Origin of the sequence: Streptomyces sp. NPDC052721, assembly GCF_040678315.1 — a bacterium.
GTDB lineage: Bacteria > Actinomycetota > Actinomycetes > Streptomycetales > Streptomycetaceae > Streptomyces.
The window spans coordinates 167,514-224,165 of sequence record NZ_JBFATL010000004.1 but is presented as its reverse complement, the minus strand read 5'-3'; the positions used below and the strand labels follow the sequence as shown (position 1 = coordinate 224,165).

Sequence of the window (56,652 nt, the reverse complement as noted above, 5' to 3'; positions counted from 1 at the left end):
GCAATCCCCCCGGGCCGCCGCCGGACCCAGGGGAATACCGGGGGAATACCGGGGCCGCGGCCGGGGCGTGTGGGGGGTGTTCTCAGGAGCGGGGGGGGGTACACCGTTCCCGCCGCTCAGGCCTTCAGCCGCGCCAGGGCAGTTCCGCGATCACCCGGGTGGGGCCGCCCGCCGGGGAGTCCACCATGAGCAGGCCGTCCACCGCGTCCAGGCGGGCGGCGAGACCGGCCAGCCCGGAGCCCCGGGAGGCGTCGGCGCCGCCCCGGCCGTCGTCGGTCACCTGGAGCATCAGCCGGTTCTCCGAGCGCCGGACGTCGACGGAGGCGGACCGGGCCCCGCTGTGCTTGCTGATGTTCTGGAGCAGTTCGGAGACGGTGAAGTAGGCGATGCCCTCGATGGCGGGCGCGGGCCGGGCCGGCAGGTCCACGGTCACCGTCACCGGCACCGTGCAGCGGGAGGCGACGGCCGACAGGGCCGCGTCCAGGCCGCGGTCGGTGAGCACGGCCGGGTGGATGCCCCGGGCCAGATCGCGCAGCTCCTGCAGGGCCAGCTTCACCTCGCCGTGCGCCTCCTCCACCATCGCCGCCGCCGCGTCGGGGTCCTCCAGCAGCTTCTCCTTGGCGAGGCCCAGTCCCATGGCCAGGTTGACCAGCCGGGCCTGGGCCCCGTCGTGCAGGTCCCGTTCGATCCGGCGCAGGTCCGCCGCCGCCGTGTCCACCACGATCCCGCGGTCGGACTCCAGCTCGGCGATCCGGCGCTCCAGCTCGTCCGACGGCGACAGCAGCCCCCGCACCATCGCCCGGTCCAGGTTCGCCATGCCCCGCGCGAGGTACGGCAGCACCGGCCACAGCACGAACAGCGAGGTCAGCACCGTGCAGAAGGTGAGGATGCCCCAGGGCAGCCGGATGGCGTCGTACAGCAGCGTCCGCCAGCCCACCGGGTCCTTCAGCGCCATCCACAGCCGCTGCACCGGGCCTCCGCTCTTGGCGAGCGGCAGCGGTGTCGGCTCCTCCACCCGTACCCCGAGCAGTTTGCGGGCCCGGGCCCGTTCCAGCTTGCCCAGCTGCCGGGCGCCCAGCAGGGACAGCGCGAGCAGCGGGAGACCGATCACGGTGAGGGTGAGGGTGCCGCCGGCCACCAGCACGGTGACCGCGTACGTGAACCCGAACAGCGCCACCGGCAGGTTCAGCAGGAGATACGCGATCTCCTTCCAGGTGTGGGCGTCATAGGCCGGCCGCGGCGGCGGCAGCCGGTGCAGGCCGTCGCGTCCGCCGTTTCCGGTGCGGCCGTCGCGTTCGTCGGTGCCGTCGGTCCGGTCGGCGGCGGGGCTGGGAGCGGTCATGCCGATCAGCCTGCCGTGCCCGGCACCGTCCACGCCATGCGGTACGCCGCCCTCCGCCGCCGGGGGAAAACCCCACCCCATCCCGGGTACCGGCTGTCTCACGGCCTGACGGGCTGCTTACCGGTTCTTTATCAGGGCCTAGACTCCCGTGCGTACAGGTCAACGAGGTCAACGAGGTCAGGGAGCGAGGGACGGACGGTGCGGGAGACGTTGGGGGACTCGTCGTACGCCGCGGTGAACGTCGTCGCGGCCGGCTACTTCCGGTCCTACTCGGTGGTCGGACTGCTCGCCCTCATCGGCGTGCTCTTCGTCGCGGTCGCCTTCGGCGCGGGCCGCCTGCTGCGCCCGGTCGTGCCGACACCTGAGAAACTCCTGACCTATGAGTGCGGCGTCGACCCCGTCGGCGAGGGCTGGGCCCACACCCAGGTCCGCTACTACGTCTACGCCTTCCTGTACGTGATCTTCGCGGTCGACTCGATCTTCCTGTTCCCCTGGGCGACGGTCTTCGCCGCCCCCGGCTACGGCGCGACGACCCTGGTGGAGATGTTCGTCTTCCTCGGCTTCCTCGCCGTCGGCCTGCTGTACGCATACAAGAAGGGCGTCCTGGCATGGACGTGAACCCCTCGACCTCCGAGTCCGTGTACCTGCCGGAGCCGAAGAGGCTGGGCGCGCTCGCCCGCCTCGCTCCCGAGCCGATGAAGGTCGTCCTGAACTGGGGCCGCCGCTACTCGCTCTGGGTGTTCAACTTCGGCCTCGCCTGCTGCGCGATCGAGTTCATCGCCGCGTCGATGGCCCGCCACGACTTCATCCGCCTCGGCGTGATCCCGTTCGCGCCGGGCCCCCGCCAGGCCGACCTGATGGTGGTGTCGGGCACGGTGACGGACAAGATGGCCCCGGCGGTCAAGCGCCTGTACGAGCAGATGCCGGAACCCAAGTACGTCATCTCCTTCGGCGCCTGCTCCAACTGCGGCGGCCCCTACTGGGACTCGTACTCGGTGACGAAGGGCGTCGACCAGATCATTCCCGTCGACGTCTACGTCCCCGGCTGCCCGCCGCGCCCCGAGGCGCTGCTCCAGGGCATCCTCAAGCTCCAGGAGAAGATCGCCCACGAGTCGCTGGGGGAGCGGTACGACAACGGGCCCGCCCGGCCGTCCGCCGCCGCCCTCCAGAGCGGCCTGGTGCCGCCCCCGGCGCCGGCCGGTGAAGGGGGCACGCGATGAGCACGGCCGCCGGCTGGCTGCCCGCCCCCGCGGAGGAACTCTTCGGTACGGAGGCCACGGCCGAGGAGTCCTACGACGTCCTGACCGTGGACGTACCGCCGTCCGCCTGGCTCACCGCCCTGGAGACGGCCCGTACGACCCTGTCCTGCACCTACTTCGACTGGCTGAGCGCGGTCGACGAGCCGGGCACCGGCTTCCGGGTCTGCGCGCACGTCGTCGCCCTGCACCCGGTCCGCCGGCTCCTCGTGCGCACGACGGTGCCGCACGACGCCCCGGCCCTGCCCTCCGCCGTCGGCGTCTACCCGGGCGCCGCCTGGCACGAGCGCGAGACCCACGAGATGTTCGGCGTCGTCTTCGAGGGCCACCCGGGGCTGGAGCACCTCCTCCTCCCCGAGACCTTCGAGGGCCACCCCCTCCGCAAGGACTTCGTCCTCGCCGCCCGCGTCGCCAAGGCCTGGCCGGGCGCGAAGGAACCCGGCGAGTCCGAACACGGCGGTCCGAAACGCCGCCAGATGCTGCCGCCCGGCGTGCCCGACCCCAACGAGTGGGGCCCCCTGAAGGGCCAGCTCCCACCCGCCCCGACCCGCCCGGCCAGAGCGGCGGCGGGCCGTGCGGCGGGAGGCGCGGCGGGGGAGCGTCCGGTACGGCGCACCCGCTCGGCCTCGGAGGGCTCGGCCGGCCAGACCGCTGCCGCAGGAGGGGCGGGGGAGGCTGGTCCTGGAGCTTCCGTTCGGCCGCGTCGGATGCGGAGCGCGGGCGAGGGCTCGGTGAGCCAGGCGGCGGCGCGGGACGAGGACGCGGCGACGCGCAAGCAGGCCGCGACCGAGGGCGACGCCACCCGGGCGGCGGCGCAAGGACCCACGGAAGGGCCGGCCGCCGAGGCCTCGGTGGCGCACGAGCCCGGTCCGGCGCCCGCACCCGCCCGGCCGCGCCGCGCCCGCAGCGCCTCGGAGGGCTCGGCCTCGCAGCGGACCCAGGCGGCGCCGGAACCGGCCTCGACGGAGCGGACGGAGCGGACGGAGCCGAAGGAACCGGCGGAGCCGGCGGAACCGACGGAACCGACGGAACCGGCGGGACCGGCCGGCGCCGCCCGCCCCGCCCGCCGGAGCACCGCCGCGCGCAGCTCGGACGCCCCGTGGCACCACGCCCGCCCGGCGTTCGCCGAGCCGGAGCCCACTGCTGAACCGGAGCCGCGGAAGGCAGCCGAGCCGGAGCGGTCCGCGGAGCCGGAACCGGAGCCGGAGCCGGATCAGTCTGCGCAGCCGCAGCCGCAGCCGCAGCCGCAGCCGCAGCCGCAGCCGCAGCCGCAGCCGCAGCCGCAGCCGGCTTCCGGCGAGGGGCAGGCAGCGGAGCCCGAGCACGGGCGCGCCCCCGAGCCCTCGCGGGCACCGGAGCCGGAGCCGGAGCAAACGCACGCCCCCGGGCCGCGCCCCGACGCCTCCGAAGACCTGACCACCACCCCCGACCCGACCACCCCCGACGACCCCGCAGGAGGCCCGCAGTGAACGGCGCGTTGGACGTCGCCCTGCGACTCCTGGTCGTCTTCGGCGTCTTCCTCACCTTCCCGCTGATCATCGGCCAGACCGAGCACAAGGTGATGGCCCACATGCAGGGCCGGCTCGGCCCGATGTACGCGGGCGGCTTCCACGGCTGGGCCCAGCTCATCGCGGACGGCGTGAAGTTCGCGCAGAAGGAGGACGTGGTCCCGGCGGGCGCGGACCGCCGCGTCTTCCAACTGGCCCCCGCCGTGGCCCTGCTGCCGTACCTCCTCGTCCTCCTCGCCATCCCCATCGGCCCGAGCGAGGGCGCCGTCGGCCAGGTCCTGGACGCCGGCGTGTTCTTCGTGCTCGCGGTGATGGGCGTCGGCGTCCTCGGCTCGCTGATGGCCGGCTGGGCCAGCGCCAACAAGTTCTCCCTGCTCGGTGGTCTGCGAACGGCCGCCCAGCTGCTCGCCTACGAACTCCCGATGCTGCTGGCGGCGGCCTCGGTCGCGATGGCGGCGGGCACGGTCTCCCTGCCCGGCATCGTGCACGCCTTCCACTGGTGGTGGCTGCCGTGGCAGATCGTCGGCGCGATCGTCTTCTTCGTCGCCGGACTCGCCGAGCTGCAACGCCCGCCGTTCGACATGCCGGTCGCCGACTCGGAGATCATCTTCGGCGCGTACACCGAGTACACCGGCCTGCGCTTCGCCCTGTTCCTGCTGGCCGAGTACGCCGGCATCGTCGTCCTGTGCGGCCTGACCACCGTCCTCTTCCTGGGTGGCTGGCACGGCCCGTGGGGCGCCGACGGCCTCGGCTGGGTCTGGACGCTGCTGAAGACCGCGATTCTCGCGTTCCTGGTCATCTGGCTCCGCGTCACCTACCCGCGGCTGCGCGAGGACCAGCTCCAGAAGCTCTCCTGGACCCTCCTCGTCCCCCTCTCCCTCGCCCAGATCGCCCTCACCGGCATCGTCAAGGTGGTGATCAGCTAACCATGGCTGTGCCGTCCCCACCCTCCCGTCCCCGGATTCCTGGCAGCGGCCTCGCCAAGGGCCTGGCCGTCACCCTCCGCACGATGACGAGGAAACACGTCACCGAGCAGTACCCGGACGCCCTGCCCGAACTCCCGCCCCGCACCCGTGGCGTGATCGGCCTGTTCGAGGAGAACTGCACGGTCTGCATGCTGTGCGCCCGTGAGTGCCCGGACTGGTGCATCTACATCGACTCCCACAAGGAGACGGTCCCGCCCGCCGCCCCCGGCGGCCGCGAGCGCAGCCGCAACGTCCTCGACCGGTTCGCGATCGACTTCTCCCTGTGCATGTACTGCGGTATCTGCATCGAGGTCTGTCCTTTCGACGCCCTGTTCTGGTCCCCGGAGTTCGAGTACGCCGAGACCGACATCCGCGACCTCACCCACGAGCGCGACAAGCTCCGCGAGTGGATGTGGACCGTGCCGGCCCCGCCCGCCCTGGACCCCGGCGCGGAGGAGCCCAAGGAGATCGTGGCCGCCCGCAAGACGGCCGAGAAGCTGGCCGCAGCCCAGGCCGAGCCGGCGGAGCAGCGGGAGGGTGAGTCGTGACCCTCGCCGCAGCAACGGCCACCGTGGCCGCCGCCGACCCGCACGGCTTCCTGTCCCCGACCGGCGTCGAGATCGCGTTCCTGCTCGTCGGCCTGGTCACCCTGGGCGCCGCGCTGGTCACCGTCACCACCCGGCAGCTGGTGCACGCCGCTCTGTGGCTGGTGGTCGCTCTCGGCGGCCTCGCCGTGGAGTACCTGCTGCTCACGGCCGAGTTCATCGCCTGGGTGCAGGTCCTGATCTACGTCGGTTCCGTCGTCGTCCTTCTCCTGTTCGGTCTGATGCTCACCAAGGCCCCCATCGGCCGCTCCCCGGACGCCGACTCCGGCAACCGCTGGGCCGCCCTCACGGTCGCGGTCGCCGCCGCCGTCGCCCTGGTGTGGGTGATCGTCGACGCCTTCCGGACCACCTGGATCGACCTGGACGGCCCGGCCGCCGGCACCACCGAGGTCACCGGCGCGAGCCTGTTCCGGCACTGGGTGCTGCCGTTCGAGGCCCTGTCCGTGCTGCTCCTCGCCGCGCTGGTCGGCGCGATCGTGCTCTCCCGTAAGGCCAGGGCGGACGCGACCGCCGCACCCGCGGTCCCCGGGAAGGAAGGGGTCCGCTGATGCACCTCGCCTACCCCGCCGTACTCTCCGCCCTCCTCTTCTGCACCGGCCTGTACGGCGTCCTCGCCCGCCGCAACGCGATCCTGGTCCTGATGTCGGTGGAGCTGATGCTCAACGCCGTCAACCTCAACCTGGTCGCCTTCGACGTCTGGCTCAGCCGCGCCGCGAGGGAGACCCTGCACTCCGGCCAGGCGCTGACGCTGTTCACCATCGCCATCGCCGCCGCCGAGATCGGCATCGGCCTGGCGATCGTGCTCGCCGTCCACCGCAACCGCGGCACCTCCGACATCGACAAGCTCCGCGACACCGCCGAGGGCCCCGAGGCCGCGGGCCCCGACACCGAGGGCCCCGGCACCTCCGCGGCCGAGAAGGCTGAGGCCAGCGCGTGACCACGACCACCCTCGCCGTCCTCGTCCCCCTCCTGCCGTTCCTGGGCGCCGCGGCCGGTCTGCTGCTCGGCCGCACCGCGCCCGCGTTCGTGCGCCCCCTCGCCGTGCTGCCGCCGCTGGCCTCCCTGGTGCTGGCCGCGCTGGTGGCCGTACGGCAGGGTGGCGGCGCGGCCGTCGACGCCCACACCGAGCTGACGCCCACCGGGTCCGTCCCGATCGAGCTGGCCCTGCACATCGACGGCTTCGCCGCGCTCGTCGCCGTCCTGGTCGCGTTCGTCGCGGCCTGCGTGCAGACCTACTCCACCGGCTACCTGCGCGACGACCCGCGCTACCCCTCGTACGCCGCTCTGGTCTCCCTGTTCACCTCCGCGATGCTCCTGGTCGTCTACTCCGGCGACCTGATCGTGCTGCTGGTCGGCTGGGAAGTCATGGGCATCTGCTCCTACTTCCTGGTCGGCCACTACTGGGAGACCCCCGAGGCCCGCGCCGCCTCCCTGAAGGCCTTCCTGGTCACCAAGCTCGGCGACGTGCCGTTCCTCATCGGCCTGTTCGCGCTGGCCGGCGACGCGGGGTCGTTCCGCGTCACGCGCGTCCTCGGCGCCGTCGCGAGCGGCGGCATCGACCACCCGACGGTGATCGCCCTGCTGCTGCTCGCGGGCGTCGCGGGCAAGTCGGCGCAGTTCCCGCTGCACACCTGGCTCCCGGACGCGATGGCGGGCCCGACGCCCGTCTCGGCGCTGATCCACGCCGCGACGATGGTCGCCGCCGGTGTCTACTTCATCGCCCGTCTCCTCCCGCTCTTCGAGGCCTCCCAGGCCGCGATGGTGGTCCTCGCCGTCATGGCCGCCGTCACGATGGCCGGCTCCGGTCTCGCCGCGCTCGCCCAGGACGACATCAAGCGCGTCCTCGCCTACTCGACGATCGGCCAGCTCGGTTACATGACGGGTGCACTAGCCGTCGGCGACCGCGGTGCCGCCGTCTTCCACCTCCTTACGCACGGCGCCTTCAAGGCGCTGCTGTTCCTCGCGGCCGGCGTGATCATCCACGCGGCCGGCACCAACTCGCTGGCCGCCATGTCCCGCATGCACGGCCTGCGCGACCGCATCCCGGACGCCTACTGGACGATGACCGTGGCGCTGCTCGCGCTCGCCGCGATCCCGCCCTTCAGCGGCTTCTTCTCCAAGGAGTCCGTCCTCGGCGCAGCCGAGCACGTGACCTCCGGCCACACCGAGCACGCCCCCGGCGCCGCCGGCTGGATCGTCCTCGTCGCCGGCCTGCTCACCGCCCTGCTCACGGCCGCGTACGCCGCCCGGCTGTGGCTGCTGGCCTTCCGCGGCCAGGGCGCCGAGGCCCCCGACCACGGCCGCCAGCCGCTGACGATGACCGTGGTGCTCTGGGTCCTGGCGATCCCCTCCCTCGCTCTGGGCGGACTCGCCTACCGCGCGCTGCCCGACTGGTTCGACGGCCGCGACCTGACCCCCACCCCGCTCACCTCGGTCCTCGGCACGGGCCTCGCCCTGGTCGGCGGGCTGCTCACCTACGGCTGCTGGCAGCGGACCACCCAGCTCGCCGCCCGCACCCCGCTGGGCGCGGTCGCCGCCCACCCGGAGGAGGACGCCGGACTGGTCGAGGCCGAGGCCATCGCCACCCACGAGCCGGCCTACGGCGACATCGCCTACGCCCCGGACCCGGCGGACCCCGCACGGCTGCTGCTCGGCCCGCTGCACCGGCCCGCCGCCGCCGGCTTCCACCTGGACGCCGTGTACCGGGCGCTGTTCGTCCGCCCGGTCCAGGCCGGGGCGAGTCTGGTCCGGTTCCTCGACCGCGAGGTCGTCGACACCTACGTACACGGCGCCGCCGCCCTGCCCCGGCTGCTCGGGGCCGCCGTACGGCGGGCGCAGACCGGCAATGTGCAGACCTATGTGAGCGCGCTGCTCGCCGGCACCGTCGTCCTGGCGGTCGCCGTCCTCCTCGTCGCCACGGGAGCGTGAGCAGGCGTGATCGATATCAACGAGTCCGTGATGCAGTTCCTTCTGGCATTCGTCGTCGTCGGCCCGCTCCTCGGCGCCGCCGCCGCTCTCCTCCCGGCCCCGCCCGGGCTGAAGGGGAAGTCGCCCGAGCAGGCCGTGCTGCGGCACGGCGTGACCGTGACCGGCGCGATCCTCATCGCCGCGATCGTCCTCGCGCTCGGCCTCGACCACGACCACCCGTCGAAGATGCAGGCCACGACCGACATCAGCTGGATCCCCGCGCTCGACGTGCGGATCCACCTCGGCATCGACGGCATCTCCCTCCCCCTTCTGGTCCTGACCGCGCTGCTGACCTTCCTCTGCGCGCTCTACTCCTACTCCAAGCCGCCGTCGGGCCCGTCCCCGAAGGCGTTCGTCGCCCTGCTGCTCCTGCTGGAGTCCGGCACCCTCGCGACCTTCGCCGTCCTCGACCTGCTGCTGTTCTTCCTCGCGTTCGAGATGGTGCTCATCCCGATGTACTTCCTCATCGCCCGCTGGGGCGGCGAGGGCCGGACCCGGGCCGCGTGGAAGTTCATCTTGTTCACGCTGCTCGGCTCCGTGGTCATGCTGCTCGGCCTGCTCCTGATCGGAATCAAGGCGGGCACGTTCGACATGGTGGCACTCGCCACTGACAACGGCCGGTCACTGACCACATCCGTGCAGGTCATCGCCGTTCTGGCGATCGGGATCGGGCTCGCGGTGAAGGCGCCGATGTGGCCGCTGCACAGCTGGCTGCCCGACGCCCACACCGCCGCGCCGACCGTCGGCTCGGTCCTGCTGGCGGGTGTCCTGCTGAAGATGGGTACGTACGGTTTCGTCCGCATCCTGCTGCCGGTGGCGCCGCAGGGCTTCCACACCTTCGCGCCGTACCTCGCCGCGTTCGCCGTCGTCGGGATCATCTACGGGTCCCTGGCCTGCCTGGCCCTGGCCAAGCGGGGCGCGAAGGGCGACCTCAAGCGCCTGATCGCGTACTCCTCCGTCGGCCACATGGGCTTCGTCCTGCTCGGCATCGCCACCATGACCCCGACCGGCGTGAACGGCGCCCTGTTCGCCAACATCGCCCACGGTCTCATCACCGGCCTGCTCTTCTTCCTGGTCGGCGCGCTCAAGGACCGCACCGGCACCACCGACCTCGACACCCTCGCGAAAGAGACGGGTGCCGCGCTGTACGGCAGGGCCCCGCGCCTCGGCGGCCTGCTCGCCTTCGGGGCCGTCGCCTCCCTCGGCCTGCCCGGACTCGCCGGGTTCTGGGGCGAGATGCTGGCCCTGTTCGGCGCCTTCCGGCCCGCCGCCGACCTCAGCCGCCCCGCCTTCCTCACCTTCATGGCCATCGGCGCGTTCGGCACCCTGCTCACCGCCGCGTACATGCTGATCGTGGTCCGCCGCGTCTGCATGGGCGGCGCCGAGCGGGAGGTGCCGAGACTCGCCGACGTCCACGGGTACGAGTTCGCGGCCTGGACCCCGCTCGTCACCCTCACCGTCCTCGCCGGACTGTGGCCGAAGGCCCTGCTCGGCCTGACCGACCCGGCCGTGCAGCAGCTCCTCGCAGGAGGCACCCGATGAGCGCCCAGCCGCTTGCCGAGTCGCTGGTCCAGTCCGTCGACTGGCTCGCGATCGCCCCGCCCACCCTCGCGGCCGTCGTGGCACTCGTCGTCCTCGTCGCCGACCTGTTCCTGCCGGAGCCCCGCAAGGCCGTGCTCGGCTGGATCTCGGTCGCGGGCCTCGCCGCGGCCACCCTGCTGCTCCTGCCCCTCCTGGACGGCGACCGCAGCACCTTCTGCCTCACCGGCCCCGCGCGCGCGTGCAGCTACACCGCCGACCACTTCACCCTCGTCATCCAGTTCCTGGTCCTCGGCGGCGCCCTGCTCGCGGCCCTGCTCTCCGTCACCCACCTGGACGACGAGCGGCGGCGCGTCCCCGCGGGCGAGTTCTGGTTCCTGCTGCTGTCCTCCGCGGCCGGCGCCGCCCTGCTGCCCGCCTCCCGGGACCTGGCCACCCTGATCGTCGCCCTGGAGGTGGCCTCCCTGCCGGCCTTCGCCCTCGTCGGCATCCGGCACGGCGACAAACGGTCCTCCGAGGCCGCCCTGAAGTTCTTCCTGTCCTCGGTGACCGCCACCGCGGTCAGCCTGATGGGCATCAGCTTCGTCTACGCCTCCACCGGAACCCTCTACCTCACCCAGGTCGCCCAGCGCCTCCCGCACGTCGACGGCCAACTGCACACCCTCGCCCAGGCCGGCGTCGTCCTCACTCTCGTCGGCTTCGCCTTCAAGACGGCCGCCGTGCCCTTCCACTTCTGGGTGCCCGACACCTACGTGGGCGCGCCCCTGCCGGTCGCCGCCTACCTGTCCGTCGTCGGCAAGGCCGTCGGCTTCTCCGGCCTCATCCTCGTCACGGTCGTCGCGTTCCCCTCGTACGCCGACGTCTGGGGGCCCGCGCTCGCCGCCCTGGCCGCCCTCACCATGACCGTCGGCAACGTCGCCGCCCTGCGCCAGCAGGCCACGCGCGCGTACAGCGCCGTACGGCTGCTCGCCTGGTCCTCCGTCGGCCAGGCCGGCTACCTGCTGGTGCCGATCGCCGCCGCCGGATACACCGAGGACGCCCAGAAGGCGATCGGTTCCACGGTGGCGTACGCCCTGATGTACGCCGCCGTGAACCTCGGCGCCTTCGCGGTGGCCGCCCTGGTGGGCCGCAGCCGCGCCCTGAACCGGATCAGCGACTACCGCGGCCTGTACGCCACCAACCCGCTCAGCGCGCTGCTGCTGGCCTTCTTCCTGCTGTGCCTGGCCGGGCTGCCGCCGGGCGTCATCGGCCTGTTCGCCAAGGTCACCGTGTTCTCGGCGGCCGTCGACGCGGGCCTCGGCTGGCTCGCCGTCGTCATGGCCGTCAACGTCGTGATCGCCCTCTTCTACTACCTCCAGTGGACGGCCCTGCTGTTCCGCGCCCCCGAGGGCGAGCCCGCCCGGCACCGCGTCCCGGCGCCCGTCACCGCCGCCCTCGCCGTCACCGGAGTCCTCGGCGTCGCCCTCTCCGGAGCACCCCAGCTGGTCCTCCGCTTCGCTGCCGGCGGACTGTTCTGAGGAGTCGCCACGCGCGCGTGGGGCACCCGTGCCGGCACGCGCGCGTGGCCGAACCCGCACGTCACCCGTACGGCCGTCGCGCACCGCCGTACGCACCGGGGAACTCGTGGCCGCCGCCTGGCGTTGTCACAGCGGGAGGGTCCACTGGATCAGAGTGTTCCCCAGATGCACGACTTGGAGGGCGCACCGTGCACCGCCGGCACAACGGGCTCAGGACCGCCGTACTCCTCGGGGGACTGTCCGCACTCATCATCGTCATCGGCAGCTTCTTCGGCCGCGCGGGACTCGTCGTCGCGGTCCTGGTCGCTCTGGGCACGAACGCGTACGCGTACTGGAACAGCGACAAGCTGGCGCTGCGCGCGATGCGGGCCCGCCCGGTCAGCGAGTTCGAGGCGCCGGCGCTGTACCGGATGGTGCGTGAACTGTCCACGCAGGCCCGCCAGCCCATGCCCCGGCTGTACATCTCGCCGACGGAGGCCCCGAACGCCTTCGCCACGGGCCGCAACCCGCGCAACGCGGCCGTGTGCTGCACCGAGGGCATCCTGCGCCTGCTGGACGAGCGGGAGCTGCGCGGCGTCATCGGCCACGAACTGAGCCATGTCTACAACCGGGACATCCTGATCTCCTCGGTCGCCGGCGCGCTCGCCTCCGTGATCATGTTCCTGGTGAACTTCGCCTGGCTGATCCCGGTCGGCCGCTCGGACGACGACGACGGCCCCGGCCTGTTCGGCATGCTGCTGATCATGATCCTCGGCCCGCTCGCCGCCAGCCTGATCCAGCTGGCCATCAGCCGCTCCCGGGAGTACGAGGCGGACGCCTCCGGCGCCCAGCTCACCGGGGACCCGCTCGCCCTGGTCGGCGCCCTGCGCAAGCTGGAGGCGGGCACCCGGCAGCTGCCGCTGCCCCCCGAGCCCCGGATCGAGACGGCGAGCCACATGATGATCGCCAACCCCTTCCGCCCGGGCCAGGGGCTGTCCAAGATGTTCTCCACCCACCCGCCTATGGCGGAGCGCATCGCCCGCCTGGAGAGGATGGCCGGTCGCCCGTGAAAACCGTCCTGAACGTCATCTGGCTCGTCCTGAGCGGCCTGTGGCTGTTCCTCGGCTATCTGCTCGCCGGCGTGCTGCTGTGCGTCACGATCATCGGCATCCCGTTCGGCATCGCCGCCTTCCGCATCGGGCTCTACGCCCTCTGGCCGTTCGGCTACACCACGGTCGAGCGGCGCGACGCGGGCGCCCCCTCGTGCGTCGGCAACGTGCTGTGGCTGATCCTGGCCGGCTGGTGGCTCGCGCTCGCCCACATCGCCACCGGCATCGCCCTGTGCGTCACGATCATCGGCATCCCGTTCGGCATCGCCAACTTCAAGCTGATCCCGGTCTCGCTGCTGCCCCTGGGCCGCGAGATCGTCCGCACCGACCAGCCGTTCGCGGCCCGCTGACCAACCGGCGTACGCCGTCCCCTCGTACGCGCCTCACGCCCCGATCCGCCCCGCACGCGCCTCACGCCCCGTGCCGCCCCGCCCACCAGCGCCGTACACCGAAGGCCGCCACGCCCACCACGAGTACGCCCGCGCCCACGGCCACCGAGGCCGCGGGCAGCGCGAACGCCAGCGTGGCGCAGCCCAGCAGGCCCACCGCGGGCACCACGCGCGAGCGCGGGGCCGCGCTCAGCGTCCAGGCCGAGGCGTTGGCGACGGCGTAGTAGGCCAGCACACCGAAGGACGAGAAGCCGATCGCACCGCGCACGTCCACCGTCGCGGCCAGCACCGCGACCACCGCGCCCACGGCCAGTTCCGCCCGGTGCGGCACCCGGAAGCGCGGGTGCACGGCCGCCAGCGCGCCCGGCAGGTGCCCGTCCCGGGCCATGGCGAGCGTCGTACGGGAGACCCCGAGGATCAGCGCGAGCAGCGAGCCCAGCGCGGCCACCGCCGCCCCCGCCCGCACCACGGGCACGAGCCCCGGCACCCCGGCCGCCCGCACCGCGTCGGCCAGCGGCGCCGCCGCGTGCCCGAGCCGGCCCGCGCCGAGGACACCGAGCACCGCGACGGCCACGCACGCGTACACCGCCAGCGCGATCCCCAGGGCCAGCGGGATCGCCCGCGGGATCGTGCGCGCCGGATCGCGCACCTCCTCCCCGAGGGTGGCGATCCGCGCGTACCCGGCGAACGCGAAGAACAGCAGCCCGGCGGCCTGGAGCACCCCGTCGGCACCCGCCGGCAGGCCGATGCCCAGCCGCCCCGCGTCGGCCCGCCCGGAGGCCAGGCACACCACGACCACGGCCGCCAGAACGGCCAGGACGACGGCCACGATCGTCCGCGTCAGCCACGCGGACTTCTGGATCCCGCCGTAGTTCACGGCGGTCAGGGCCACCACCGCCGCGACCGCCACCGCGTGCGCCTGTCCCGGCCACACGTACACGCCCACGGTGAGCGCCATGGCCGCGCAGGAGGCCGTCTTGCCGACCACGAAGGCCCAGCCGGCCAGGTATCCCCAGAAGGGGCCCAGCCGCTCCCTGCCGTACACGTACGTCCCGCCGGAGGCCGGGTAACGGGCGGCGAGCCGGGCCGAGGACATGGCGTTGCAGTACGCCACCACGGCGGCGAGGGCGAGCCCCGGCAGCAGCCCGGACCCGGCCGCCCGCGCGGCCGGCCCCAGGACCGAGAAGACGCCGGCGCCGATCATCGAACCGAGCCCGACGACCACGGCGTCCCGCACGCCCAGAGTGCGGCGCAGCCCGGCGTCGGTACGTGTCATGCGCCGCACCCTACTGACCGCGGCAACCGGCGGGTGGACCCGTGACGTCCTCTTCATCGACACGGCACGAACACGCGCGCGGCGCGCAGCGGATCCGGGAGCGAGAACGCTCAGGGAACCGACGGTGCGGACACAGCGCGGAAGGGCAGGTTCACGGCATGAGCATCATCGGTTGGATCATCCTGGGACTGCTGGCCGGAGCCATCGCCAAGGTCCTCCTGCCCGGACGCGACCCCGGCGGCTTCATCGGTACGACCCTCATCGGCATCGCGGGCGCGTTCATCGGGGGCTGGATCTCGGCCCGCTGGCTGGACCACCCGATCAGCAAGCACTTCTACGACGGCCCCACTTGGGCCGCGGCCGTCGGCGGCTCCCTGGTGCTGCTGATCGTCTACCGGATCCTGTTCGGCAACTCACGCGACTGAGCGCGCAGCGCGGCAGCAGCCGAGGCGCGGCGAACGCGAGGGTGGGCACCGCACCGCACGGTTCCGCACCGCGGGGTTCCGGCGGGGCGCGGGGTGCCCACCCTTCTTTCTCCTACCGGTAGTTCACGAACTGCAGCGCGAAGTCGAAGTCCTTGCCCTTCAGGAGGGCGATGACGGTCTGGAGGTCGTCGCGGCTCTTGGAGCTGACGCGCAGCTCGTCGCCCTGGACCTGGGCCTTCACGCCCTTGGGGCCCTCGTCGCGGATGATCTTCGCCACCTTCTTCGCGTTCTCCTGGGAGATGCCCTCCTGGATGGACGCGAAGATCTTGTACTCCTTGCCGGAAAGCTGCGGCTCGCCCGCTTCCAGCGCCTTCAGCGAGATGCCGCGCTTGATGAGCTTCGACTGGAAGACGTCGAGGACAGCCTTCACCCGGTCCTCGGAGTTCGCCTCCATGAGGATCTTGTCACCGGACCACGAGATCGAGGCCCCCACGCCCTTGAAGTCGTAGCGCTGCGAGATCTCCTTGGCGGCCTGGTTGAGGGCGTTGTCGACCTCCTGCCGCTCGACCTTCGAGACGATGTCGAAACTGGAGTCGGCCATGTCCTGTGGCTCCTTGTATCGGGGTGCGTATCGGGTGCGTGCCGGCGTGCGCGGCGGCGACCGCCGGGCCCGGTGGAGTACCGGGCCGCATCCGCACCAGCCTAGCCACCCCGCGCCCCGCCGGGTGGAGATCAATCGGGTGGCGAAGCACCCCCGGGCATCGGGTATTGTTTACGTCGTTGCCGGGGAACACCGCCGAAAGCGGGTTCGAAACGGCAGCCCTACCCGGCGGTGTGCCCGAGCGGCCAAAGGGAGCAGACTGTAAATCTGCCGGCTCAGCCTTCCCAGGTTCGAATCCTGGCGCCGCCACACGGGATCGAGGCCCCGTGATCTGCGAGAGCAGATCACGGGGCCTTTGTCGTTGTCTCCGGGGGGCGCTCCCGGGGCCCGGGTGCCGCCGTTCGCGCTTCGGCCCCGCATCTCACTAGAATCGAACGTGTGAACGAGGACCGTCCGCTGACGCGTCTCGACATGCTGCGCTTCGCCCGCCGCGTCGTCGAACACCAGGCCGCCAGGCAGCTCGCGCTGATGGACCGGTGGATCGCCGACGAGGAACGCCGGGAGGCCGAACGGCAGCGCCGCCTCGGCGCCCAGGCCGCCGCGGAGTGGGCCATCGAGCGCGGTCTCAACGGCCGGAACGCGGTGTACGTCCACGTCGGCGGCTGTACGGGCGCCGGCGGCGGGCGGGCCAAGGGCGTCGGCCGGGAGCAGGCGGTACTCGCCCTCACCGAAGGAGGAGTCCCCGCGTGCCCGCTGTGCCGGCCGGACACCGCGCTGGGGATTCTCGAATGACCGGCCCGGGTGCGGGCCCGGCCGGTCCGGATGATGCTGGAGCCATGGCCGGGAAACGTCCCATCATCGTGCACCTGCCGTCCCCGACCGGCGGTCGCCGGGTGCGGGTGGACGGCGAGATCCTCGGCCTCGCGCACAACGTGGGGGACCTGGTGGAGTTCCTGCGCCGGGCGGGGCTGGAGATCGAACCGGAGGAGGTGGCCGACTCGCCGCTGATCGACTGGCGCGGAGTGGGCCCTGACCGGTGGGAGGCGGAGACCCGGACCTGATCACGCCGCCGCCGTCGCCCGGGAGAGGTGCGTGGACCGCCCGCTCGGGCACACTGACGGCATGTCCTCCCGACGCAGAACCTGTCCCGTGTGCCACCGCGACATCGCCGTCGTCGCGGGCCGCTTCGCACGGCACGACCCGCCCGGGGCGCGGGAGAGCGGGGAACTCGTCTCCTGCGCCGGGTCTCGACGGCCGGCGCAACTCGGGGCGGTGCAGCCGTCCTTGGACGGTTACGCCGTGCCGGACTTTCCCGGGCAGCTGCCGCTGTTCTGAGCGCTGCGCTGACGGGCCGACAGCGGGCGGGCAGGACTTCCCTACGGCTCGTCAGCACTGCCGTGCCGGGAGGGTGAGCAGGGGCGAGGCGGGCTTGCCCGGTCAACGGCCGGCGGACCGGCTCAGTTCCCGGCCACCGACTTCACCGCGACCGACACCGGCGTCGAACCGCTGATCAGCTCCAGTGTGAGACCGGCCGTCGCCGGCGTGTCCACCAGCTCCGCGAGGACGGTGGCCACGTCGTCCCGGGGGATCGAGCCGCGCCCCGTGTGCGCCTCCAGCCGGACCAGGCCGGTACCCGCGTCGTCCGTCAGCGAGCCCGGGCGAAGGATCGTCCAGTCCAGCGTCTGCTGCCGGGTGACGTAGGCGTCGGCCTCACCCTTGGCACGCAGGTACACGTCGAAGACGTCGTCCCCCTGGTGCGCGGGATCCGCGCCCATCGAGGACACCACCACGAAGCGGCGTACGCGCGCGCGTACGGCCGCGTCCGCGAACAGCACCGCCGCGCCCCTGTCCACGGTGTCCTTGCGGGCCGCGCCGCTGCCCGGGCCCGCGCCGGCCGCGAACACCGCCGCGTCCGCGCCCTGCAGGTGCGCCGCGACCTCCTCCACCGAGGCGGACTCCAGGTCGAGCAGGACCGGCTCGGCACCGGCCGCGCGCAGATCGTCGCCCTGCTCGGCTGTGCGGATGATGCCCGCGACCTCGTCCCCGCGCGCGGAGAGCAGACGCTCCAGCCGCAGCGCGATCTGACCATGACCACCAGCGATGACAATGCGCATGAAACCGACCGTACGCCCGGAGAGCCGCATCCGCCGTACGAGTCGACCGCCGGGCCCGAAGCGCCCCGAAGACGCGCCGGCACCCCGGGCGCCGGTGTACGAACGGGGCCGTTCGCACGGTGGGCACCGCTCCCCGGCGCCCGCTCCGCGCGCGGGGGCGAGCCTCGCGAGAAGGGGGCGATCAGGCGCCCCGGACACCCCGTTCCACGGCCCGCACGCATCCCGCTTCGTCCCCCAAGCGCGCGCCCGCCGACACCGCCTCACAAGCGAACCACCCCGAAACACCTTGCGCCACCCGGAAGCGCCCCCGCGCCACCCAGAAGCTTTCCGGCGCCGCCCCGGCCAGGTCCCGAAGCCCCGGCCGGCTCCCGCACCGCCCTTTGCCGCCCCCGCCCGCACCGGCGGCCCCCGCTCACGACAACTCCCCCCGCCCCTGTCGCGGCAGGCCCAGTTCCGCTGTCGCCGCTGAGTTGCAGTACTCGCGGACCGCGCTCGTGCGGGCCACCACTCGGCCGCGGTGCACGACGATCCGGCTGTAGGCCAGGGACAGCGCGCCGGGGAGGTGGTCGCCGCGTACGGCCAGCAGCTCGGCCGGGAAGCCCGCTTCCACGCGGACCTCCGGCAGGCCCAGCACCGCGCGTGCCGAGGCGCACACGGCGTCGTAGGCGTCCTGGGGGCGCAGGCCGTGGGCGGAGGCGAGGAGGTAGGCGGCCTCCAGCGGGTCGCCGCGGCCGACGGGGTTGGACACGTCGCGCAGGGCGCCACTGCCGGCCGCCACCCGCACCCCGGCGGCGCGCAGCAGCCGTACCGGCGCCGTGCCCCGCCGGTCCGTGCCGCCGCAGCCGCCCTGGGGCAGGCACACGACCGTCACGCCGGCCGCCGCGAGCTGGTCGGCGACGCGGGAGGCGGCCTCGGTGGGCAGACGGGCGAGACCGGCGCACGGTCCGATCGTCACGCCGGGGCGCAGGCCCCCCGCCATGGCCGCGAGCCGGGAGAGCCGGGCCGGGTCGGCGGCGTCCGTGTGCAGGTCCACCGGGCAGCCGTGTTCGGAGGCCACCTCCAGGACCGTCTCCACGTAGCCGGTGGGATCCGGGTCCAGGTCCGGGCAGCCGCCCACCACACTGGCGCCCATCTTCACCGCGTCCCGCAGCATCGCGAGCCCGTCGGCCCCGGCCGCCCCGGTCAGCAGCCGTGGCATCGCCACCGCCGTCAGCTCCGCCAGCCCCCGCAGCGACCGCCGCGCCTGAAGGACCGCGCCCAGCGCCCCGAGCCCCTGGACGTCGCCCACGCGCACATGCGCGCGTACGGCCGTCGCCCCGTGCCCGAGCTGGAGCAGGGCCGCCTCCGTGGCCCGGCGCTGGACGTCCTCGGGGGTGTACGACGCGGGGCCGGGGCGTTCGGCGGACAGGGCGGTGTCGCCGTGGGCGTGCGGTTCGGCCGGCGCCGGCAGGAGCAGGTAGCCGCTCAGGTCCACGCGTGTGGCGCTCGTCCGCGCCGGACCCGGCGCGAGACTGCCGGTGGTGCCCACGGCCTCGATGCGCCCGCCGCCCAGCCGTACGTCCACGGTCCGGCCGTCGGTGAGCCGTGCCCCGCAGAGCAGGAGCGCGGCCTGGTCGGACGGTCCGGAGGACCCCGACGAGTTCGACGGTGGTTGCGGCTGCGGCTGGCTCTCGGGCATCGCGCTCCAGGGTGGGGGCCGGGGGGCGGGCGGGCCGGCGTGAGGGAATCGGGGCCGTCCACCGCCCCAAGATCACGCAGAGTGAGTCGAGCCTAGGGCGACGAGCCGCGCGGGACGCGCAGGAGCGCAATAGTCGTACCGGCGTGGTCCGCCGCAGGCGGTACACGCGACGGCAGACGCACAGCAGGTCCCGTGCGGCAGGCGCCCACACGCGCGCCCGCGCGCGTGCCGTCGGCGATCGCGCCGTACCTCCCGGGGTGCAAGGGGCTGCCGAGCGGGCTGTGCGGAGAGTTCCGGCGGGCGGCGGGATACGGATTTGGGTGAACGGCGGCGGACCGTGTAATGTCTTCATCGCTCGCCCCAATAGCTCAGTCGGCAGAGCGTCTCCATGGTAAGGAGAAGGTCAACGGTTCGATTCCGTTTTGGGGCTCTGATGTGAGAGGTTCCCGCCGCGAGGCGGGGGCTGATCTCATCAAAGCGGTGTAGCTCAGTCGGTAGAGCAAGCGGCTCATAATCGCTGTGTCACCGGTTCAAGTCCGGTCACCGCTACTGACAGTAGCCGATTGCGGGGTCGGTCCTTCGATCGGCTACTCTTTCGTTGAATCAGTCCACCCGTTCGTCTTAGGAGCACTCACGTGGCTGCCACCGACGTCCGCCCGAAGATCACGCTGGCCTGCGTGGAGTGCAAGGAGCGGAACTACATCACCAAGAAGAACCGGCGTAACAACCCGGACCGTCTTGAGATGAAGAAGCACTGCCCGCGTTGCAACGCGCACACCGCGCACCGCGAGACGCGATAAACAGGCTCGTCCGTGAGGCCGTCCCCTTCCGAGGGGGCGGCCTCACGGCGTTTTACCGGCTCGGCACCCACTCCGCCGTACCCGCCCGCCGCGCCGCCCCCGTGCGCATTCCGCGGCTGGTTTCCGGCTAATTTGGGGCCAGCACAGCAGACATCAGGAGGTGCCGGGCCATGGCGCTCGACCAGTCCTTCGTGGGACGGACCTACCCGCCCACCGCGCCCTATGAGGTGGGCCGGGAGAAGATCCGCGAGTTCGCCGAGGCGGTGGGCGAGACCAACCCGGTGTACACGGATCCCGAGGCCGCCAAGGCATTCGGCTACTCCGACGTGATCGCCCCGCCGACCTTCGTGTTCTCCATCACGTTCCGCGCGGCCGGCCAGGTCGTCGAGGACCCGCGGCTGGGGCTGGACTACAGCCGCGTGGTGCACGGCGACCAGAAGTTCGCCTACGCCCGCCCGGTGCGCGCCGGCGACCGGCTCACGGTCACCTCCACGATCGAGGCGATCAAGTCCCTCGCGGGCAACGACATCCTGGACATCCGCGGTGAGGTGCACGACGAGGCCGGCGAGCGCGTCGTGACCGCCTGGACCAAGCTCGTGGCCCGCGCGGCCGAGGAGGCGTGAGGACCCGATGACGGCGAAGATCGCCTACGACGACGTCGAGGTCGGCACCGAGCTGCCGGCGCAGACCTTCCCCGTGACCCGTGCCACGCTCGTGCGCTACGCGGGCGCCTCCGGGGACTTCAACCCGATCCACTGGAACGAGAAGTTCGCCAAGGAGGTGGGCCTGCCGGACGTCATCGCACACGGCATGTTCACCATGGCCGAGGCGATCCGCGTGGTCACCGACTGGACCGGCGACCCGGGCGCGGTCGTGGAGTACGGCGTCCGCTTCACCAAGCCCGTCGTCGTCCCGAACGACGACCAGGGCGCCCTGATCGAGGTCAGCGGCAAGGTCGCGGCCAAGCTGGACGACAACACCGTACGGGTGGACCTGACAGCGATGAGCGCCGGCCAGAAGGTGCTGGGCATGTCCCGGGCGGTCGTACGGCTCGCCTGACGGCCCCTGTGGCGCGGGTAAGGGGCGTCCTCCTGGAGGGGCGCCCCTTACGCATGTGGCCTCACACACGGCAGCACACAACCTTGACGAAGTTAGTGATTGAGTACTAACTTCCCGGCATGCCCAGGATGAGCGCAGAGGAGCGACGCGAGAGCGTCATCCGCGCGGCGACCGCCGAGTTCGCGCGCGGCGGCTACCACGGCACCTCGACGGAGGCCATCGCCAAGCGGGTCGGTGTTTCGCAGCCGTACCTCTTCCGGCTCTTCCCCGGCAAGAAGGCGATCTTCCTGGCGGCGGCCGAACGCTGCGTGGAGGACACCATCCGGACCTTCGAGGAGGCCTCGCAGGGGCTGCGCGGCGAAGACGCCCTGCACGCCATGGCGAACGCGTACACCAAGGTCATCGCGGAGCGGCCCGAGTGGCTGATGATGCAGATGCAGATGTACATCGCCGTGGCCGCCGCGGAGCAGGAGGGTGACCGGGAGTTCGGCGAGAGCGTACGGGCCGGCTGGATGCGGCTGTGGGACACCGTGCGGCTGGCGCTCGGTGCGGACGTCGACGGGACCACCGCCTTCCTGGCGCACGGAATGCTCATCAACTGCCTGGTGGCCATGGGTTTCCCGCCCGAGCACCGGGTATGGGAGGGGCTCTATCCGTCGGCCCGGCTCACGGGTCGCCTGGAGGCGTAGGGGTCTGGTCTGGCCCTGTCGCCTTGGAGGGCATTGGCATGCCCAAGAAAGTTAGTCAGCAATAACTAACTAAGATCCCTGGGGGGACGATGGCACCGCAGACAGCAACACCCGGCACCACCCCATCGCGTCGAAGCGCCGTATGGGCCCTCGTCATCACGAGCGTCGCCGGCTTCATGGCGTCCCTGGACAACCTCGTCGTCACCACCGCCCTGCCCTCCATCCGCAAGGACCTCGGCGGGGCCCTGGACGACCTGGAGTGGACCGTGAGCGCGTACACGCTCACCTTCGCCGTCCTGCTGATGTTCGGCGCCGCGCTCGGCGACCGCTTCGGACGCCGGCGGATGTTCATCGCCGGCCTCGCCGTCTTCACCGGCGCCTCCGCCGCCGCGGCCATGGCACCCGGCATCGGCTCCCTGATCGCCGCCCGCGCGGTCCAGGGCGTCGGCGCGGCCGTGATGCTGCCGCTCACGCTGACCCTGCTCACGGCGGCCGTGCCCGCGGCCAGGCGCGGGACGGTGTACGGCATCTGGGGCGCCGTGAACGGACTCGCCGTCGCCTCAGGGCCGCTGATCGGCGGCAGCCTCACCGAGCACGTCTCCTGGCACTGGATCTTCTGGCTGAACGTCCCGCTGGGCCTCGCCGCGCTGCCGCTCGCCCGGTTGCGCCTCGCCGAGTCCCACGGCACCGGCGCCCGCCTCGACCTTCCCGGCACACTGCTCGCCAGCGGCGGGCTCTTCGGGATCGTGTACGGCCTGGTCCGTGGCCCCGCCGACGGCTGGACCGACTCCGTGGTGCTGACCGCGCTCGGCGCGGGCGGGGCGCTGCTGGCGGGCTTCGTCGGCTACAGCTCCCGCGCGGCGCACCCGATGCTGCCCATGCGGCTCTTCCGCTCCCGGGCCTTCTCCGGGATCAACGCCGCCAGCCTGCTGATGTTCGTCGGGATGTTCGGCTCGATCTTCCTGCTCAGCCAGTACATGCAGGGCGTGCTCGGCTACTCGCCCACCGAGGCGGGACTGAGGATGCTGCCGTGGACCGGCATGCCGATGCTCGTCGCGCCCGTCGCCGGGATCCTCTCCGACCGGGTCGGCGGCCGGCCGGTCGTCGCCGCGGGCCTGTTCCTGCAGGCAGCCGGCCTCGGCTACATGGCCCGGGTGGTCACCACGGACGCCTCCTACGCCGTCCAGCTGCCCGCCCTCGTCATCAGCGGCGTCGGCATGGCCCTGTACTTCGCGCCGGCCGCCAGCCTGGTCATGGCCGGCGTCCGCCCGCAGGAGCAGGGGATGGCCTCCGGCGCGAACAACGCGCTGCGCGAAGTGGGCGGCGCGCTCGGCATCGCGGTGATGTCGTCGATCTTCTCCGCGCAGGGCGGTTACGAGTCCGCGCAGAGCTTCGTGGACGGTCTGCGGCCGGCCCTGGTCACCGGCTCGGCGGTGGTCGCCCTCGCCGCGGTCGCGGCCCTGGTGATCCCCGGCCGCCGGAGCACCGCCCCCACGGCCGGGGAGACGCCCGCGCCGGTCCTCGAAACCGCCTCCCGCTGACCCGCCACTCCCACGCGAGGAGCCCGCGATGCCCACGCTTCCCTGGACCGTGCCGAACCCCCCGCCGGCCGGCGCCGAGGCGCACGTCTTCGCCTCGCGCTTCGAGACCCGCACCCTGTGGGGCGCCCTCCGCTTCCTCGTCCGCACGCCGGCCGTCCGGCGGCAGGCCGGCCGCGCGCCCGGCGCCTACGGGGCCACCCTCAGGGCGCAGCCGCTGCGGCGGACCTTCTGGACCCTGTCCGCCTGGGAGTCGGCCGCCGCGCTCAAGGAGTTCGCCCGCTCCGGAGCCCACCGGCCGACGTCCCACGCCCTGGCGGCCCAGATGCGTGACGTCCGGTTCGCCACCTGGCAGACCTCCACGGACCAGCTCCCGGTGAGCTGGGAGGAGGCGACACGGCGACTGATGTAGCCGCCATGGAGACAGCGCCGCACGCGCGCGTGGACCCACGGCCCGCTGGGCGGTCCACGCGCGCGTGGTGCTGTTTCGGGCGCAAGGGGGCAGGTGGGCACGCGGCGGCGAAGAGGTGAGTTACCAGCACGCGCGCGTACCGGCGGCGCACCGCCCGGCGGGCCACTGCCACGCGCGCTGGGGGGAGCGCTCCGCCGACAGGCCGGCGGCCGACGCAAGGACAGCGCGCCCGGCCCATGTGCCCCGAGCACGCCGGCCCCGGCACGCTGACCGAAACGCCGCCGCGCCCCGTCCCCGACAGGCCGGCCGGAAGGTCCACCCGGCGCCGGCTCCAAGGCGCCCGAGCCGAGCGCACCCCGCACGTACCCGATGAGACCCACCTCCCGTAGCCCTGCCGGCGGCACAGCCCCCGCCGACGTGTCTCGTAGTCTTGGGCCCGTGCAGGTACTCCACGACGCCCCCCTTGCCCCGCTGACCACCTTCCGGCTGGGTGGTCCCGCGACGCGGCTGGTGACCGCCGTCACCGATGCCGAGGTGATCGCCGCTGTCCGCGAGGCCGACGACAGCGGTACCCCGCTGCTGGTCATCGGCGGCGGATCGAACCTGGTCATCGGCGACAAGGGCTTCGACGGCACCGCGCTGCGCATCGCCACCCGCGGGGTCGAGCTGCGCGGCACCACCCTGGAGCTGGCGGCCGGCGAGGTGTGGACCGACGCCGTCGCCCGCACCGTGGAGGCCGGGCTCGCCGGGATCGAGTGCCTGGCCGGCATCCCCGGATCCGCGGGCGCCACACCGATCCAGAACGTGGGCGCCTACGGCCAGGAGGTCTCCTCGACGATCACCGAGGTGATCGCGTACGACCGGCGGTCCGGCGAGACCGTCACACTGACGAACGAGGAGTGCGCCTTCTCGTACCGCCACAGCCGCTTCAAGGCCGACCCCGAGCGCTACGTCGTGCTCCGGGTCCGCTTCGAGCTGGAGGACGCGGCCGGGCTGTCGGCGCCGGTCAAGTACGCCGAGGCCGCCCGCGCGCTCGGTGTGGAGCCGGGGGACCGGGTGCCGCTGGCCGACGCCCGGGAGACCGTACTGAGGCTGCGCGCCGGCAAGGGCATGGTCCTCGACCCCGAGGACCACGACACCTGGTCGGCCGGGTCCTTCTTCACCAACCCGATCCTCGCCGACGAGCAGTTCGCCGCGTTCCACGCGCGCGTGCGTGAACGGCTGGGCGAGGACGTCGACCCGCCCGCCTACCCGGCGGGGGAGGGCCGTACGAAGACCTCCGCGGCCTGGCTGATCGACAAGGCGGGCTTCACCAAGGGCTACGGCAGCGGCCCCGCCCGCATCTCCACCAAGCACACCCTCGCGCTCACCAACCGGGGAGACGCGACCACGGAGGATCTGCTCGTCCTGGCCCGCGAGGTGGTCGCCGGCGTCCGCGAGGCCTTCGGGATCACCCTGGTCAACGAGCCGGTGACGGTCGGCGTCAGCCTCTGAGAGCGGCTCCGGGAGCCTCTGAGCGGCCCCGAGCAGCGCCGACTCAGTACGCCACCCCGACCCCCTGCCTCAGAGTCTCCCTCGCGTCGATCATCGACAGCATCGCGTGCGCGACGTCGGCGCGCGCGATGAAGCGGCCCTTGGGCGGGAAGCCGCCGACGACGGTGCGGTAGCGGCCGGTGAGCGGCTTGTCCTGGAGTCGCGGTGGCCGTACGGAGGTCCAGTCCGTGCCGCTGCGGGACAGCTCGGTCTCCATGGCGCGCAGGTCGGCGTAGACGTCCTTCAGGACCGCCGACACCAGGCCCCGCACCCCGCGGTCCAGGGGCCCGTCGTCCACCGGGGCGGGACCGACCGGGCCGGCGCTGACCACGAGCAGCCTGCGTACGCCTTCCGCCTCCATGGCACCCAGGACCGTACGGGTCAGCCGGGCGGCCACCCCGGCGTCCCTGCGGCTGCGCGCGCCCAGACCCGACAGGACGGCGTCCCGGCCCCGCACGGCGGGCCGCAGCTCCTCGGGGTCGGCCAGGCCGCTGCGGACGACCTCCAGACGGTCGCCGGTGACGGCGAGCCGGGCCGGGTCGCGCACGACCGCCGTGACCTCATGACCGGCGTTCAGGGCCTGGCGGACCAGTTCCCGGCCGATCCCTCCCGTGGCGCCGAAGACAGTGAGCTTCATGGTGACGTCCCCTGGCTCTCCGTAGTGGGTGAGTACTTACTCACCGGCTCGGCCTCTAGAGTGGGTAAACGCTCACCCACCCGTCAAGCCCCGAACGGAGCCCCATGCAGACGAAGCCGGCGCGTGTCCGCATCCTCGACGCGGCCCACGAGCTGATGCTCACCGTCGGACTCGCCCGCGCCACCACCAAGGAGATCGCCCGCGCGGCCGGCTGCTCCGAAGCGGCCCTCTACAAGTACTTCGACAGCAAGGAAGAGCTGTTCGTACGGGTCCTCACCGAGCGCCTGCCCCGCCTCACCCCGCTGCTCAGCGGCCTCGCCGCCGAACCGGGCCGGGGCACGCTCGCGGGGAACCTCACCGAGATCGCCCGCCAGGCCGCCCTCTTCTACGAGCAGAGCTTCCCGATCGCCGCCTCCCTCTACGCCGAGACCCAGCTCAAGCGCCGCCACGACGAGGCGCTGCGCACGATCGGCTCCGGCCCGCACCTGCCCATCCAGGGCCTCGACGCCTACCTCCGCGCCGAACAGGCCGCCGGCCGGGTCCGCGCCGACGCCGACACCTACGCCGCCGCCTCCCTCCTCCTCGGCGCCTGCGCCCAGCGCGCGTTCGCCTACGACGCCACCGAGACCGGCGAACGCCCGCCCGTGGACGAGTTCGCCGCCCGCCTGGCGAGCACCCTGCTGGGCGGAATCTCCGTTGCGGACACGCCCGGCGGCCCGCGACCCTGACGCCATGAGGCGTCCCGTATGCGGCTGAGGCTGCGCGAGTTCCGGCCCCGCACCGGGCCGCACGAGTACCGGATCGTCCAGCCCCGGCACACCCTGCGCCACACCTCGCTGCGCGCCCCGACCCCGTCGGCATGCTGCTCGGCGACCACGACGGGCCGAACCGGCTCGCCGGCCTGTTCTCCTTCGCCGCCCGCTCCCCGCACACCCTCGTCCATGTGCCGCTGCGCGACGGCGTCCCGCCCGACGAGGGCGCCGGCGAGCTGGTCGACCTCGTCCTCGTCCACGAAAGCCTCGGCCTGCGCCCGAGCCAGTGGCCCGACCTGCGCCGCCGACTACGCCAGGGCAGCCCGCTGACCGTCCGCACCGACGAGGCCCGCACCGCGCGGGACGCCGCCGCCCGCAGCGAGCGCCGGGATCGGGCCGGCTTCCGCGGCGACCTGCGGCACGCCACGCACGCGCGTACCTTCTTCCTCTTCGGCAGCCGGGAGGTGTTCGCCGGGACGGCGACCTGTTTCGCGGACGCGGCGGGCCGGGGGCCGCATCAGGACCGTGTCGGCGAAGGACGTACGGCGTACCTGGGGTCGTTCCTGCCCCTGGTCGATCCGCCCGGCGGCGGGCACCCCGTCGAGGTGATGATCTGCTTCAAGCCCTGTCCGCCGTACGCCCACTTCAGACCGCCGGGCGCGCCAGCCAGTCGTCCACGCCGGCCAGCAGCCGCGCCTTGACCTCCTCCGGGGCGGCCGAACCGCGCACCGACTGCCGGGCCAGCTCCGCGAGTTCGGCGTCCGTGAAGCCGTGGTGGTGACGGGCGATCTCGTACTGGGCGGCCAGCCGGGAGCCGAACAGCAGCGGGTCGTCGGCGCCCAGCGCCATCGGGACGCCCGCCTCGAAGAGCGTGCGCAACGGCACGTCCGCCGGCTTCTCGTACACCCCGAGCGCCACGTTCGACGCCGGGCACACCTCGCAGGTCACGCCCCGGTCGGCCAGCCGCTTCAGCAGCCGGGGGTCCTCGGCCGCCCGCACCCCGTGCCCGATCCGCGTGGCGTCCAGGTCGTCCAGGCAGTCCCGGACCGACGCCGGGCCGGTCAGCTCGCCGCCGTGCGGGGCCGACAGCAGACCGCCCTCCCGCGCGATGTGGAACGCCCGGTCGAAGTCCCGTGCCATGCCCCGCCGCTCGTCGTTGGAGAGCCCGAAGCCGACCACGCCCCGGTCCGCGTAGCGCACCGCGAGCCGGGCCAGCGTGCGCGCGTCCAGCGGGTGCTTCATCCGGTTCGCGGCGACCAGTACGCGCATGCCGAGCCCGGTCTCCCGCGAGGTCGTGTCCACCGCGTCCAGGATGATCTCCAGGGCCGGGATCAGACCGCCCAGCCGGGGCGCGTACGACGTGGGGTCGACCTGGATCTCCAGCCAGCCCGAGCCGTCCCTCAGGTCCTCCTCGGCGGCCTCCCGGACCAGGCGCCGGATGTCCTCCGGCTCGCGCAGACAGGAGCGCGCGGCGTCGTAGAGCCGCTGGAAACGGAACCAGCCCCGCTCGTCCGTGGCCCGCAGCTTCGGCGGCTCCCCGCTGGTCAGCGCCTCCGTCAGCGCGTCGGGCAGCCGGACGCCGTGCTTGTCGGCCAGTTCCAGGACGGTGCCCGGTCGCATCGAGCCGGTGAAGTGCAGGTGCAGATGGGCTTTCGGCAGCTCAGAGAGATCACGTACACGCTCCATTCCCAGATCCTGCCGTACGTCCCCGCCGTCCCGGTAGCCGTTTCCCCGTACGTGGTCTTGCTCGCACAAACGAACAGGGGCACCTACGAGAGTCCGTAGGTGCCCCTGTCCAGAAAAGGACGACTCAGTCCCTGGCCTCCGCCAGCAGCTTCTGGATGCGGCTCACGCCCTCGACGAGGTCCTCGTCACCGAGCGCGTACGACAGCCGCAGATAGCCCGGCGTGCCGAAGGCCTCGCCCGGGACGACCGCGACCTCGGCCTCCTCCAGGATCAGCGCGGCCAGCTCGACGGTGTTCTGCGGGCGCTTGCCGCGGATCTCCCTGCCGAGCAGCGCCTTCACCGACGGGTAGGCGTAGAAGGCGCCCTCGGGCTCGGGGCAGACCACCCCGTCGATCTCGTTGAGCATCCGCACGATGGTCCTGCGGCGCCGGTCGAAGGCCTCGCGCATCTTCGCCACGGCATCGAGGTCACCGGAGACGGCGGCCAGAGCGGCCACCTGGGCGACGTTGGAGACGTTCGAGGTGGCGTGCGACTGGAGGTTCGTCGCGGCCTTCACCACGTCCTTCGGGCCGATGACCCAGCCCACGCGCCAGCCGGTCATGGCGTACGTCTTCGCCACACCGTTGACCACGATGCACTTGTCGCGCAGCTCGGGGAAGAGACCCGGCAGGGACACGGCGGCGGCGTCGCCGTAGACCAGGTGCTCGTAGATCTCGTCGGTGAGCAACCACAGGCCGTGCTCGACGGCCCAGCGGCCGATCGCCTCGGTCTCGGCCTCGGAGTACACCGCGCCGGTCGGGTTGGACGGGGAGACGAAGAGCACCACCTTCGTCTTCTCCGTGCGTGCCGCCTCCAACTGCTCGACCGAGACCCGGTAGCCGGACGTCTCGTCGGCGACGACCTCGACCGGGACACCGCCGGCCAGGCGGATCGACTCCGGATAGGTCGTCCAGTACGGCGCGGGGACGATGACCTCGTCGCCCGGGTCGAGGATCGCGGCGAACGCCTCGTAGATGGCCTGCTTGCCACCGTTGGTGACCAGGATCTGCGAGACGTCGGGTTCCCAGCCGGAGTCGCGCAGCGTCTTCGCCGCGATGGCGGCCTTCAGCTCGGGCAGGCCGCCGGCCGGGGTGTAGCGGTGGTACTTGGGGTTCTTGCAGGCCTCGACGGCCGCCTCGACGATGTAGTCCGGGGTCGGGAAGTCGGGCTCGCCGGCGCCGAAGCCGATCACCGGACGCCCGGCGGCCTTCAGGGCCTTGGCCTTGGCGTCCACGGCGAGGGTGGCGGACTCGGAGATCGCGCCGACTCGGGCGGAGACCCGGCGCTCGGTGGGAGGGGTTGCAGCGCTCATGCGGCCCATCGTTCCAGACCGGAAATGAGCCCGGCACACGGGTTTCACAGACTGAACAGGAAGGGTCGAGGCGTGAACACGGGTCCGAATCCGGGCCCCGGCCAGGACGATCTTTGGCCACGCGGTCCCGGACGGGCACTTTCTGTTCGACGCCGGGCCCCGGACCACGTACACTCTCACCTCGTTGGCCTTCAGCAGCCGCCGCCGAGCCGGTGCACACCGGGCACCCGGTCGGATGCGGTACGTTGGGGGACACACAAAGGGTCGTAGCTCAATTGGTAGAGCACCGGTCTCCAAAACCGGCGGTTGGGGGTTCAAGTCCCTCCGGCCCTGCTACACACACCGCCAGGATGTGTGCGCATGTACGTACAGCAATGCACCGCCGTGCGGCTCAGAAACCGGGCGCGGCACGGCCACGACCCGGGATCAGGTGAGGATAATGACGGACGCCGTGGGCTCCATCGACACGCCTGACGCCCAGGACGAGGTGTCCGAGTCCAAGAAGAGGGCTCGCAAGGGCGGCAAGCGCGCCAAGAAGGGCCCGCTCAAGCGGCTGGCCACCTTCTACCGCCAGATCATCGCGGAACTCCGCAAGGTCGTCTGGCCCTCGCGCAACCAGCTGACCTCGTACACCACCGTGGTGATCTTCTTCGTCGCCATCATGATCGCCCTGGTGACCGTGATTGACTATGGGCTCAACCACGCGGCCAAGTACGTCTTCGGCTGAGCCAAGAGCGAAGGGCGCCGTGGTACCGGCGCCCGTTTTCGCATGTTCCACCCCTATGTATCCAGGAAGAAGCAGCCATCGTGTCTGACCCGAACCTGAACGACGACGCCACCGAGCCCCGTGGGCTGGCTGCCGAGACGGTGGACGACGAGCTCGACATCGTCGAGGGCGCGGACGAGCAGGACGAGTTCGAGGCTGCCGAGGCCGAGGCGGGTGAGCCGGCCGAGGAGGCCGCGCTGCACGCCGAGGACGAGGACGAAGAGGCCGACGAGGCCGACGAAGAGGCCGCCGTCGCGGAGGCCGCCGAGGAAGAGCCCGCCGCTCCGGTGGACCCGGTCGAGGCCCTGCGCGAGGAACTGCGCACCCTGCCCGGCGAGTGGTACGTCATCCACACCTACGCCGGCTACGAGAACCGCGTGAAGACCAACCTGGAGCAGCGCGCCGTCTCGCTGAACGTCGAGGACTACATCTTCCAGGCCGAGGTGCCGCAGGAGGAGGTCGTCCAGATCAAGAACGGCGACCGCAAGACGATCAAGCAGAACAAGCTGCCGGGTTACGTCCTGGTCCGCATGGACCTGACCAACGAGTCCTGGGGCGTCGTCCGCAACACCCCGGGCGTCACCGGCTTCGTGGGCAACGCCTACGACCCGTACCCGCTGACCCTGGACGAGATCGTCAAGATGCTCGCCCCGGAGGCCGAGGAGAAGGCCGCCCGCGAGGCCGCCGAGGCCGAGGGCAAGCCCGCCCCGCAGCGCAAGGTCGAGGTCCAGGTGCTGGACTTCGAGGTCGGCGACTCGGTCACCGTCACCGACGGCCCGTTCGCCACGCTGCAGGCGACCATCAACGAGATCAACCCCGACTCGAAGAAGGTCAAGGGCCTGGTGGAGATCTTCGGCCGCGAGACGCCGGTCGAGCTCTCCTTCGACCAGATCCAGAAGAACTAGATCTTTTCTGGACGTACCGCTTCCGTGCAGGTCAGGCGGGCTGGTTCAGCCCTCCTGACCTGCACGGTTTTTGGCCGCGCATCTATACCCGTTATCGTTGTGCGGTATGCCTGCATCCGGGTGGTCCCCGGAGGCGGGCAGGACCCGAACCGAAAGGACCCGGAGAGCTATGCCTCCCAAGAAGAAGAAGGTCACGGGGCTCATCAAGCTCCAGATCCAGGCCGGCGCCGCCAACCCGGCCCCGCCGGTCGGCCCGGCGCTGGGTCAGCACGGCGTCAACATCATGGAGTTCTGCAAGGCCTACAACGCCGCGACCGAGTCGCAGCGCGGTTGGGTCATCCCGGTGGAGATCACGGTCTACGAGGACCGCTCCTTCACCTTCATCACCAAGACGCCGCCGGCCGCGAAGATGATCCTCAAGGCCGCGGGCATCGACAAGGGCTCCGGCGAGCCGCACAAGACCAAGGTCGCCAAGATCACCGAGGCGCAGGTCCGCGAGATCGCCCAGACCAAGATGCCCGACCTGAACGCGAACGACCTGGACGCCGCCGCGAAGATCATCGCCGGTACCGCGCGTTCCATGGGCGTCACGGTCGAGGGCTGACCCCAACCCACCAGCAGTCATGCGGCCGTAGCCGGTCGCACGTGGCAGGGCCTGCTCGGCCCAGGGACCACGACTCCTTCAGAACACACAGGAGCAAGTTGTGAGCAAGCGCAGCAAGGCTCTCCGCGCTGCGGACGCCAAGGTCGACCGGGAGAAGCTGTACGCCCCGCTCGAGGCCGTCCGTCTGGCCAAGGAGACCTCCACGACCAAGTTCGACTCCACCGTCGAGGTCGCCTTCCGTCTGGGTGTCGACCCGCGCAAGGCCGACCAGATGGTCCGTGGCACCGTGAACCTTCCGCACGGCACCGGCAAGACCGCCCGGGTCCTGGTCTTCGCGACCGGTGACCGTGCTGCGGCCGCGGAGGCCGCCGGCGCCGACATCGTCGGCTCCGACGAACTGATCGACGAGGTGGCGAAGGGCCGTCTGGACTTCGACGCCGTCGTCGCCACCCCGGACCTCATGGGCAAGGTCGGCCGCCTCGGCCGCGTCCTCGGCCCGCGTGGTCTGATGCCGAACCCGAAGACCGGCACCGTCACCCCCGACGTCGCCAAGGCCGTCACCGACATCAAGGGCGGCAAGATCGAGTTCCGCGTCGACAAGCACTCGAACCTGCACTTCATCATCGGCAAGGCGTCCTTCGACGACGCCAAGCTGGTGGAGAACTACGGCGCCGCGCTGGAGGAGATCCTCCGTCTGAAGCCGTCCGCCGCCAAGGGTCGCTACATCAAGAAGGCCGCCATCACCACCACGATGGGCCCCGGCATCCCGGTCGACCCGAACCGCACCCGTAACCTCCTCGTCGAGGAGGACCCGGCCGCCGTCTGAGCCCGCAGCTCAGCCCGGTAGCCGCGTCAGGTACGCGTGAAGAAAAGGGCGGGCCCTGGAACCTTGGAGGTTCCGGGCCCGTCCTTTCTTTGTGCGACCTTTCGCACGACTGTCAGTGGCCTGGCATACGGTGCAGGCACAGGACACGCATCAGGGGTGGGAGTAGATGATGAGCACGAGCATGACCGTGCGCCGGGCGGCCCTTTGCACAGCGGTGGTGGCCGCGCTGGCCGGAGTGGCCGCGTGCGGCTCCTCCGACTCCGGCAAGGACGGCGGTGACAAGACGGCCGGCAAGACCGCGACGCACGTCAGCCCCATCGCCGCCCTGCGCTCCGCCGAGAAGTCCACCGACAAGGCCGACTCCGCCAAGGTGCGCTCGACCACGTCCATCGGCGACCTCATGTCGATGACCGCGAACGGCGCTCTCACCTGGGGCGACGGCCTCAAGGGCAATCTCACCATCACCTACACCGGCGGCCAGATGGCCGAGCTGATGAAGAAGGCCGGCACCCAGTCGATGGAGGCCCGGTACCTGCCGGACGCCTACTACGCCCACATGAGCGACACCTACGCCCAGCAGGCGGGCGGCGGCAAGCACTGGATCAAGTACTCCTACGACGACCTCGCCAAGCTCGGCGGCGCCTCCGGTTCGTACATGAAGGACCAGATCCAGAACGCCACGCCGAACCAGTCCGTGAAGATGCTGCTGGCCTCCGGCGACGTCAAGAAGGTCGGCGAGGAGACGATCTCCGGCGTCCACACCACCCACTACTCGGGCACGCTGAACGTCGCCGACCTCGCCGGCAAGACCAGCGACCTCAGCGCCGGGCAGCTGTCGGCCCTGAAGAAGCAGCTCAGCCAGGCCGGCGTCACGACCGACACCGTCGACATCTGGATCAACGACCAGGACCTGCTGGTCAAGAAGACCGAGAAGGCCGACACGGCCAACGGTGCCATGACCAACACGACCTTCTACACCGACTACGGCGTGAAGGTCACCGCCGAGGCGCCCCCGGCCGGCGACACCAAGGACTTCGCGGACATGCTGAAGTCCGGCGGCACGCTGACGGGCGGCACCGGCGCCACCTCCTGACCCGGCTGCCCTCCAGGGCCCTCTGAGGCGCGCTCAGCGTCCCTCCGGGGGCTCGGGACGCCCCTGCCGGAAGGCCCCGCCATGCCCCGGCCGGAGCGCTCGTAAACGGCCGATTTGCTCGACGGAGCCCCCGTCCCGTAGTCTCTTCCAGAAGCCAAAGACCGCTGGTCGTTGCCGTGCGCTCGAACGAGGGTGCGGTGGCCGAAGGATCCGCTGAAAAGTGGGCGACCCGCGCAGGTGACAGTGGAAGAACTCCCGGAGTGCGCGCGCCGAGCGCGTGTCCGACCGGTCGAGTCCGCCCCGTGCACCTGCGCCGGGGCGTTTCGTTTTCCCCAGTCCTCCTTCGGGTCCGCGCGGTCCGAATCACCCGGAAGGAGGCCGAGGCTCTATGGCGAGGCCCGACAAGGCTGCCGCGGTTGCGGAGCTGACGGACAAGTTCCGCAGCTCCAACGCCGCCGTGCTGACCGAGTACCGCGGTCTCACCGTGGCGCAGCTCAAGACGCTGCGCCGGTCGCTCGGTGAGAACGCCCAGTACGCCGTGGTGAAGAACACGCTGACCAAGATTGCGGCCAAGGAGGCCGGGATCACGCTGGAGGACCAGCTCTTCGCTGGCCCGACGGCCGTCGCCTTCGTCACCGGTGACCCGGTGGAGTCGGCGAAGGGTCTGCGTGACTTCGCCAAGGACAACCCCAATCTCGTCATCAAGGGCGGTGTCCTTGACGGCAAGGCGCTGTCCGCCGACGAGATCAAGAAGCTTGCGGACCTCGAGTCCCGCGAGGTTCTGCTCAGCAAGCTGGCCGGTGCCTTCAAGGCGAAGCAGTCCCAGGCTGCCTCCGTCTTCCAGGCGCTGCCGTCGAAGCTCGTCCGCACCGTGGACGCGCTGCGCGCCAAGCAGGCCGAGCAGGGCGGTGCCGAGTAATTCGGCTCGCTTTCTGACCCGCACCAACGGCGCGGGTCGCAGCGGGCCGACGTACGCCCGCCTTATCCAGTACATCCGGCACCTGCCGATTTGAGTGGAAGGACCGCCATCATGGCGAAGCTCACCCAGGACGAGCTGCTTGCCCAGTTCGAGGAGATGACCCTCATCGAGCTCTCCGAGTTCGTGAAGGCCTTCGAGGAGAAGTTCGACGTCACCGCCGCCGCTGCCGCGCCGGTCGTCGTCGCCGGCGGTGCCGCCGGTGGCGCCGAGGCCGCTGCCGAGGAGGAGAAGGACGAGTTCGACGTCATCCTCACCGGCGCCGGCGACAAGAAGATCCAGGTCATCAAGGTCGTGCGTGAGCTGACCTCGCTGGGTCTGAAGGAGGCCAAGGACCTCGTCGACGGCACCCCGAAGCCGGTCCTCGAGAAGGTCAACAAGGAGCAGGCCGACAAGGCCGCCGAGGCCCTCAAGGGCGCCGGCGCGTCCGTCGAGGTCAAGTAAGACCTTCGCGACCGCCGAAACGGCCCCCTAGGGCTGTAACGCGAACGCACCGAAGGGCGATCATCCATCCGGGTGGTCGCCCTTCGGCGTTCCCCGGGGTCCGGCTGGGCTGCCTTGCACCTCTGTTCGCGAGGGGTAAGGTGATCTTCGTCGTGTCTCCCGATGCTCCGGTTGCGGCAAGGAACCCTTGACGAACCGCACGCAGCGCGCAATTCTCAGGACGCGTCGTCACAAGGATCCGAATCCGAGGCATGGATCGGCGACGAAGAGGGCAGTATCAACGTGCGTTGAGGGCAGGCATGCCGAGGACGTTGAAGAGGGCGTTGAGGACAACGAGGGTCTTCCAGAACCCGCACTGGACATCAGTGTGCCAAGTGGCTACACTGACCCTTTGCGCTGCCTGTTAGCTGTCCCCTGCCCGTCACCAGGGGTCTGCCCTCACTTGAGCACAGTCGACCGAAGCCCCCCTGACCTGGGTTTCCGTCCCTGTGTACGGGAGAGGGACCGGTACGCGCGTAGTGAGTCCGAGCCCTCGGAAGGACCCCCTCTTGGCCGCCTCGCGCACTGCCTCGACCGCGAATACGAACAACGGCGCCAGCACCGCCCCGCTGCGCATCTCCTTTGCAAAGATCAAGGAGCCCCTCGAGGTTCCGAACCTGCTCGCGCTGCAGACCGAGAGCTTTGACTGGCTGCTCGGCAACACCGCCTGGCAGACTCGGGTCGAGGAGGCTCTTGAGAACGGTCAGGACGTCCCCACCAAGTCCGGTCTGGAAGAGATCTTCGAGGAGATCTCCCCGATCGAGGACTTCTCCGGGTCGATGTCGCTGACGTTCCGGGACCACCGCTTCGAGCCGCCGAAGAACTCGATCGACGAGTGCAAGGAGCGCGACTTCACGTACGCCGCCCCGCTCTTCGTCACCGCTGAGTTCACCAACAACGAGACCGGCGAGATCAAGTCCCAGACCGTCTTCATGGGCGACTTCCCGCTCATGACGAACAAGGGCACCTTCGTCATCAACGGCACCGAGCGTGTCGTGGTGTCGCAGCTGGTCCGTTCCCCCGGTGTCTACTTCGACTCCACCATCGACAAGACGTCCGACAAGGACATCTTCTCCGCCAAGATCATCCCGTCCCGGGGTGCCTGGCTGGAGATGGAGATCGACAAGCGCGACATGGTCGGTGTCCGTATCGACCGCAAGCGCAAGCAGTCGGTCACCGTGCTGCTGAAGGCGCTCGGCTGGACGACCGAGCAGATCCTCGAGGAGTTCGGCGACTACGAGTCGATGCGCGCCACCCTGGAGAAGGACCACACCCAGGGCCAGGACGACGCGCTGCTCGACATCTACCGCAAGCTGCGCCCGGGCGAGCCCCCCACGCGTGAGGCCGCGCAGACGCTGCTGGAGAACCTCTACTTCAACCCCAAGCGCTACGACCTCGCCAAGGTCGGCCGCTACAAGGTCAACAAGAAGCTGGGTACGGACACCCCGCTGGACGCGGGCATCCTGACCGTCGAGGACATCATCTCGACGATCAAGTACCTGGTGAAGCTGCACGCCGGCGAGACCGAGACCACCGGTGACAACGGCGAGACGGTCGTCGTCGAGACCGACGACATCGACCACTTCGGCAACCGTCGTCTGCGCAGTGTCGGCGAGCTCATCCAGAACCAGGTCCGTACGGGTCTGGCGCGTATGGAGCGTGTCGTCCGCGAGCGGATGACGACCCAGGACGTCGAGGCGATCACGCCGCAGACCCTGATCAACATCCGGCCGGTCGTCGCCTCCATCAAGGAGTTCTTCGGCACCAGCCAGCTGTCCCAGTTCATGGACCAGAACAACCCGCTGTCGGGTCTCACCCACAAGCGCCGTCTGTCGGCTCTTGGCCCGGGTGGTCTCTCCCGTGAGCGGGCCGGCTTCGAGGTCCGTGACGTGCACCCGTCGCACTACGGCCGTATGTGCCCGATCGAGACGCCGGAAGGCCCGAACATCGGTCTGATCGGCTCGCTCGCCTCCTACGGCCGGGTCAACGCGTTCGGTTTCGTCGAGACCCCGTACCGCAAGGTCATCGACGGCCAGGTCACCGACGAGGTGGACTACCTGACCGCCGACGAGGAGGACCGCTTCGTCATCGCGCAGGCCAACGCGCCGCTGACGAACGACCTCCGTTTCGAGGAGAGCCGCGTGCTCGTCCGCCGTCGTGGCGGCGAGGTCGACTACGTCGGCCCCGAGGACGTGGACTACATGGACGTCTCGCCGCGCCAGATGGTGTCGGTCGCGACCGCCATGATCCCCTTCCTGGAGCACGACGACGCCAACCGTGCCCTCATGGGCGCGAACATGATGCGCCAGGCCGTTCCGCTGATTAAGTCGGAGGCCCCGCTCGTCGGCACCGGCATGGAGTACCGCTCCGCCGTCGACGCCGGCGACGTCGTCAAGGCCGAGAAGGCCGGTGTGGTCCAGGAGGTCTCCGCGGACTACATCACCACCGCCAACGACGACGGCACGTACATCACGTACCGCCTGGCCAAGTTCGCCCGCTCCAACCAGGGCACCTCGGTCAACCAGAAGGTCATCGTCAACGAGGGCGACCGTGTCGTCGAGGGCCAGGTCCTGGCCGACGGCCCGGCCACCCAGAACGGCGAGATGGCCCTCGGCAAGAACCTGCTCGTGGCGTTCATGCCGTGGGAGGGTCACAACTACGAGGACGCGATCATCCTGTCGCAGCGCCTCGTGCAGGACGACGTCCTCTCCTCGATCCACATCGAGGAGCACGAGGTCGACGCCCGTGACACCAAGCTCGGCCCCGAGGAGATCACCCGGGACATCCCGAACGTCTCCGAGGAGGTCCTCGCCGACCTCGACGAGCGCGGCATCATCCGCATCGGTGCCGAGGTCATCGCCGGTGACATCCTCGTCGGCAAGGTCACCCCGAAGGGTGAGACCGAGCTGACGCCGGAGGAGCGCCTGCTGCGCGCGATCTTCGGTGAGAAGGCCCGTGAGGTCCGTGACACCTCGCTGAAGGTGCCGCACGGCGAGACCGGCAAGGTCATCGGTGTGCGCGTCTTCGACCGCGAGGAGGGCGACGAGCTGCCGCCGGGCGTGAACCAGCTGGTCCGCGTCTACGTCGCGCAGAAGCGCAAGATCACCGACGGTGACAAGCTCGCCGGCCGTCACGGCAACAAGGGTGTCATCTCCAAGATCCTGCCGATCGAGGACATGCCGTTCCTGGAGGACGGCACCCCGGTCGACATCATCCTCAACCCGCTGGGTGTGCCGTCCCGAATGAACCCGGGACAGGTCCTGGAGATCCACCTCGGCTGGCTCGCCAGCCGCGGCTGGGACGTCTCCGGCCTCGCGGAGGAGTGGGCCCAGCGCCTGCAGGTCATCGGCGCCGACAAGGTCGAGCCCGGCACCAACGTCGCGACCCCGGTCTTCGACGGTGCCCGTGAGGACGAGCTGGCGGGTCTGCTGCAGCACACCATCCCGAACCGGGACGGCGAGCGCATGGTGCTCCCGACCGGTAAGGCGCGGCTGTTCGACGGCCGTAGCGGTGAGCCGTTCCCGGACCCGATCTCGGTCGGCTACATGTACATCCTGAAGCTGCACCACCTGGTCGACGACAAGCTGCACGCCCGTTCGACCGGCCCGTACTCGATGATCACCCAGCAGCCGCTGGGTGGTAAGGCCCAGTTCGGTGGCCAGCGGTTCGGTGAGATGGAGGTGTGGGCCCTCGAGGCCTACGGCGCCGCGTACGCCCTCCAGGAGCTGCTGACCATCAAGTCCGACGACGTCACCGGCCGCGTGAAGGTCTACGAGGCCATCGTCAAGGGCGAGAACATCCCCGAGCCCGGCATCCCCGAGTCCTTCAAGGTGCTCATCAAGGAGATGCAGTCGCTCTGCCTGAACGTGGAGGTGCTGTCCAGCGACGGTATGTCCATCGAGATGCGCGACACCGACGAGGACGTCTTCCGCGCTGCGGAGGAGCTCGGTATCGACCTGTCCCGGCGCGAGCCGAGCAGCGTCGAAGAGGTCTGACGGGAGTCCGGCGGGGCCCTGACCCACAAGGGCCCCGCCGACCCCCAGGCCCCCGTTTCAGACCACAGACTTAACAACCCTGAGAGGGATTGACGCATAGTGCTCGACGTCAACTTCTTCGACGAGCTCCGGATCGGCCTGGCCACCGCTGACGACATCCGTCAGTGGAGCCACGGCGAGGTCAAGAAGCCCGAGACCATCAACTACCGCACCCTCAAGCCCGAGAAGGACGGACTCTTCTGCGAGAAGATCTTCGGTCCGACCCGGGACTGGGAGTGCTACTGCGGCAAGTACAAGCGCGTCCGCTTCAAGGGCATCATCTGCGAGCGCTGTGGCGTCGAGGTCACGCGCGCCAAGGTGCGCCGTGAGCGGATGGGCCACATCGAGCTGGCCGCCCCCGTCACGCACATCTGGTACTTCAAGGGTGTCCCCTCGCGCCTCGGCTACCTGCTGGACCTGGCGCCCAAGGACCTCGAGAAGGTCATCTACTTCGCCGCGTACATGATCACGTACGTCGACGAGGAGCGCCGTACCCGCGACCTGCCCTCCCTGGAGGCGCACGTCTCGGTCGAGCGTCAGCAGATCGAGAACCGCCGGGACGCCGACCTGGAGGCCCGCGCCAAGAAGCTCGAGTCCGACCTGGCCGAGCTGGAGGCCGAGGGCGCCAAGGCCGACGTGCGCCGCAAGGTGCGCGAGGGTGCCGAGCGGGAGATGAAGCAGCTGCGCGACCGCGCGCAGCGCGAGATCGACCGCCTCGACGAGGTGTGGAACCGGTTCAAGAACCTCAAGGTCCAGGACCTGGAGGGCGACGAGCTGCTCTACCGCGAGCTGCGTGACCGCTTCGGCACCTACTTCGACGGCTCGATGGGCGCCGCGGCGCTGCAGAAGCGCCTGGAGTCCTTCGACCTGGAGGAGGAGGCCGAGCGTCTCCGCGAGATCATCCGCACCGGCAAGGGCCAGAAGAAGACCCGTGCCCTGAAGCGGCTGAAGGTCGTCTCCGCGTTCCTGCAGACCTCCAACAGCCCCAAGGGCATGGTCCTGGACTGCGTCCCGGTCATCCCGCCGGACCTGCGTCCGATGGTGCAGCTGGACGGTGGCCGCTTCGCGACCTCCGACCTGAACGACCTGTACCGCCGTGTCATCAACCGCAACAACCGCCTGAAGCGTCTTCTCGACCTCGGTGCCCCCGAGATCATCGTGAACAACGAGAAGCGCATGCTCCAGGAGGCCGTCGACGCGCTCTTCGACAACGGCCGTCGTGGTCGCCCGGTCACGGGTCCCGGCAACCGTCCGCTGAAGTCGCTGTCGGACATGCTGAAGGGCAAGCAGGGTCGCTTCCGTCAGAACCTGCTCGGTAAGCGAGTCGACTACTCGGCGCGTTCCGTCATCGTCGTCGGCCCGCAGCTGAAGCTGCACCAGTGCGGTCTGCCCAAGGCGATGGCGCTGGAGCTGTTCAAGCCGTTCGTGATGAAGCGCCTGGTCGACCTGAACCACGCGCAGAACATCAAGAGCGCCAAGCGCATGGTGGAGCGCGGTCGCACCGTCGTGTACGACGTCCTCGAAGAGGTCATCGCCGAGCACCCGGTGCTGCTGAACCGTGCGCCCACCCTGCACCGCCTCGGCATCCAGGCCTTCGAGCCGCAGCTGGTCGAGGGCAAGGCCATCCAGATCCACCCGCTCGTCTGCACCGCGTTCAACGCGGACTTCGACGGTGACCAGATGGCCGTGCACCTGCCGCTGTCCGCGGAGGCGCAGGCCGAGGCCCGCATCCTGATGCTGTCCTCGAACAACATCCTCAAGCCGGCCGACGGCCGTCCGGTGACGATGCCGACCCAGGACATGGTCCTCGGTCTGTTCTTCCTCACCACCGACGGCGAGATGCGTGACGTCAAGGGCGAGGGCCGCTCGTTCGCGTCCGTGGCCGAGGCGATCATGGCGTTCGACGCCGGCGAGCTGTCGCTGCAGTCGCGCGTGGACATCCGCTTCCCGGTGGGCACCATCCCGCCGCGCGGCTGGACCCCGCCGGCGCGCGAGGAGGGCGAGCCGGAGTGGCAGCAGGGTGACAGCTTCCGGCTGAACACCACGCTGGGCCGCGCGCTCTTCAACGAGCTGCTGCCCGAGGACTACCCGTTCGTCGACTACGAGGTCGGCAAGAAGCAGCTCTCCGAGATCGTCAACGACCTCGCCGAGCGCTACCCGAAGGTCATCGTGGCGGCGACGCTCGACAACCTGAAGGCGGCCGGCTTCTACTGGGCGACCCGTTCCGGTGTCACCGTGGCCATTTCCGACGTCGTCGTTCCCGAGGCGAAGAAGGAGATCGTCAAGGGCTACGAGGCGCAGGACGAGAAGGTCCAGAAGCAGTACGAGCGCGGTCTGATCACCAAGGACGAGCGCACGCAGGAGCTCATCGCGATCTGGACCAAGGCGACCAACGAGGTCGCCGAGGCGATGAACGACAACTTCCCGAAGACCAACCCGATCTTCATGATGGTGAACTCGGGTGCACGAGGCAACATGATGCAGATGCGTCAGATCGCCGGTATGCGTGGTCTGGTGTCGAACGCGAAGAACGAGACGATCCCGCGGCCCATCAAGGCCTCGTTCCGTGAGGGTCTGTCCGTGCTGGAGTACTTCATCTCCACGCACGGTGCCCGTAAGGGTCTGGCGGACACCGCTCTGCGTACCGCCGACTCGGGTTACCTCACCCGTCGTCTGGTCGACGTCTCGCAGGACGTCATCATCCGCGAGGAGGACTGCGGCACCGACCGTGGCCTCAAGCTGCGGATCGCCGACCGTGGCGCCGACGGCGCGCTGCGCAAGACGGACAACGTCGAGACGTCCGTGTACGCGCGCTGCCTCGCCGAGGACATCGTGGTCGACGGCCAGGTGCTGGCCCCGGCCGGCACCGACCTGGGCGACGTCCTCATCGAGGAGCTCGTCGGCCGTGGCGTCGAGGAGGTCAAGACCCGCTCGGTCCTGACCTGCGAGTCCGCCGTCGGTACCTGCGCGATGTGCTACGGCCGTTCGCTGGCCACCGGCAAGCTGGTCGACATCGGTGAGGCGGTCGGCATCATCGCCGCCCAGTCCATCGGTGAGCCCGGTACCCAGCTGACGATGCGTACCTTCCACACCGGTGGTGTGGCCGGTGACGACATCACCCAGGGTCTGCCGCGTGTCGTCGAGCTCTTCGAGGCCCGTACCCCGAAGGGTGTCGCCCCGATCTCCGAGGCCTCCGGCCGCGTCCGGATCGAGGAGACCGAGAAGACCAAGAAGATCGTCGTCACCCCGGACGACGGCAGCGACGAGACGGCGTACCCGATCTCGAAGCGTGCCAAGGTCCTGGTCCGCGAGGGCGACCACGTCGAGGTGGGCCAGCAGCTCACCGTGGGTGCCACCAACCCGCACGACGTGCTGCGCATCCTGGGTCAGCGTGCCGTCCAGGTCCACCTGGTCGGCGAGGTCCAGAAGGTGTACAACTCGCAGGGTGTGTCGATCCACGACAAGCACATCGAGATCATCATCCGGCAGATGCTCCGCCGCGTGACGATCATCGAGTCCGGCGACGCCGAGCTTCTGCCCGGCGAGCTGGTCGAGCGCTCCCGCTTCGAGCAGGAGAACCGTCGTGTGGTCCAGGAGGGCGGTCACCCGGCCTCCGGTCGTCCGCAGCTGATGGGTATCACCAAGGCCTCGCTGGCGACGGAGTCCTGGCTGTCGGCGGCGTCCTTCCAGGAGACGACGCGAGTCCTCACCGACGCGGCGATCAACGCCAAGTCGGACTCGCTCATCGGCCTCAAGGAGAACGTCATCATCGGTAAGCTCATCCCGGCCGGTACGGGTCTGTCCCGCTACCGCAACATCCGGGTCGAGCCGACCGAGGAGGCCAAGGCCGCGATGTACTCGGCCGTCGGCTACGACGACATCGACTACTCGCCGTTCGGCACGGGCTCCGGCCAGGCCGTGCCGCTGGAGGACTACGACTACGGTCCGTACAACCAGTAAGCGAGCGGTATGAGCTGAAGGGCGGCCACCCTGCGCGGTGGCCGCCCTTCGGCGTTGCCCGGACTCTCCGGTCGAGTGGGCGGGCGCTGTCGCCTTGAGGCCGCCGCCCGCCGGCCACAGCGGGTCGCCTGTGCCCTCTGCCGGGGGCGTGAGCCTCCGCTGAGGGCACAGGCGCAGCTGGAGGGCGGGGAGGGCCGGCGAGGGGCTCAGGGCCGCGCCGGCAGCGGCCGCCGACGCGTCCGGATCGCGAATTCCAAGATCACCTATGGTACGGGGACTTGACATCTCTCGCAGCCCGAGGCCCCCGCACCCCATTTGTTTTGACCGCAGCGAATGAGGTAGGTACGCTCAGACCTTGTGCCTGGGGTGTGCCCTGGCTCCTGTGCGTGCCTGCAAACCGCATGGCGAGCCACGACCGGCCACCGTAATCTGCGCCCTTTTCGCCTTGCGGCGGGAGTCTGGCGGATTCGACACACCCGACCGCGTGGGTCGGCGACGTTCCAGGTTAGCTGTACCCATCGGCACACAGAAACCGGAGAAGTAGTGCCTACGATCCAGCAGCTGGTCCGCAAGGGCCGGCAGGACAAGGTCGAGAAGAACAAGACGCCCGCACTCGAGGGTTCCCCTCAGCGTCGCGGCGTCTGCACGCGCGTGTTCACGACCACCCCGAAGAAGCCGAACTCGGCCCTCCGCAAGGTCGCGCGTGTGCGTCTGACCAGCGGCATCGAGGTCACCGCTTACATTCCGGGTGAGGGACACAACCTGCAGGAGCACTCCATCGTGCTCGTGCGCGGCGGCCGTGTGAAGGACCTGCCGGGTGTTCGCTACAAGATCATCCGCGGCTCGCTCGACACCCAGGGTGTCAAGAACCGCAAGCAGGCTCGCAGCCGTTACGGCGCCAAGAAGGAGAAGTAAGAATGCCTCGTAAGGGCCCCGCCCCGAAGCGCCCGGTCATCATCGACCCGGTCTACGGTTCTCCTCTGGTGACCTCCCTGATCAACAAGGTGCTGCTGAACGGTAAGCGCTCCACCGCCGAGCGCATCGTCTACGGCGCCATGGAGGGCCTGCGCGAGAAGACCGGCAACGACCCGGTCATCACGCTCAAGCGCGCTCTTGAGAACATCAAGCCGACCCTCGAGGTCAAGTCCCGCCGTGTCGGTGGCGCCACCTACCAGGTCCCGGTCGAGGTCAAGCCCGGCCGTGCCAACACCCTGGCGCTGCGCTGGCTGGTCGGTTACTCCCGCGCCCGTCGCGAGAAGACCATGACCGAGCGTCTCCTCAACGAGCTTCTCGACGCCTCCAACGGCCTCGGTGCGGCCGTGAAGAAGCGCGAGGACACCCACAAGATGGCCGAGTCCAACAAGGCCTTCGCGCACTACCGCTGGTAGTCGCTACCCACATCGAGACCGAGAGAAGACTGAAGCCTTATGGCTACCACTTCACTTGACCTGGCCAGGGTCCGAAACATCGGGATCATGGCCCACATCGACGCGGGCAAGACGACCACCACCGAGCGGATCCTGTTCTACACCGGTGTGTCTTACAAGATCGGTGAGGTCCACGACGGCGCTGCCACCATGGACTGGATGGAGCAGGAGCAGGAGCGTGGCATCACGATCACCTCTGCTGCCACCACCTGTCACTGGTCGCTGGAGGACGTCGACCACACCATCAACATCATCGACACGCCGGGTCACGTCGACTTCACCGTCGAGGTGGAGCGTTCCCTGCGTGTGCTCGACGGTGCTGTCACGGTGTTCGACGGCGTCGCCGGCGTTGAGCCCCAGTCCGAGACGGTGTGGCGTCAGGCGGACCGCTACGGCGTTCCGCGTATCTGCTTCGTCAACAAGCTCGACCGCACCGGTGCCGAGTTCCACCGCTGTGTCGACATGATCTCCGACCGCCTGGGCGCGCAGCCGCTGGTCATGCAGCTGCCGATCGGTGCCGAGGCGGACTTCAAGGGCGTCGTCGACCTGGTGAAGATGAAGGCCCTGGTCTGGTCGGCCGAGGCGACCAAGGGCGAGATGTACGACACCGTCGACATCCCCGCCACGCACACCGAGGCCGCCGAGGAGTGGCGCGGCAAGCTGGTCGAGGCCGTCGCCGAGAACGACGAAGAGATCATGGAGCTGTACCTGGAGGGCGAGGAGCCCACCGAGGAGCAGCTGTACGCCGCGATCCGTCGTATCACCATCGCGTCCGGCAAGGGCACCGGCACCACCGTCACCCCGGTGTTCTGCGGCACCGCGTTCAAGAACAAGGGCGTCCAGCCCCTGCTCGACGCGGTCGTGCGCTACCTGCCGTCCCCGGTCGACATCGAGGCCATCGAGGGCCACGACGTCAAGGACCCGGAGACGGTCATCAAGCGCAAGCCGTCCGACGACGAGCCGCTGTCCGCGCTGGCGTTCAAGATCATGAGCGACCCGCACCTGGGCAAGCTCACCTTCGTCCGCGTGTACTCCGGCCGCCTGGAGTCCGGCAGCTCTGTGCTGAACTCCGTCAAGGGCAAGAAGGAGCGCATCGGCAAGATCTACCGCATGCACGCCAACAAGCGTGAGGAGATCGAGTCGGTGGGCGCCGGCGACATCGTCGCCGTCATGGGCCTGAAGCAGACCACCACCGGTGAGACGCTGTCCGACGACAAGGCCCCGGTGATCCTGGAGTCCATGGACTTCCCGGCGCCGGTCATCCAGGTCGCCATCGAGCCCAAGTCGAAGGGCGACCAGGAGAAGCTGGGCGTCGCGATCCAGCGCCTGGCCGAGGAGGACCCGTCCTTCCAGGTCCACTCGGACGAGGAGACCGGCCAGACCATCATCGGCGGTATGGGCGAGCTGCACCTTGAGGTGCTCGTCGACCGTATGCGCCGTGAGTTCAAGGTCGAGGCCAACGTCGGCAAGCCGCAGGTCGCCTACCGCGAGACCATCCGCAAGGCGGTCGAGAAGGTCGAGTACACCCACAAGAAGCAGACGGGTGGTACCGGTCAGTTCGCCCGCGTCATCATTGCGATCGAGCCGATCGAGGGCGGCGACGCCTCGTACGAGTTCGTCAACAAGGTGACCGGTGGCCGCGTGCCGAAGGAGTACATCCCTTCGGTCGACGCCGGTGCGCAGGAGGCCATGCAGTTCGGCATCCTCGCCGGTTACGAGATGACCGGTGTCCGCGTCACGCTGCTCGATGGTGCCTACCACGAGGTGGACTCCTCCGAGCTGGCGTTCAAGATCGCCGGTTCGCAGGCCTTCAAGGAGGCCGCGCGCAAGGCCAGCCCTGTGCTCCTTGAGCCGATGATGGCCGTCGAGGTCACCACGCCCGAGGACTACATGGGTGAGGTCATCGGCGACATCAACTCCCGCCGTGGCCAGATCCAGGCCATGGAGGAGCGGGCTGGTGCCCGCGTCGTCAAGGGCCTCGTGCCCCTGTCGGAGATGTTCGGCTACGTCGGCGACCTCCGCAGCAAGACGTCGGGTCGCGCAAGCTACTCGATGCAGTTCGACTCCTACGCCGAGGTTCCGCGGAACGTCGCCGAGGAGATCATCGCGAAGGCCAAGGGCGAGTAACGCACCGCGTTCACACGCCGTAGGCTTGACTCCGGAGCCTCCAGGGGCAAACGTCCGCAATCGTGAGCGTTTGCCCCGGGTTCCGGGCCTTTACAGCAAAGATCACCTGGCGCCGATGAAGTAAGGCGTACAGAACCACTCCACAGGAGGACCCCAGTGGCGAAGGCGAAGTTCGAGCGGACTAAGCCGCACGTCAACATCGGCACCATCGGTCACATCGACCACGGTAAGACGACCCTCACGGCCGCCATTACCAAGGTGCTGCACGACGCGTACCCGGACCTGAACGAGGCCACCCCGTTCGACAACATCGACAAGGCTCCTGAGGAGCGTCAGCGCGGTATCACCATCTCCATCGCGCACGTCGAGTACCAGACCGAGGCGCGTCACTACGCCCACGTCGACTGCCCGGGTCACGCGGACTACATCAAGAACATGATCACCGGTGCCGCGCAGATGGACGGCGCGATCCTGGTGGTCGCCGCCACCGACGGCCCGATGCCGCAGACCAAGGAGCACGTGCTCCTGGCCCGCCAGGTCGGCGTTCCGTACATCGTCGTCGCCCTGAACAAGGCCGACATGGTGGACGACGAGGAGATCCTGGAGCTCGTCGAGCTCGAGGTCCGTGAGCTCCTCTCCGAGTACGAGTTCCCCGGCGACGACGTTCCGGTCGTCAAGGTCTCCGCGCTCAAGGCCCTCGAGGGCGAGCAGGAGTGGGTGGACTCCGTCCTCAACCTGATGAAGGCCGTCGACGAGTCGATCCCGCAGCCGGAGCGCGACGTCGACAAGCCGTTCCTCATGCCGATCGAGGACGTCTTCACCATCACCGGTCGCGGTACGGTCGTCACCGGCCGTATCGAGCGTGGTGTCCTCAAGGTCAACGAGAACGTCGACATCATCGGCATCAAGCCGGAGAAGACCTCCACCACGGTCACCGGCATCGAGATGTTCCGCAAGCTGCTCGACGAGGGCCAGGCCGGTGAGAACGTCGGTCTGCTCCTCCGGGGCATCAAGCGCGAGGACGTCGAGCGCGGCCAGGTCATCATCAAGCCGGGCTCGGTCACCCCGCACACCGAGTTCGAGGCGCAGGCCTACATCCTGTCCAAGGACGAGGGTGGCCGCCACACGCCGTTCTTCAACAACTACCGTCCGCAGTTCTACTTCCGTACGACGGACGTGACCGGCGTGGTGACCCTCCCCGAGGGCACCGAGATGGTCATGCCGGGTGACAACACCGAGATGAAGGTGGAGCTCATCCAGCCCGTCGCCATGGAAGAGGGCCTGAAGTTCGCCATCCGTGAGGGTGGCCGCACCGTGGGCGCCGGCCAGGTCACCAAGATCGTCAAGTAAGTTCCGCTTGCTTGAGGGCTTGATGGCTTGAGGGTCAGTGCCTGACCCGAAGGTCTCGACCTGCGAGAGGCCCGTACGACTCCGGTCGTACGGGCCTCTTCGTCTGTCCCACCCGCGACCGCATACGGTTCTCCGGGTGAGGAAGAGGACCTTGATACACGCGGGGCTGCAGACCGTCGTCCCCTGGCTGGCCGTGGCGGCCGTGGTGATCACCATGGCCTGGCAGCAGGGCATGTTCTCCTGGGGCGCTTCGGCCGCGTCGGGTCCGGCGCGCACCATCGCGCTGCCGGGAGGCGGGTTCTCCGACGGCGGCCGGTGCGGAGCCAAGGGCTACCACTACTTCCCGCTGCCCGCGTCCGCGTCCGCACCCCCCGCGGCGCAGCCCGCCGGCCCGGCGCCCGGCCCGCAGCTCGTACTCGGCTCCTACGGCTACGAGAAGCCGTCCCGCGCCCCCGGCCGCTTCCCCATCGGCCTGCTCTTCGCGCCGGGCCCCAAGGGATCGCTGAAGCTGTCGCGGACCCTGGGCGGCGAGGGTGTCGCCGTCGAGATCGAGGGCCCGCACGGACTGGTCGGCGGAGCGCACGGCCTGCCCGTCGCCTGGCATTCCGCCACGAAGTCCGACACCGGTGACAGCGCCGAGGTGTCCCTGCCGCTGGAGGCGCTGTGCCCCGGGCAGGACGCGAAGACCGTGATCAAGGGGCTGCAGGCGCCGATCGACTCGTCGAACACCCTCACCGGGCAGCCGGCCTACACCCTGACCGTGTCGGTGCGCGACCCGGGCATCGGGGCGCAGCGCAGGTCGATGGGCCTTCCGCTGGGCGGCAACCTGCTCAGTGCGAACAATCTGGTGCCGGTGGACGGCTTCATGCTCGCGAGCACGGCGTACTGACGGCTTCGAAACTATTCGGCGCGTACGACCCGTTCCCCCCGCCCCCGGGTCCCTCCACTATTTGTCATGCCGGTGAGCAAATAGATGCTGTGGGGGCTGGAGGGGTGAGGTATGTCGTCTGCGCACGTCAGCCGTAGGACGGTGCTCGGCGGGACGGTCCTGGGCGCCGGGCTGGCCGCGATGCCCGTGGGGGCCTCGGGGACCGCGTCCGCCGCCGCGGGGGACGGGCTGCGGGTGACGGACCCGGGGTCGTACATCTCGTTCACGGGCGGCGTGTTCTCCCTGGTCGGCGCGCCCGTGGTGGTGAGCCATGAGGACCACCCCGGGGTCGTACGGGTGGCCGGGGACCTCCGGGACGACCTCGCGCGCGTGACCGGCGTCCGCCCGGGCACGACGATCGGCCGCTTCCCGGTCCTGCTCGGCACGATCGGCCGCAGCCCGCTGATCGACGGCCTGATCCGGTCCGGGAAGCTCGACGTCACGGGCGTGCGGGGCAGGTGGGAGACCTCGCTGCAGACGGTCGTGGAGCACCCGATGCCCGGCGTGGAGCGGGCGTTCGTCATCGCGGGCAGTGACCCCCGGGGCACGATCTTCGGGGCGTACGACGTCTCGTACGGCATCGGCGTCTCGCCCTGGCACTGGTGGGACGACGTACCGCCCGCCCGGCGCGACGCGGTGTGGGTGAAGGCCGGCCGCTTCACCCAGGGCACCCCGGCGGTGAAGTACCGGGGCATCTTCGTCAACGACGAGAACCCGGCGCTCGGCACCTGGGCGCCGGCGTACTTCGGTCCGGGGAAGGCGCCGGGCTACCCCGGCGGCTTCACCGCCGACTTCTACGCGAAGGTCTTCGAGGTCCTGCTGCGCCTGAAGGGCAACTACCTGTGGCCGGCGGTCTGGGGCCGGGCGTTCGCGGAGGACGACCCGGACAACCACCGGCGAGCGGCCGAGTACGGCATCGTCATGGGAACGTCCCACGAGGCGCCGATGATGCGCGGCATCGAGGAGTGGAACCGGCACGCCGGCTCCGGGACCGACCCCTACGGGGGCACGGGCGAATGGTCGTACCGCCGCAACCCGGAGGCGATCCGCGCGTACTGGCGCGCCGGCATCCAGCGCATGGTCGACCAGGGCTTCGAGGGCGTCGTCACCCTCGGCATGCGCGGCAACGGCGACACCAGCCTGCCCGACGGCGACGGCATCGAACTGATGCAGCAGATCATCGCCGACCAGCGCCGCATCATCGAGGAGGTGACCGGCAGGCCGGCGGCCGAGACCCCCCAGGTCTGGACCCTGTACAAGGAGGTCCAGCGCTACTGGGACCGCGGCCTGCGCGCCCCGGACGACGTCACCGTGGTCCTCACGGACGACAACTGGGGCAACATCCGCAAGCACCCGGACAGCCCCCGTACCGGTGGCTACGGCCTCTACTACCACTTCGACTACGTCGGCGCCGGCCGCAACTACAAGTGGGTCGACACCGCGAACCTCAGAAACGTCTGGGACCAGCTCCACCAGGCCCACGCCTACGGCAACCACGGCCTGTGGGTGGTCAACGTCGGCGACCTGAAGGGCAACGAGCTGCCGACGGAGTTCTTCCTGACCTACGCCTGGAATCCCGACGCCTGGCCGCTGGAGCGCCTCGGCGCGTGGGAGGAGCGCTACGCCCGCCAGAACTTCGGCGAGGCACAGGCGAAGGAGATCGCGTCGCTGCTGGCGGCCTACGGCCGGCTCCAGGCCCGCCGCAAGCCGGAGCTGCTGAACCGCCGGATCACCCTCTCCGGCGACCGGGTCGTGTACGACGACCAGCAGAGCCCGTACTACTTCGCGCACCGGGAACTGGAACGGGTCACCGAGGAGTGGCGCGCGCTGGGCCGCCGCGCGGAACGCGTCGAGCGCCGACTGCCGGGGAAGCTGCGGGACGCGTGGTTCGAACTGGCGGGCTACGCGGTCACGGCGACCGCGAACCTGTACGCGCTGCGGGAAGCGGAGTTCACCAACCTGCTGTACGCGGCGCAGGGCCGGGCCGCGGCGAACGACCGCGCGGCGCAGGCGGAGGCCGCCCTCGGCCAGGACTTCGCCCTCGCCGACCGCTTCAACTCCCGTGTCGCCGACGGCAAATGGCAGGGCTTCCAGACCCAGCCCCACATCGACTACGGGGACGTCGACCGCTACGGCCCCAACGCGGGCTGGCAGCAGCCGGAGAAGGACAACGTGGCGCTGCCGGATGTGCTGTTCCCCGCGGTGAGGCGCATCGAGGTGCCCTCGGATGCGGAGCTGGGCGTGTCGGTGGACGGCGCGGAGGACGCGGGGGAGTGGTGGCCGGGAGGCTCCTCCTCGGCCGCGTCGCTGGCACCGTTCAGCCCGTACCAGACCCGCCCCCAGCAGTACGTGGAGATCTTCAACCGGGGCCGTACACCCTTCTCGTACGAGGTGTCGGTCTCGGCGCCCTGGCTGCGGGTGGACCGCCCCCGGGGCCGGGTGGACCAGCAGGTCCGCCTGGAGGTGGAGGTGGACTGGTCCCGGGCCCCGGCCGGGCGCGCGGAGGCGACTTTGACGGTCCACGGGGCGGGTGCCTCGGTCCCGGTCCGCTGCGTGGCGGAACGCCCGTCGGGTGTGCGGGTGCGGGGCTTCGTGGAGGCCGGCGGTTACGTGGCGATCGACGCCGGGCACTACGACCGGGCGGTCGGGCAGTGGCGCCGCATCGACGGCATCGGACGGACGGGCGCGGGCGTGACCCCGTGGCCGGTGACGTCCCCGAGCCGTACTCCGGGCGGCGGCTCACCTCGCCTGGAGTACGAGGTGACGCTGCTGTCCGCCCCCGGCGAGGTGACGGTCTGGGCCCACCTGTCCCCCCGCAACCCGGCCGTCCCCGGCGTCGCGGGCCTGCGCTACGGCATCTCCCTCGACGACGGCCCGATCCGGACCGTGGACATCACGACGGGCGCGGACGACGGCGCGCTGAACACGGTCTGGGCCCGCCACACCTCGGACAACGTCAACGCGACGGCGACCACGCACACCGTGACGGAGCCGGGCGTCCACCGGCTCAAGTTCTGGATGGTGGACCCGACGGTGGTGGTGCAGCGCCTGCTGATCGACACGGGCGGGCTGCCGCAGCTGTATCTGGGGCCGCTGGAGAGCCGACGGGTGGGGGACGGTCACCCGTAGAGCGGCAGGCCCTCGGTCGATCGTCGCTTTCATGCTAGGCGGCCTCCTGGGGATCGGTTCGGCAGTCGCGGCAGCGGCCCGGTTGTGGTGCGCGGAAGGCGCGGTCGCAGGCTTCGCAGGTCTGGAGGGGGTGCCGGACGGCCGGGGGTGGCTCGGGCGCGCGGTACGGCGGCAGGGGCGGAAGCCCGGCCGCCAGGCGGTGGGCCAGCAGGGCGGCCGGGCGGATCAGGGGCTCCTCCGGCAGGCCCGTGGTCAGGGCGTGGCGGACGGCGGTGGAGGTGAGGTCCCGTTCCAGCCAGGCCGCGACTCCGGGGGCGAGGTGCTCGGCGTCGGTGGCGGACAGGAGCAGGCGGGGCTCCGTGCGGCGGAGGCCGGCGAGGACGTCGGTGGCCGCTTGGAGGAGGGCGGGGGAGGTGTACGCGGGCTTCGGTACAGCGGGGAGGGCCGCGCGACGGGCGGGCTTCGGCTGTGCTGCCGTGGTCGCGCGGCGGGCCTGCGGGGCCTCGGACGCCGCACGCCGGCGGCCGGGCTGGTTGCAGGAGATCGTGCGGGTGACGATCCGGCCGCCGGGGACCCGTGCGCGTTCGCGGCGCAGGTAGCCGTGGGCCTCCAGCTCGCGCGGGGCGGCGGCGATACGGGTCGCGTCCTCGGGGAAGCGGGCGGCGAGGGTCTTGATGTCGACGCGGGCGCCGGGCGGCAGCGACTGGATGTGGCAGGCCAGACCGATCGCGAGGAGGGAGAGGTCCGGGTGCTGGGCGAGGTGGTTGCCGATCACCGTGAAGCGGGCGGTGTGGCGGGTGTGGTCGTGGATGAGCCCGCCGCTGTGATGACCCCGGTTCGGGTGGTTGTCGGCGGTAACGGGGGACGAGGCGCACGGGGGCGCGCTAGGGTTTTCAACATCCATCGGGAAGTTGGAGCCTTCCTCGGTGGTCAGGCCCTCGCACTGGGATCGCTACTCCCGGCGGGGGCCGACTCATGTCTGCGGTCGTGTCGCGCCGAGCGTAAGGCAGGCAACCCATCCGAAATCCAGCAGAGTTGGACGTATTCACCCTCGCGGGTGAGTCAGCGCCGTGGGCGGGAGGGGTGGGGCTTGGTGGGGTTCTTTCACCCGGTTGTTCCTTGAGGAGAAGCCGCCCCTGGCACCGGAGCAGGGGGTGCCGGGTTCCGGTGCGGCGAGAGCGACCTCCGCCCAGACGGTCTTGCGCGGGTGCCGCCCCTGGGTGACGCCCCAGCGGTCGGCGAGAGCCGCTACGAGGACGAGCCCGCGGCCCGATTCGCCGTCCTCGGCCGGAGAGGTGAGCCGGGGGAGCCGGTCACCGCGCGTGTCGGTGACCTCGATGCGGAGCGTGCCGCCGACGACGTAGAGCATCAACTGGAAGTCACGGCCGGGTACGCGGCCGTGGGTGGCGGCGTTGGCGGCGAGCTCGGCGACGATCTGCGTCGGCTGCTCCAGCGGAAGCCCCCATGTCCGGAGCTGCTGTTCGGCCAGCAGCCGGGCGAGACGGGCGCCGCGTGGCGTGGACGACAGGCGGACGCTGAAGTGGGGGATGGCGCCGCCGAGTTGGTTCTCAGGGGCAGCAGCTTCTTGATTCATGTCACTGAGCGTGGCGGATCTGCTTCCGTGAAGGGAGTGACTGCGCCTGTACGTACGGTGACTGTCCCGGCTTTGTCTCGGCTGTCTCGGCTGTCTCGGGCGTTGTCACGGGTACGAGTGCGCGCCGGAGGAGGAGCGATGGGTGAGGGAGTGGACGAGGCCGGCTGGGACGTCGAGCCCGGCGACGAGATCGAGCCGGTGGTCCAGGCGGTGGGGCGCCTGCTCAAGGTCTGCCGGGAGGCGGCCGGGGTCTCGGTGCCGGAGCTGGGCGAGGCCATGGGGTACGGCGAGGACATGATCCGCAAGATCGAGCGCGGGGCGCGGATTCCTCGGCCGGAGCTGCTGGACAGGGCGGACACGTTCCTGAAAGCGCAGGGTCACCTGAGGGCCTTCACGGAGGACATGAAGAAAGCCCGCTATCCGAAGAAGGTGCGGGAGCTGGCGGAGATGGAGGGGCGGGCGGTGGAGATGCTGGCGTACGGGAACCACAACATCCATGGCCTGCTTCAGACGCCGGAGTACGCGCGCACGCTGTTCGAGATGACGCAGCCCGCGCTCACCGAAGACGTCGTGGAGCGGGAGACCGCCGCACGGATGGCCCGGAAGGCCGTCTTCCAGCGCGAGCCCGCCCCTACGCTCAGTTTCGTCTTGGAGCAGGTGACGCTCGAACGACCCTACGGTGGGAAGATGGTGCTGCGCCGACAGCTCGAACACCTCCTGGAGGTGGCCCAGTTGAGGAACGTCACGCTCCAGATCATGCCGACCGACCTGGAGGAGCACGCCGGAACACAGGGCGAGATCCGGGTGTTGAAGTTCGCCGATGGCACCTCGATCGGGCGTTCCGATGGCGCCTTCAACGGCCGCCCAGTCTCCAGCCCCAAGGAGCTCCGGATCCTTGAGCTGCGCTATGGAATGATCCGGGCGCAGGCTCTCACCCCGAGGGAGTCACGGTCCTTCATCGAGAATGCGCTGGGGAGACTATGAGCACGGCGGAACTGCACTGGTTCAAGAGCAGCTACAGCGACAGCGGCGAACCCGGCTCGTGCCTGGAAGTCGCCCCCACCCCCACCACCATCCACATCCGCGACTCCAAGAACACCGAAGGCCCCCGGCTCGCCGTCGACCCCACCACCTGGACCGCCTTCGTCGCGTACGCCGCACACAATGCGAGTCGGCCCTCCGGAGCGACTCCACGCTGTTGAGCGGGACGGACTGGCCTCGGCGCTCGGCTCCTCGCACCTGCGGGCCGAGCAGGACGACGGCGGTGGCCTGGCTCGGACTACAACGGAGTGCGGGCGCAGGCGGCACCCCTCGGAAACGGCTGGTCCGGCGTCGTCCGGTACGACGGCACCTGGCAGATCATGGTCGCGCTCGACTGCGCGAACCAGAGGAACAAAGGGCTGGTCGCCTACGGTGACCTCTACGGCGCCTCCACCGAGACCGCCCGGAAGGCGGCCGGAAAGTACGACTGCCGAGTGAGGGCCGGCAAGCCGCTCACCCACGTGTCCACGGCCCGCCTCGGCGAGCCCGGCACGACGAAGCCGCTCGCGCGGGCGCAGGGGTCCCCGCCGCGCTGCGTGACACGGCGGTGGCGGGGAGCGGCACACCCGGGACGAGTCGGCCGGGTTCGGCGGCCCCGACCACGACTCCGTCCTGGCGACCGCGAGCTGTCCCCGCTCCACCCGCAGGGCGGTCGCGCTCTGCCGCCTCTACGACCGGGACACCGACAGCTACCCGGTCCCGCACTGCTCCGCCGCGTTCGCCCGCTCCGCACTGAAGGCCTTCGCGGGGCACGAGGCGGCACAGCGCGGCTGCGGCGAGGTGCGGATCATGGACCGGCCATGAACGCGACCCCGGTTTGACCTACGTCACCTTCGGGGTAATCTCTTCGGCTCGATTGGCGGAGCAGCTGCCCCATATGGCAGACTGTCCGAGTTGCTCGGTCGAGTGTTGATGCTGCGCGCCTCCCGCCGGGAGGACCGGAAGCGAGTCCCACAGTACTCGTCGTCCTAACTGCCCTCGGGCAGCACTGGGGCGGACGTACGGGAATCTTCCGGGAAGCGTGGGCGCGGCACCGGCCAGGCGCCCGGTGGGCCCGAGGTCCCCGGTCCGCGGTTCCGGAAGGGCCGTGTCAATCCCGCAGGGATGTTCGAACAAGGGACATCTGTGTCAGCGGGAGAGCGACACGCCCGACCGCGTGGGTCGGAGAGCGAGGAATGCAGGAACCACCGGGTTCCAGAGCGTGAGAAGAGACAGGACTACTGAGTAGCCATGGCGGGACAGAAGATCCGCATCCGGCTCAAGGCCTACGACCACGAGGTCATCGACTCCTCGGCGAAGAAGATCGTCGAGACGGTGACCCGTACCGGTGCGTCGGTCGCGGGCCCGGTGCCGCTGCCCACTGAGAAGAACGTGTACTGCGTCATCAAGTCGCCGCACAAGTACAAGGACTCGCGCGAGCACTTCGAGATGCGCACGCACAAGCGCCTGATCGACATCCTCGACCCGACCCCCAAGACCGTTGACTCTCTGATGCGACTCGACCTGCCGGCCGGTGTCGACATCGAGATCAAGCTCTGAGGCTGGTGGGCTGAGAATGGCTAAGCAGATCAAGGGCATCCTGGGCGAGAAGCTCGGCATGACGCAGGTGTGGGACGAGAACAACCGTGTTGTTCCGGTCACCGTCGTCAAGGCTGGGCCCAACGTCGTCACCCAGGTCCGTA

Annotated in this window: 53 protein-coding genes, 4 tRNA genes and 1 pseudogene (1 of these 58 cut by a window edge); 48 read left to right on the top strand and 10 right to left on the bottom strand. The window is 70.5% G+C overall.

Features of this window, described 5'->3' with window-relative positions; all coding sequences use genetic code 11:
* Positions 1-124 precede the first annotated feature (124 nt).
* A complete protein-coding gene (locus AB0L21_RS06310) occupies positions 125-1,342 on the bottom strand; it encodes a sensor domain-containing protein (RefSeq protein ID WP_365782511.1) in 1,218 nt (405 codons plus the stop codon).
* A gap of 198 nt (positions 1,343-1,540) precedes the next feature.
* On the opposite strand from AB0L21_RS06310, the gene AB0L21_RS06305 reads away from it, so the two are divergent.
* The 12 genes from AB0L21_RS06305 to AB0L21_RS06250 all read left to right on the top strand — a co-directional run bounded on the left by AB0L21_RS06305 (position 1,541) and on the right by AB0L21_RS06250 (position 13,137).
* Positions 1,541-1,960 (top strand): NADH-quinone oxidoreductase subunit A, encoded by a 420-nt coding sequence (locus AB0L21_RS06305; protein ID WP_014674316.1) that lies wholly within the window; start codon positions 1,541-1,543, stop codon positions 1,958-1,960.
* Positions 1,951-2,562 carry an NADH-quinone oxidoreductase subunit B family protein gene (locus tag AB0L21_RS06300; protein WP_365782509.1) on the top strand — a complete coding sequence of 204 codons (612 nt, stop codon included), beginning with the start codon at positions 1,951-1,953 and terminating at the stop codon, positions 2,560-2,562. Before AB0L21_RS06305 ends, AB0L21_RS06300 begins: the two co-directional genes overlap by 10 nt.
* On the top strand, positions 2,559-4,067 hold the full coding sequence (locus tag AB0L21_RS06295) for an NADH-quinone oxidoreductase subunit C (protein WP_365782507.1): 1,509 nt from the start codon (positions 2,559-2,561) through the stop codon (positions 4,065-4,067). The genes AB0L21_RS06300 and AB0L21_RS06295 overlap by 4 nt, the downstream gene beginning before the upstream one ends.
* Positions 4,064-5,032 carry a complex I subunit 1 family protein gene (locus AB0L21_RS06290; RefSeq protein WP_365704506.1) on the top strand — a complete coding sequence of 323 codons (969 nt, stop codon included), beginning with the start codon at positions 4,064-4,066 and terminating at the stop codon, positions 5,030-5,032. Before AB0L21_RS06295 ends, AB0L21_RS06290 begins: the two co-directional genes overlap by 4 nt.
* 2 nt (positions 5,033-5,034) lie before the next feature.
* A complete protein-coding gene (locus AB0L21_RS06285) occupies positions 5,035-5,619 on the top strand; it encodes an NADH-quinone oxidoreductase subunit I (RefSeq protein WP_365782505.1) in 585 nt (194 codons plus the stop codon).
* Complete coding sequence (locus AB0L21_RS06280; RefSeq protein WP_365782503.1) at positions 5,616-6,224, top strand: NADH-quinone oxidoreductase subunit J; 609 nt, start codon at positions 5,616-5,618, stop codon at positions 6,222-6,224. Before AB0L21_RS06285 ends, AB0L21_RS06280 begins: the two co-directional genes overlap by 4 nt.
* Positions 6,224-6,613 carry an NADH-quinone oxidoreductase subunit NuoK gene (nuoK, locus tag AB0L21_RS06275; protein WP_365704512.1) on the top strand — a complete coding sequence of 130 codons (390 nt, stop codon included), beginning with the start codon at positions 6,224-6,226 and terminating at the stop codon, positions 6,611-6,613. The genes AB0L21_RS06280 and nuoK overlap by 1 nt, the downstream gene beginning before the upstream one ends.
* A complete protein-coding gene (locus AB0L21_RS06270; RefSeq protein ID WP_365782501.1) occupies positions 6,610-8,604 on the top strand; it encodes an NADH-quinone oxidoreductase subunit L in 1,995 nt (664 codons plus the stop codon). The genes nuoK and AB0L21_RS06270 overlap by 4 nt, the downstream gene beginning before the upstream one ends.
* Positions 8,605-8,610: 6 nt before the next feature.
* Entirely contained in the window at positions 8,611-10,185 is a 1,575-nt protein-coding gene (locus AB0L21_RS06265; protein WP_365704516.1) for an NADH-quinone oxidoreductase subunit M, read from the top strand.
* The gene (locus AB0L21_RS06260) at positions 10,182-11,699 is read left to right on the top strand and encodes an NADH-quinone oxidoreductase subunit N (RefSeq protein ID WP_365782499.1); all 1,518 of its coding nucleotides are present in this window, start codon (positions 10,182-10,184) and stop codon (positions 11,697-11,699) included. The genes AB0L21_RS06265 and AB0L21_RS06260 overlap by 4 nt, the downstream gene beginning before the upstream one ends.
* Positions 11,700-11,887: 188 nt before the next feature.
* On the top strand, positions 11,888-12,748 hold the full coding sequence (gene htpX, locus AB0L21_RS06255; RefSeq protein ID WP_365782497.1) for a zinc metalloprotease HtpX: 861 nt from the start codon (positions 11,888-11,890) through the stop codon (positions 12,746-12,748).
* Entirely contained in the window at positions 12,745-13,137 is a 393-nt protein-coding gene (locus AB0L21_RS06250; RefSeq protein ID WP_365704522.1) for a YccF domain-containing protein, read from the top strand. Before htpX ends, AB0L21_RS06250 begins: the two co-directional genes overlap by 4 nt.
* Positions 13,138-13,198: 61 nt before the next feature.
* Here the strand turns inward: AB0L21_RS06250 and AB0L21_RS06245 are convergent, their stop codons facing one another.
* Positions 13,199-14,452, bottom strand: coding sequence for an amino acid permease (locus tag AB0L21_RS06245; protein WP_365782495.1), 1,254 nt, complete (start codon positions 14,450-14,452; stop codon positions 13,199-13,201).
* Positions 14,453-14,610: 158 nt separating this feature from the next.
* Between AB0L21_RS06245 and AB0L21_RS06240 the strand changes: the two genes are divergently transcribed.
* On the top strand, positions 14,611-14,877 hold the full coding sequence (locus tag AB0L21_RS06240; RefSeq protein ID WP_365704526.1) for a GlsB/YeaQ/YmgE family stress response membrane protein: 267 nt from the start codon (positions 14,611-14,613) through the stop codon (positions 14,875-14,877).
* 112 nt (positions 14,878-14,989) lie between these two features.
* Here the strand turns inward: AB0L21_RS06240 and AB0L21_RS06235 are convergent, their stop codons facing one another.
* Positions 14,990-15,478: a YajQ family cyclic di-GMP-binding protein gene (locus AB0L21_RS06235; protein WP_103812770.1), complete on the bottom strand. Its 489-nt coding sequence runs from the start codon at positions 15,476-15,478 to the stop codon at positions 14,990-14,992.
* A 227-nt stretch (positions 15,479-15,705) separates the two neighbouring features.
* Between AB0L21_RS06235 and AB0L21_RS06230 the strand changes: the two genes are divergently transcribed.
* The 4 genes from AB0L21_RS06230 (at position 15,706) to AB0L21_RS06215 (ending at position 16,813) form a co-directional block, all read left to right on the top strand.
* A tRNA-Tyr gene (locus AB0L21_RS06230) sits at positions 15,706-15,787 on the top strand.
* A 129-nt stretch (positions 15,788-15,916) separates the two neighbouring features.
* Complete coding sequence (locus AB0L21_RS06225) at positions 15,917-16,270, top strand: DUF6233 domain-containing protein (RefSeq protein ID WP_365704528.1); 354 nt, start codon at positions 15,917-15,919, stop codon at positions 16,268-16,270.
* Between the two features lie 44 nt (positions 16,271-16,314).
* Positions 16,315-16,539 carry a hypothetical protein gene (locus AB0L21_RS06220; RefSeq protein WP_176985687.1) on the top strand — a complete coding sequence of 75 codons (225 nt, stop codon included), beginning with the start codon at positions 16,315-16,317 and terminating at the stop codon, positions 16,537-16,539.
* 61 nt (positions 16,540-16,600) lie between these two features.
* Entirely contained in the window at positions 16,601-16,813 is a 213-nt protein-coding gene (locus AB0L21_RS06215) for a hypothetical protein (protein WP_365704531.1), read from the top strand.
* Between the two features lie 122 nt (positions 16,814-16,935).
* Here AB0L21_RS06215 and AB0L21_RS06210 read toward each other — a convergent pair whose 3' ends face one another.
* Together AB0L21_RS06210 and AB0L21_RS06205 are read right to left on the bottom strand one after the other, a co-directional pair.
* The gene (locus AB0L21_RS06210; RefSeq protein WP_365782493.1) at positions 16,936-17,592 is read right to left on the bottom strand and encodes an NAD(P)H-binding protein; all 657 of its coding nucleotides are present in this window, start codon (positions 17,590-17,592) and stop codon (positions 16,936-16,938) included.
* A 412-nt stretch (positions 17,593-18,004) separates the two neighbouring features.
* Positions 18,005-19,270, bottom strand: a complete 1,266-nt coding sequence (locus AB0L21_RS06205; protein ID WP_365782491.1) for an amidohydrolase family protein — start codon at positions 19,268-19,270, stop codon at positions 18,005-18,007.
* A gap of 357 nt (positions 19,271-19,627) precedes the next feature.
* On the opposite strand from AB0L21_RS06205, the gene AB0L21_RS06200 reads away from it, so the two are divergent.
* From AB0L21_RS06200 to AB0L21_RS06160, 9 genes are all read left to right on the top strand, one after another.
* A tRNA-Thr gene (locus tag AB0L21_RS06200) sits at positions 19,628-19,700 on the top strand.
* Positions 19,701-19,746: 46 nt separating this feature from the next.
* Positions 19,747-19,819, top strand: a tRNA-Met gene (locus AB0L21_RS06195).
* Between the two features lie 86 nt (positions 19,820-19,905).
* Positions 19,906-20,070 carry a 50S ribosomal protein L33 gene (gene rpmG / locus AB0L21_RS06190; RefSeq protein WP_003948671.1) on the top strand — a complete coding sequence of 55 codons (165 nt, stop codon included), beginning with the start codon at positions 19,906-19,908 and terminating at the stop codon, positions 20,068-20,070.
* 170 nt (positions 20,071-20,240) lie between these two features.
* Positions 20,241-20,693: a MaoC family dehydratase N-terminal domain-containing protein gene (locus AB0L21_RS06185; protein ID WP_365704537.1), complete on the top strand. Its 453-nt coding sequence runs from the start codon at positions 20,241-20,243 to the stop codon at positions 20,691-20,693.
* A gap of 7 nt (positions 20,694-20,700) precedes the next feature.
* Entirely contained in the window at positions 20,701-21,129 is a 429-nt protein-coding gene (locus tag AB0L21_RS06180) for a MaoC family dehydratase (RefSeq protein WP_059252014.1), read from the top strand.
* Between the two features lie 119 nt (positions 21,130-21,248).
* Positions 21,249-21,818, top strand: coding sequence for a helix-turn-helix domain-containing protein (locus AB0L21_RS06175; RefSeq protein ID WP_365782489.1), 570 nt, complete (start codon positions 21,249-21,251; stop codon positions 21,816-21,818).
* 89 nt (positions 21,819-21,907) lie between these two features.
* Complete coding sequence (locus AB0L21_RS06170; protein ID WP_365782487.1) at positions 21,908-23,359, top strand: MFS transporter; 1,452 nt, start codon at positions 21,908-21,910, stop codon at positions 23,357-23,359.
* Positions 23,360-23,387: 28 nt separating this feature from the next.
* Positions 23,388-23,768, top strand: coding sequence for a DUF3291 domain-containing protein (locus AB0L21_RS06165; protein WP_365704540.1), 381 nt, complete (start codon positions 23,388-23,390; stop codon positions 23,766-23,768).
* Positions 23,769-24,206: 438 nt separating this feature from the next.
* Entirely contained in the window at positions 24,207-25,262 is a 1,056-nt protein-coding gene (locus AB0L21_RS06160; RefSeq protein ID WP_365782485.1) for a UDP-N-acetylmuramate dehydrogenase, read from the top strand.
* A 43-nt stretch (positions 25,263-25,305) separates the two neighbouring features.
* Here the strand turns inward: AB0L21_RS06160 and AB0L21_RS06155 are convergent, their stop codons facing one another.
* Positions 25,306-25,938, bottom strand: coding sequence for an NAD(P)H-binding protein (locus AB0L21_RS06155; RefSeq protein WP_365782483.1), 633 nt, complete (start codon positions 25,936-25,938; stop codon positions 25,306-25,308).
* 104 nt (positions 25,939-26,042) lie between these two features.
* Between AB0L21_RS06155 and AB0L21_RS06150 the strand changes: the two genes are divergently transcribed.
* Complete coding sequence (locus AB0L21_RS06150) at positions 26,043-26,666, top strand: helix-turn-helix domain-containing protein (protein ID WP_365782481.1); 624 nt, start codon at positions 26,043-26,045, stop codon at positions 26,664-26,666.
* Positions 26,667-26,684: 18 nt separating this feature from the next.
* Positions 26,685-27,391 (top strand): annotated as a pseudogene (locus tag AB0L21_RS06145) (hypothetical protein).
* Here the strand turns inward: AB0L21_RS06145 and AB0L21_RS06140 are convergent.
* Positions 27,336-28,376: an adenosine deaminase gene (locus tag AB0L21_RS06140; protein WP_365704550.1), complete on the bottom strand. Its 1,041-nt coding sequence runs from the start codon at positions 28,374-28,376 to the stop codon at positions 27,336-27,338. The pseudogene AB0L21_RS06145 and the gene AB0L21_RS06140 sit on opposite strands and share 56 nt — an antisense overlap.
* Positions 28,377-28,500: 124 nt before the next feature.
* Positions 28,501-29,727, bottom strand: coding sequence for a pyridoxal phosphate-dependent aminotransferase (locus AB0L21_RS06135; protein ID WP_365782479.1), 1,227 nt, complete (start codon positions 29,725-29,727; stop codon positions 28,501-28,503).
* Between the two features lie 260 nt (positions 29,728-29,987).
* Between AB0L21_RS06135 and AB0L21_RS06130 the strand changes: the two genes are divergently transcribed.
* From AB0L21_RS06130 to AB0L21_RS06055, 16 genes are all read left to right on the top strand, one after another.
* Positions 29,988-30,060, top strand: a tRNA-Trp gene (locus AB0L21_RS06130).
* A 106-nt stretch (positions 30,061-30,166) separates the two neighbouring features.
* Positions 30,167-30,454, top strand: coding sequence for a preprotein translocase subunit SecE (gene secE, locus AB0L21_RS06125; RefSeq protein WP_014674349.1), 288 nt, complete (start codon positions 30,167-30,169; stop codon positions 30,452-30,454).
* Positions 30,455-30,534: 80 nt separating this feature from the next.
* Positions 30,535-31,398, top strand: coding sequence for a transcription termination/antitermination protein NusG (nusG, locus tag AB0L21_RS06120; RefSeq protein WP_014674350.1), 864 nt, complete (start codon positions 30,535-30,537; stop codon positions 31,396-31,398).
* A 169-nt stretch (positions 31,399-31,567) separates the two neighbouring features.
* A complete protein-coding gene (gene rplK, locus AB0L21_RS06115; RefSeq protein WP_365782477.1) occupies positions 31,568-32,002 on the top strand; it encodes a 50S ribosomal protein L11 in 435 nt (144 codons plus the stop codon).
* Between the two features lie 100 nt (positions 32,003-32,102).
* Positions 32,103-32,828 (top strand): 50S ribosomal protein L1, encoded by a 726-nt coding sequence (gene rplA / locus AB0L21_RS06110; RefSeq protein ID WP_030641165.1) that lies wholly within the window; start codon positions 32,103-32,105, stop codon positions 32,826-32,828.
* Between the two features lie 166 nt (positions 32,829-32,994).
* Positions 32,995-33,921 carry a hypothetical protein gene (locus tag AB0L21_RS06105; protein WP_365782475.1) on the top strand — a complete coding sequence of 309 codons (927 nt, stop codon included), beginning with the start codon at positions 32,995-32,997 and terminating at the stop codon, positions 33,919-33,921.
* A gap of 388 nt (positions 33,922-34,309) precedes the next feature.
* A complete protein-coding gene (gene rplJ / locus AB0L21_RS06100) occupies positions 34,310-34,840 on the top strand; it encodes a 50S ribosomal protein L10 (protein ID WP_356336851.1) in 531 nt (176 codons plus the stop codon).
* A 111-nt stretch (positions 34,841-34,951) separates the two neighbouring features.
* Positions 34,952-35,341, top strand: a complete 390-nt coding sequence (gene rplL / locus AB0L21_RS06095; protein WP_356336849.1) for a 50S ribosomal protein L7/L12 — start codon at positions 34,952-34,954, stop codon at positions 35,339-35,341.
* 548 nt (positions 35,342-35,889) lie between these two features.
* Positions 35,890-39,375 (top strand): DNA-directed RNA polymerase subunit beta, encoded by a 3,486-nt coding sequence (gene rpoB / locus AB0L21_RS06090; RefSeq protein ID WP_365704558.1) that lies wholly within the window; start codon positions 35,890-35,892, stop codon positions 39,373-39,375.
* A gap of 99 nt (positions 39,376-39,474) precedes the next feature.
* The gene (locus tag AB0L21_RS06085; protein WP_365704560.1) at positions 39,475-43,374 is read left to right on the top strand and encodes a DNA-directed RNA polymerase subunit beta'; all 3,900 of its coding nucleotides are present in this window, start codon (positions 39,475-39,477) and stop codon (positions 43,372-43,374) included.
* A 543-nt stretch (positions 43,375-43,917) separates the two neighbouring features.
* The gene (gene rpsL, locus AB0L21_RS06080; RefSeq protein WP_003948652.1) at positions 43,918-44,289 is read left to right on the top strand and encodes a 30S ribosomal protein S12; all 372 of its coding nucleotides are present in this window, start codon (positions 43,918-43,920) and stop codon (positions 44,287-44,289) included.
* Positions 44,290-44,291: 2 nt separating this feature from the next.
* Entirely contained in the window at positions 44,292-44,762 is a 471-nt protein-coding gene (rpsG, locus tag AB0L21_RS06075; protein WP_003998848.1) for a 30S ribosomal protein S7, read from the top strand.
* Positions 44,763-44,801: 39 nt separating this feature from the next.
* On the top strand, positions 44,802-46,928 hold the full coding sequence (gene fusA / locus AB0L21_RS06070; protein ID WP_365704562.1) for an elongation factor G: 2,127 nt from the start codon (positions 44,802-44,804) through the stop codon (positions 46,926-46,928).
* A gap of 156 nt (positions 46,929-47,084) precedes the next feature.
* Positions 47,085-48,278 (top strand): elongation factor Tu, encoded by a 1,194-nt coding sequence (tuf, locus tag AB0L21_RS06065; RefSeq protein WP_030778468.1) that lies wholly within the window; start codon positions 47,085-47,087, stop codon positions 48,276-48,278.
* Between the two features lie 136 nt (positions 48,279-48,414).
* Positions 48,415-49,167, top strand: a complete 753-nt coding sequence (locus AB0L21_RS06060) for a hypothetical protein (RefSeq protein ID WP_365782473.1) — start codon at positions 48,415-48,417, stop codon at positions 49,165-49,167.
* A 180-nt stretch (positions 49,168-49,347) separates the two neighbouring features.
* Entirely contained in the window at positions 49,348-52,335 is a 2,988-nt protein-coding gene (locus AB0L21_RS06055) for a glycosyl hydrolase 115 family protein (RefSeq protein WP_365782604.1), read from the top strand.
* 34 nt (positions 52,336-52,369) lie between these two features.
* On the opposite strand, the gene AB0L21_RS06050 is transcribed toward AB0L21_RS06055, so the two are convergent.
* Together AB0L21_RS06050 and AB0L21_RS06045 are read right to left on the bottom strand one after the other, a co-directional pair.
* A complete protein-coding gene (locus AB0L21_RS06050) occupies positions 52,370-53,239 on the bottom strand; it encodes a helix-turn-helix domain-containing protein (protein WP_365782471.1) in 870 nt (289 codons plus the stop codon).
* 141 nt (positions 53,240-53,380) lie between these two features.
* Positions 53,381-53,929 (bottom strand): ATP-binding protein, encoded by a 549-nt coding sequence (locus AB0L21_RS06045; RefSeq protein ID WP_365782469.1) that lies wholly within the window; start codon positions 53,927-53,929, stop codon positions 53,381-53,383.
* A 138-nt stretch (positions 53,930-54,067) separates the two neighbouring features.
* Between AB0L21_RS06045 and AB0L21_RS06040 the strand changes: the two genes are divergently transcribed.
* The 4 genes from AB0L21_RS06040 to rplC all read left to right on the top strand — a co-directional run.
* Complete coding sequence (locus AB0L21_RS06040) at positions 54,068-54,913, top strand: helix-turn-helix transcriptional regulator (protein ID WP_365782467.1); 846 nt, start codon at positions 54,068-54,070, stop codon at positions 54,911-54,913.
* Positions 54,910-55,131: a DUF397 domain-containing protein gene (locus AB0L21_RS06035; protein ID WP_365782465.1), complete on the top strand. Its 222-nt coding sequence runs from the start codon at positions 54,910-54,912 to the stop codon at positions 55,129-55,131. The genes AB0L21_RS06040 and AB0L21_RS06035 overlap by 4 nt, the downstream gene beginning before the upstream one ends.
* A gap of 1,069 nt (positions 55,132-56,200) precedes the next feature.
* Complete coding sequence (gene rpsJ / locus AB0L21_RS06030; RefSeq protein WP_003948644.1) at positions 56,201-56,509, top strand: 30S ribosomal protein S10; 309 nt, start codon at positions 56,201-56,203, stop codon at positions 56,507-56,509.
* Between the two features lie 16 nt (positions 56,510-56,525).
* A protein-coding gene (gene rplC / locus AB0L21_RS06025) for a 50S ribosomal protein L3 (protein WP_059252066.1) crosses the window boundary here: on the top strand, positions 56,526-56,652 show its start. Its footprint extends 518 nt past the window's final position; 127 of the gene's 645 nt are visible here — the first part of the coding sequence; its start codon is at positions 56,526-56,528; its stop codon lies beyond the right edge, outside the window.

Excerpts from the sequence above, each read along its gene's own strand:
- AB0L21_RS06040 (WP_365782467.1), top strand. The coding sequence starts at position 54,068 with ATGGGTGAGGGAGTGGACGAGGCCGGCTGGGACGTCGAGCCCGGCGAC.
- AB0L21_RS06240 (WP_365704526.1), top strand. The coding sequence starts at position 14,611 with ATGAGCATCATCGGTTGGATCATCCTGGGACTGCTGGCCGGAGCCATC.
- AB0L21_RS06045 (WP_365782469.1), bottom strand. The coding sequence starts at position 53,929 with ATGAATCAAGAAGCTGCTGCCCCTGAGAACCAACTCGGCGGCGCCATC.
- AB0L21_RS06180 (WP_059252014.1), top strand. The coding sequence starts at position 20,701 with ATGACGGCGAAGATCGCCTACGACGACGTCGAGGTCGGCACCGAGCTG.
- AB0L21_RS06055 (WP_365782604.1), top strand. The coding sequence starts at position 49,348 with ATGCCCGTGGGGGCCTCGGGGACCGCGTCCGCCGCCGCGGGGGACGGG.
- AB0L21_RS06185 (WP_365704537.1), top strand. The coding sequence starts at position 20,241 with ATGGCGCTCGACCAGTCCTTCGTGGGACGGACCTACCCGCCCACCGCG.
- AB0L21_RS06175 (WP_365782489.1), top strand. The coding sequence starts at position 21,249 with ATGCCCAGGATGAGCGCAGAGGAGCGACGCGAGAGCGTCATCCGCGCG.
- AB0L21_RS06205 (WP_365782491.1), bottom strand. The coding sequence starts at position 19,270 with ATGCCCGAGAGCCAGCCGCAGCCGCAACCACCGTCGAACTCGTCGGGG.
- secE (WP_014674349.1), top strand. The coding sequence starts at position 30,167 with ATGACGGACGCCGTGGGCTCCATCGACACGCCTGACGCCCAGGACGAG.
- AB0L21_RS06235 (WP_103812770.1), bottom strand. The coding sequence starts at position 15,478 with ATGGCCGACTCCAGTTTCGACATCGTCTCGAAGGTCGAGCGGCAGGAG.
- rplK (WP_365782477.1), top strand. The coding sequence starts at position 31,568 with ATGCCTCCCAAGAAGAAGAAGGTCACGGGGCTCATCAAGCTCCAGATC.
- AB0L21_RS06260 (WP_365782499.1), top strand. The coding sequence starts at position 10,182 with ATGAGCGCCCAGCCGCTTGCCGAGTCGCTGGTCCAGTCCGTCGACTGG.
- AB0L21_RS06310 (WP_365782511.1), bottom strand. The coding sequence starts at position 1,342 with ATGACCGCTCCCAGCCCCGCCGCCGACCGGACCGACGGCACCGACGAA.
- AB0L21_RS06295 (WP_365782507.1), top strand. The coding sequence starts at position 2,559 with ATGAGCACGGCCGCCGGCTGGCTGCCCGCCCCCGCGGAGGAACTCTTC.
- AB0L21_RS06300 (WP_365782509.1), top strand. The coding sequence starts at position 1,951 with ATGGACGTGAACCCCTCGACCTCCGAGTCCGTGTACCTGCCGGAGCCG.
- AB0L21_RS06220 (WP_176985687.1), top strand. The coding sequence starts at position 16,315 with ATGGCCGGGAAACGTCCCATCATCGTGCACCTGCCGTCCCCGACCGGC.
- AB0L21_RS06245 (WP_365782495.1), bottom strand. The coding sequence starts at position 14,452 with ATGACACGTACCGACGCCGGGCTGCGCCGCACTCTGGGCGTGCGGGAC.
- AB0L21_RS06170 (WP_365782487.1), top strand. The coding sequence starts at position 21,908 with ATGGCACCGCAGACAGCAACACCCGGCACCACCCCATCGCGTCGAAGC.
- AB0L21_RS06140 (WP_365704550.1), bottom strand. The coding sequence starts at position 28,376 with ATGGAGCGTGTACGTGATCTCTCTGAGCTGCCGAAAGCCCATCTGCAC.
- AB0L21_RS06165 (WP_365704540.1), top strand. The coding sequence starts at position 23,388 with ATGCCCACGCTTCCCTGGACCGTGCCGAACCCCCCGCCGGCCGGCGCC.
- rpsG (WP_003998848.1), top strand. The coding sequence starts at position 44,292 with ATGCCTCGTAAGGGCCCCGCCCCGAAGCGCCCGGTCATCATCGACCCG.
- AB0L21_RS06105 (WP_365782475.1), top strand. The coding sequence starts at position 32,995 with ATGATGAGCACGAGCATGACCGTGCGCCGGGCGGCCCTTTGCACAGCG.
- AB0L21_RS06285 (WP_365782505.1), top strand. The coding sequence starts at position 5,035 with ATGGCTGTGCCGTCCCCACCCTCCCGTCCCCGGATTCCTGGCAGCGGC.
- AB0L21_RS06215 (WP_365704531.1), top strand. The coding sequence starts at position 16,601 with ATGTCCTCCCGACGCAGAACCTGTCCCGTGTGCCACCGCGACATCGCC.
- AB0L21_RS06210 (WP_365782493.1), bottom strand. The coding sequence starts at position 17,592 with ATGCGCATTGTCATCGCTGGTGGTCATGGTCAGATCGCGCTGCGGCTG.
- rplJ (WP_356336851.1), top strand. The coding sequence starts at position 34,310 with ATGGCGAGGCCCGACAAGGCTGCCGCGGTTGCGGAGCTGACGGACAAG.
- AB0L21_RS06155 (WP_365782483.1), bottom strand. The coding sequence starts at position 25,938 with ATGAAGCTCACTGTCTTCGGCGCCACGGGAGGGATCGGCCGGGAACTG.
- AB0L21_RS06050 (WP_365782471.1), bottom strand. The coding sequence starts at position 53,239 with ATGGATGTTGAAAACCCTAGCGCGCCCCCGTGCGCCTCGTCCCCCGTT.
- nuoK (WP_365704512.1), top strand. The coding sequence starts at position 6,224 with ATGCACCTCGCCTACCCCGCCGTACTCTCCGCCCTCCTCTTCTGCACC.
- rplL (WP_356336849.1), top strand. The coding sequence starts at position 34,952 with ATGGCGAAGCTCACCCAGGACGAGCTGCTTGCCCAGTTCGAGGAGATG.
- AB0L21_RS06150 (WP_365782481.1), top strand. The coding sequence starts at position 26,043 with ATGCAGACGAAGCCGGCGCGTGTCCGCATCCTCGACGCGGCCCACGAG.
- AB0L21_RS06035 (WP_365782465.1), top strand. The coding sequence starts at position 54,910 with ATGAGCACGGCGGAACTGCACTGGTTCAAGAGCAGCTACAGCGACAGC.
- rpsJ (WP_003948644.1), top strand. The coding sequence starts at position 56,201 with ATGGCGGGACAGAAGATCCGCATCCGGCTCAAGGCCTACGACCACGAG.
- fusA (WP_365704562.1), top strand. The coding sequence starts at position 44,802 with ATGGCTACCACTTCACTTGACCTGGCCAGGGTCCGAAACATCGGGATC.
- AB0L21_RS06135 (WP_365782479.1), bottom strand. The coding sequence starts at position 29,727 with ATGAGCGCTGCAACCCCTCCCACCGAGCGCCGGGTCTCCGCCCGAGTC.